General features: G+C 66.6%; 58 protein-coding genes and 2 pseudogenes (1 of these 60 cut by a window edge). 29 read left to right on the forward strand and 31 right to left on the reverse strand.

Annotated features, from left to right (window positions below):
• Positions 1-313: pseudogene (locus Q331_RS21540) on the forward strand (IS5/IS1182 family transposase); the annotation flags it as partial.
• A gap of 66 nt (positions 314-379) precedes the next feature.
• Here Q331_RS21540 and hspQ read toward each other — a convergent pair.
• Both hspQ and Q331_RS21545 read right to left on the reverse strand, forming a co-directional pair.
• Positions 380-709: a heat shock protein HspQ gene (hspQ, locus tag Q331_RS0113130; protein ID WP_210164957.1), complete on the reverse strand. Its 330-nt coding sequence runs from the start codon at positions 707-709 to the stop codon at positions 380-382.
• A 43-nt stretch (positions 710-752) separates the two neighbouring features.
• Positions 753-1,679 (reverse strand): lysophospholipid acyltransferase family protein, encoded by a 927-nt coding sequence (locus Q331_RS21545; RefSeq protein WP_051631137.1) that lies wholly within the window; start codon positions 1,677-1,679, stop codon positions 753-755.
• A gap of 160 nt (positions 1,680-1,839) precedes the next feature.
• On the opposite strand from Q331_RS21545, the gene Q331_RS0113140 reads away from it, so the two are divergent.
• Positions 1,840-2,805: an AEC family transporter gene (locus Q331_RS0113140; RefSeq protein ID WP_026381065.1), complete on the forward strand. Its 966-nt coding sequence runs from the start codon at positions 1,840-1,842 to the stop codon at positions 2,803-2,805.
• On the opposite strand, the gene Q331_RS0113145 is transcribed toward Q331_RS0113140, so the two are convergent.
• On the reverse strand, positions 2,802-3,989 hold the full coding sequence (locus Q331_RS0113145; RefSeq protein ID WP_026381066.1) for an FAD-dependent monooxygenase: 1,188 nt from the start codon (positions 3,987-3,989) through the stop codon (positions 2,802-2,804). The two genes, Q331_RS0113140 and Q331_RS0113145, sit on opposite strands and share 4 nt — an antisense overlap.
• Positions 3,990-4,224: 235 nt before the next feature.
• On the opposite strand from Q331_RS0113145, the gene Q331_RS0113150 reads away from it, so the two are divergent.
• Genes Q331_RS0113150 through Q331_RS0113160 form a run of 3 tightly spaced genes read left to right on the forward strand, consistent with a single transcriptional unit; the run spans position 4,225 to position 6,692 of the window.
• Positions 4,225-4,971, forward strand: a complete 747-nt coding sequence (locus Q331_RS0113150) for a CDP-alcohol phosphatidyltransferase family protein (protein WP_210164958.1) — start codon at positions 4,225-4,227, stop codon at positions 4,969-4,971.
• Positions 4,972-4,986: 15 nt separating this feature from the next.
• Complete coding sequence (locus Q331_RS0113155) at positions 4,987-5,718, forward strand: TerC family protein (protein ID WP_026381068.1); 732 nt, start codon at positions 4,987-4,989, stop codon at positions 5,716-5,718.
• Positions 5,715-6,692 (forward strand): quinone oxidoreductase family protein, encoded by a 978-nt coding sequence (locus tag Q331_RS0113160; RefSeq protein WP_026381069.1) that lies wholly within the window; start codon positions 5,715-5,717, stop codon positions 6,690-6,692. The genes Q331_RS0113155 and Q331_RS0113160 overlap by 4 nt, the downstream gene beginning before the upstream one ends.
• Before the next feature lie 74 nt (positions 6,693-6,766).
• Here the strand turns inward: Q331_RS0113160 and Q331_RS0113165 are convergent, their stop codons facing one another.
• The 7 genes from Q331_RS0113165 to ehuB all read right to left on the reverse strand — a co-directional run bounded on the left by Q331_RS0113165 (position 6,767) and on the right by ehuB (position 12,024).
• Positions 6,767-7,027, reverse strand: a complete 261-nt coding sequence (locus Q331_RS0113165; protein WP_026381070.1) for a hypothetical protein — start codon at positions 7,025-7,027, stop codon at positions 6,767-6,769.
• A gap of 126 nt (positions 7,028-7,153) precedes the next feature.
• Positions 7,154-8,161, reverse strand: coding sequence for a N(2)-acetyl-L-2,4-diaminobutanoate deacetylase DoeB (gene doeB / locus Q331_RS0113170; RefSeq protein WP_026381071.1), 1,008 nt, complete (start codon positions 8,159-8,161; stop codon positions 7,154-7,156).
• Positions 8,158-8,889: a GntR family transcriptional regulator gene (locus tag Q331_RS21550; protein WP_034492117.1), complete on the reverse strand. Its 732-nt coding sequence runs from the start codon at positions 8,887-8,889 to the stop codon at positions 8,158-8,160. The genes doeB and Q331_RS21550 overlap by 4 nt, the downstream gene beginning before the upstream one ends.
• Positions 8,886-9,689 (reverse strand): ectoine/hydroxyectoine ABC transporter ATP-binding protein EhuA, encoded by an 804-nt coding sequence (gene ehuA / locus Q331_RS0113180; RefSeq protein WP_051631138.1) that lies wholly within the window; start codon positions 9,687-9,689, stop codon positions 8,886-8,888. The genes Q331_RS21550 and ehuA (Q331_RS0113180) overlap by 4 nt, the downstream gene beginning before the upstream one ends.
• Positions 9,689-10,357, reverse strand: a complete 669-nt coding sequence (ehuD, locus tag Q331_RS0113185; RefSeq protein WP_026381073.1) for an ectoine/hydroxyectoine ABC transporter permease subunit EhuD — start codon at positions 10,355-10,357, stop codon at positions 9,689-9,691. The genes ehuA (Q331_RS0113180) and ehuD (Q331_RS0113185) overlap by 1 nt, the downstream gene beginning before the upstream one ends.
• Positions 10,354-11,079, reverse strand: coding sequence for an ectoine/hydroxyectoine ABC transporter permease subunit EhuC (ehuC, locus tag Q331_RS0113190; protein ID WP_034492119.1), 726 nt, complete (start codon positions 11,077-11,079; stop codon positions 10,354-10,356). Before ehuC (Q331_RS0113190) ends, ehuD (Q331_RS0113185) begins: the two co-directional genes overlap by 4 nt.
• 81 nt (positions 11,080-11,160) lie before the next feature.
• A complete protein-coding gene (gene ehuB / locus Q331_RS0113195; protein WP_026381075.1) occupies positions 11,161-12,024 on the reverse strand; it encodes an ectoine/hydroxyectoine ABC transporter substrate-binding protein EhuB in 864 nt (287 codons plus the stop codon).
• 228 nt (positions 12,025-12,252) lie between these two features.
• Between ehuB and eutB the strand changes: the two genes are divergently transcribed.
• From eutB to Q331_RS0113255, 11 genes are all read left to right on the forward strand, one after another.
• Positions 12,253-13,236, forward strand: coding sequence for a hydroxyectoine utilization dehydratase EutB (gene eutB / locus Q331_RS21555; RefSeq protein WP_034492122.1), 984 nt, complete (start codon positions 12,253-12,255; stop codon positions 13,234-13,236).
• A complete protein-coding gene (locus Q331_RS0113205; protein ID WP_026381076.1) occupies positions 13,227-14,210 on the forward strand; it encodes a cyclodeaminase in 984 nt (327 codons plus the stop codon). Before eutB ends, Q331_RS0113205 begins: the two co-directional genes overlap by 10 nt.
• A 4-nt stretch (positions 14,211-14,214) precedes the next feature.
• A complete protein-coding gene (locus Q331_RS0113210; protein WP_026381077.1) occupies positions 14,215-14,703 on the forward strand; it encodes an Lrp/AsnC family transcriptional regulator in 489 nt (162 codons plus the stop codon).
• Between the two features lie 131 nt (positions 14,704-14,834).
• A complete protein-coding gene (locus Q331_RS0113215) occupies positions 14,835-16,373 on the forward strand; it encodes an NAD-dependent succinate-semialdehyde dehydrogenase (RefSeq protein ID WP_084175046.1) in 1,539 nt (512 codons plus the stop codon).
• 13 nt (positions 16,374-16,386) lie between these two features.
• Positions 16,387-17,772, forward strand: a complete 1,386-nt coding sequence (locus tag Q331_RS0113220; protein WP_026381079.1) for an aminotransferase — start codon at positions 16,387-16,389, stop codon at positions 17,770-17,772.
• Between the two features lie 14 nt (positions 17,773-17,786).
• Positions 17,787-18,974, forward strand: a complete 1,188-nt coding sequence (locus Q331_RS0113225; protein ID WP_084175047.1) for a M24 family metallopeptidase — start codon at positions 17,787-17,789, stop codon at positions 18,972-18,974.
• A gap of 29 nt (positions 18,975-19,003) precedes the next feature.
• Positions 19,004-20,200: a M24 family metallopeptidase gene (locus Q331_RS0113230; protein ID WP_026381081.1), complete on the forward strand. Its 1,197-nt coding sequence runs from the start codon at positions 19,004-19,006 to the stop codon at positions 20,198-20,200.
• Between the two features lie 269 nt (positions 20,201-20,469).
• The gene (locus tag Q331_RS0113240) at positions 20,470-21,588 is read left to right on the forward strand and encodes an ABC transporter ATP-binding protein (protein WP_051631139.1); all 1,119 of its coding nucleotides are present in this window, start codon (positions 20,470-20,472) and stop codon (positions 21,586-21,588) included.
• A 100-nt stretch (positions 21,589-21,688) separates the two neighbouring features.
• Positions 21,689-22,783 carry an extracellular solute-binding protein gene (locus Q331_RS0113245; protein ID WP_026381084.1) on the forward strand — a complete coding sequence of 365 codons (1,095 nt, stop codon included), beginning with the start codon at positions 21,689-21,691 and terminating at the stop codon, positions 22,781-22,783.
• 76 nt (positions 22,784-22,859) lie between these two features.
• Positions 22,860-24,143, forward strand: a complete 1,284-nt coding sequence (locus Q331_RS0113250; protein WP_051631140.1) for an ABC transporter permease — start codon at positions 22,860-22,862, stop codon at positions 24,141-24,143.
• A gap of 16 nt (positions 24,144-24,159) precedes the next feature.
• Positions 24,160-25,011 carry an ABC transporter permease gene (locus Q331_RS0113255; RefSeq protein ID WP_026381086.1) on the forward strand — a complete coding sequence of 284 codons (852 nt, stop codon included), beginning with the start codon at positions 24,160-24,162 and terminating at the stop codon, positions 25,009-25,011.
• A 130-nt stretch (positions 25,012-25,141) separates the two neighbouring features.
• Here Q331_RS0113255 and Q331_RS0113260 read toward each other — a convergent pair whose 3' ends face one another.
• From Q331_RS0113260 to Q331_RS23090, 5 genes are all read right to left on the reverse strand, one after another.
• Complete coding sequence (locus Q331_RS0113260; protein ID WP_026381087.1) at positions 25,142-25,642, reverse strand: Hsp20/alpha crystallin family protein; 501 nt, start codon at positions 25,640-25,642, stop codon at positions 25,142-25,144.
• A gap of 167 nt (positions 25,643-25,809) precedes the next feature.
• A complete protein-coding gene (locus tag Q331_RS0113265; protein ID WP_026381088.1) occupies positions 25,810-27,252 on the reverse strand; it encodes an aldehyde dehydrogenase family protein in 1,443 nt (480 codons plus the stop codon).
• 178 nt (positions 27,253-27,430) lie between these two features.
• Entirely contained in the window at positions 27,431-27,586 is a 156-nt protein-coding gene (locus Q331_RS23460; RefSeq protein ID WP_084175048.1) for a BBE domain-containing protein, read from the reverse strand.
• A gap of 78 nt (positions 27,587-27,664) precedes the next feature.
• Entirely contained in the window at positions 27,665-29,233 is a 1,569-nt protein-coding gene (locus Q331_RS0113275; protein WP_210164959.1) for a phospholipase D family protein, read from the reverse strand.
• Between the two features lie 60 nt (positions 29,234-29,293).
• Positions 29,294-29,887, reverse strand: coding sequence for a hypothetical protein (locus Q331_RS23090; RefSeq protein WP_051631141.1), 594 nt, complete (start codon positions 29,885-29,887; stop codon positions 29,294-29,296).
• A 128-nt stretch (positions 29,888-30,015) separates the two neighbouring features.
• Between Q331_RS23090 and Q331_RS0113285 the strand changes: the two genes are divergently transcribed.
• Both Q331_RS0113285 and Q331_RS0113290 read left to right on the forward strand, forming a co-directional pair.
• The gene (locus Q331_RS0113285; protein WP_026381091.1) at positions 30,016-30,444 is read left to right on the forward strand and encodes a MarR family winged helix-turn-helix transcriptional regulator; all 429 of its coding nucleotides are present in this window, start codon (positions 30,016-30,018) and stop codon (positions 30,442-30,444) included.
• A gap of 135 nt (positions 30,445-30,579) precedes the next feature.
• Positions 30,580-31,611, forward strand: coding sequence for an NAD(P)H-binding protein (locus Q331_RS0113290; RefSeq protein ID WP_026381092.1), 1,032 nt, complete (start codon positions 30,580-30,582; stop codon positions 31,609-31,611).
• A gap of 28 nt (positions 31,612-31,639) precedes the next feature.
• Here Q331_RS0113290 and Q331_RS0113295 read toward each other — a convergent pair whose 3' ends face one another.
• A complete protein-coding gene (locus tag Q331_RS0113295) occupies positions 31,640-32,305 on the reverse strand; it encodes a cytochrome b/b6 domain-containing protein (protein WP_026381093.1) in 666 nt (221 codons plus the stop codon).
• The gene (locus tag Q331_RS21560) at positions 32,298-33,938 is read right to left on the reverse strand and encodes a tetrathionate reductase family octaheme c-type cytochrome (RefSeq protein ID WP_051631142.1); all 1,641 of its coding nucleotides are present in this window, start codon (positions 33,936-33,938) and stop codon (positions 32,298-32,300) included. Before Q331_RS21560 ends, Q331_RS0113295 begins: the two co-directional genes overlap by 8 nt.
• Positions 33,939-34,294: 356 nt before the next feature.
• On the opposite strand from Q331_RS21560, the gene Q331_RS0113305 reads away from it, so the two are divergent.
• Positions 34,295-34,717: a GFA family protein gene (locus Q331_RS0113305; RefSeq protein ID WP_026381094.1), complete on the forward strand. Its 423-nt coding sequence runs from the start codon at positions 34,295-34,297 to the stop codon at positions 34,715-34,717.
• Between the two features lie 13 nt (positions 34,718-34,730).
• Here the strand turns inward: Q331_RS0113305 and Q331_RS24180 are convergent.
• A pseudogene (locus Q331_RS24180) lies at positions 34,731-34,892 on the reverse strand (class I SAM-dependent methyltransferase); the annotation flags it as partial.
• A gap of 294 nt (positions 34,893-35,186) precedes the next feature.
• Between Q331_RS24180 and Q331_RS21570 the strand changes: the two are divergent.
• From Q331_RS21570 to Q331_RS0113320, 3 genes are all read left to right on the forward strand, one after another.
• Entirely contained in the window at positions 35,187-35,810 is a 624-nt protein-coding gene (locus tag Q331_RS21570) for a DUF2269 family protein (RefSeq protein ID WP_169738506.1), read from the forward strand.
• A 285-nt stretch (positions 35,811-36,095) separates the two neighbouring features.
• Positions 36,096-36,545, forward strand: a complete 450-nt coding sequence (locus Q331_RS0113315) for an Lrp/AsnC family transcriptional regulator (RefSeq protein ID WP_026381095.1) — start codon at positions 36,096-36,098, stop codon at positions 36,543-36,545.
• A gap of 3 nt (positions 36,546-36,548) precedes the next feature.
• Positions 36,549-37,160, forward strand: a complete 612-nt coding sequence (locus Q331_RS0113320; RefSeq protein ID WP_026381096.1) for a LysE family translocator — start codon at positions 36,549-36,551, stop codon at positions 37,158-37,160.
• 65 nt (positions 37,161-37,225) lie between these two features.
• Here Q331_RS0113320 and Q331_RS21575 read toward each other — a convergent pair whose 3' ends face one another.
• A complete protein-coding gene (locus Q331_RS21575) occupies positions 37,226-38,131 on the reverse strand; it encodes a LysR substrate-binding domain-containing protein (RefSeq protein ID WP_169738507.1) in 906 nt (301 codons plus the stop codon).
• A 172-nt stretch (positions 38,132-38,303) separates the two neighbouring features.
• On the opposite strand from Q331_RS21575, the gene Q331_RS23465 reads away from it, so the two are divergent.
• From Q331_RS23465 to Q331_RS0113340, 3 genes are read left to right on the forward strand one after another with little or no spacing between them, the layout of a single operon-like run.
• Positions 38,304-38,534: an isochorismatase family protein gene (locus tag Q331_RS23465; RefSeq protein WP_169738508.1), complete on the forward strand. Its 231-nt coding sequence runs from the start codon at positions 38,304-38,306 to the stop codon at positions 38,532-38,534.
• Positions 38,474-39,145: an ABC transporter permease gene (locus Q331_RS21580; RefSeq protein ID WP_051631145.1), complete on the forward strand. Its 672-nt coding sequence runs from the start codon at positions 38,474-38,476 to the stop codon at positions 39,143-39,145. Before Q331_RS23465 ends, Q331_RS21580 begins: the two co-directional genes overlap by 61 nt.
• 8 nt (positions 39,146-39,153) lie before the next feature.
• A complete protein-coding gene (locus tag Q331_RS0113340; RefSeq protein WP_051631146.1) occupies positions 39,154-39,951 on the forward strand; it encodes an ABC transporter permease in 798 nt (265 codons plus the stop codon).
• 38 nt (positions 39,952-39,989) lie between these two features.
• On the opposite strand, the gene Q331_RS0113345 is transcribed toward Q331_RS0113340, so the two are convergent.
• Positions 39,990-40,595 carry a helix-turn-helix domain-containing protein gene (locus tag Q331_RS0113345; protein ID WP_210164960.1) on the reverse strand — a complete coding sequence of 202 codons (606 nt, stop codon included), beginning with the start codon at positions 40,593-40,595 and terminating at the stop codon, positions 39,990-39,992.
• Positions 40,596-40,636: 41 nt separating this feature from the next.
• Here Q331_RS0113345 and Q331_RS0113350 point away from each other — a divergent pair, with 41 nt between their 5' ends.
• The 3 genes from Q331_RS0113350 (at position 40,637) to Q331_RS0113360 (ending at position 42,215) form a co-directional block, all read left to right on the forward strand.
• Complete coding sequence (locus tag Q331_RS0113350) at positions 40,637-41,347, forward strand: AzlC family ABC transporter permease (RefSeq protein WP_026381099.1); 711 nt, start codon at positions 40,637-40,639, stop codon at positions 41,345-41,347.
• Positions 41,340-41,633 (forward strand): AzlD family protein, encoded by a 294-nt coding sequence (locus Q331_RS0113355; RefSeq protein ID WP_026381100.1) that lies wholly within the window; start codon positions 41,340-41,342, stop codon positions 41,631-41,633. Before Q331_RS0113350 ends, Q331_RS0113355 begins: the two co-directional genes overlap by 8 nt.
• 114 nt (positions 41,634-41,747) lie before the next feature.
• Positions 41,748-42,215 (forward strand): GyrI-like domain-containing protein, encoded by a 468-nt coding sequence (locus Q331_RS0113360; protein WP_034492128.1) that lies wholly within the window; start codon positions 41,748-41,750, stop codon positions 42,213-42,215.
• A 113-nt stretch (positions 42,216-42,328) separates the two neighbouring features.
• On the opposite strand, the gene Q331_RS0113365 is transcribed toward Q331_RS0113360, so the two are convergent.
• The 6 genes from Q331_RS0113365 to Q331_RS21585 form a co-directional block, all read right to left on the reverse strand.
• On the reverse strand, positions 42,329-43,273 hold the full coding sequence (locus Q331_RS0113365) for a DMT family transporter (protein WP_034492176.1): 945 nt from the start codon (positions 43,271-43,273) through the stop codon (positions 42,329-42,331).
• 457 nt (positions 43,274-43,730) lie between these two features.
• Complete coding sequence (gene ehuA / locus Q331_RS0113370; protein WP_026381103.1) at positions 43,731-44,537, reverse strand: ectoine/hydroxyectoine ABC transporter ATP-binding protein EhuA; 807 nt, start codon at positions 44,535-44,537, stop codon at positions 43,731-43,733.
• A gap of 8 nt (positions 44,538-44,545) precedes the next feature.
• Positions 44,546-45,217 carry an ectoine/hydroxyectoine ABC transporter permease subunit EhuD gene (gene ehuD, locus Q331_RS0113375; protein ID WP_026381104.1) on the reverse strand — a complete coding sequence of 224 codons (672 nt, stop codon included), beginning with the start codon at positions 45,215-45,217 and terminating at the stop codon, positions 44,546-44,548.
• Positions 45,218-45,220: 3 nt separating this feature from the next.
• A complete protein-coding gene (gene ehuC / locus Q331_RS0113380; protein WP_026381105.1) occupies positions 45,221-45,886 on the reverse strand; it encodes an ectoine/hydroxyectoine ABC transporter permease subunit EhuC in 666 nt (221 codons plus the stop codon).
• A gap of 92 nt (positions 45,887-45,978) precedes the next feature.
• Positions 45,979-46,863 (reverse strand): transporter substrate-binding domain-containing protein, encoded by an 885-nt coding sequence (locus tag Q331_RS0113385; RefSeq protein ID WP_051631147.1) that lies wholly within the window; start codon positions 46,861-46,863, stop codon positions 45,979-45,981.
• Positions 46,864-47,197: 334 nt separating this feature from the next.
• Positions 47,198-48,721, reverse strand: coding sequence for a DUF2867 domain-containing protein (locus Q331_RS21585; protein ID WP_034492132.1), 1,524 nt, complete (start codon positions 48,719-48,721; stop codon positions 47,198-47,200).
• A gap of 365 nt (positions 48,722-49,086) precedes the next feature.
• Here Q331_RS21585 and Q331_RS0113395 point away from each other — a divergent pair, with 365 nt between their 5' ends.
• Positions 49,087-50,313: a M24 family metallopeptidase gene (locus Q331_RS0113395; RefSeq protein WP_026381107.1), complete on the forward strand. Its 1,227-nt coding sequence runs from the start codon at positions 49,087-49,089 to the stop codon at positions 50,311-50,313.
• A 74-nt stretch (positions 50,314-50,387) separates the two neighbouring features.
• Here the strand turns inward: Q331_RS0113395 and Q331_RS0113400 are convergent, their stop codons facing one another.
• From Q331_RS0113400 to Q331_RS21590, 5 genes are all read right to left on the reverse strand, one after another.
• On the reverse strand, positions 50,388-51,182 hold the full coding sequence (locus Q331_RS0113400; RefSeq protein WP_026381108.1) for an ABC transporter permease: 795 nt from the start codon (positions 51,180-51,182) through the stop codon (positions 50,388-50,390).
• Between the two features lie 10 nt (positions 51,183-51,192).
• Complete coding sequence (locus Q331_RS0113405; RefSeq protein ID WP_026381109.1) at positions 51,193-52,005, reverse strand: ABC transporter permease; 813 nt, start codon at positions 52,003-52,005, stop codon at positions 51,193-51,195.
• 155 nt (positions 52,006-52,160) lie between these two features.
• Positions 52,161-53,252 carry an ABC transporter substrate-binding protein gene (locus Q331_RS0113410; protein WP_051631148.1) on the reverse strand — a complete coding sequence of 364 codons (1,092 nt, stop codon included), beginning with the start codon at positions 53,250-53,252 and terminating at the stop codon, positions 52,161-52,163.
• A 29-nt stretch (positions 53,253-53,281) separates the two neighbouring features.
• Positions 53,282-54,340 (reverse strand): ABC transporter ATP-binding protein, encoded by a 1,059-nt coding sequence (locus Q331_RS0113415; protein WP_051631149.1) that lies wholly within the window; start codon positions 54,338-54,340, stop codon positions 53,282-53,284.
• 8 nt (positions 54,341-54,348) lie between these two features.
• Positions 54,349-54,373, reverse strand: partial view of a M24 family metallopeptidase gene (locus Q331_RS21590; protein ID WP_169738509.1) — the 3' portion only. It continues 1,250 nt past the right edge of the window; the window shows 25 of its 1,275 coding nt (coding positions 1,251-1,275); the start codon falls outside the window, past its right edge — the gene reads right to left on this strand; its stop codon occupies positions 54,349-54,351.

Below are 54,373 nucleotides of genomic sequence, written 5' to 3' on the forward strand. Positions count from 1 at the left end.
CCGCGGCCACGATGCGCCAAGGCCGCTCGGCGTCTTCCGCTCCGGGCAGAAGCGGGGCGTGTTCGGGGCCATCAAGAAGGAGCTCAGAAGACGATCCGCCATCGAGGCCGTTATCGGACACCTCAAGACCGACGGCCACATGGGCCGCAACTTCCTCAAGGGACGCCACGGCGACCACGCCAATGCCGTCCTCACCGCCGCCGGCTACAACTTCCGCCTCATCCTCCGCTGGCTGAGGCTTCTCTTGCGCCTCATCCTGGAGGCCTTTGCAAAAGCCATTGGCCCCAAAACCGCGCTCCAGACGGCTTCTTAACAGTCAACTCTGGTGCAGGTCTTCGGCGTGGCCATTCCCGGCCTCGCGCCAGGCTGAGCGTGGTGCTCAGTGTGGCGCCTCGCGCATGAGATACTGGCCGTTCTCGAAGGAGGTGAAGAACTCCGCGATCTGCGGATGGCGCACCGGCTCGCCGCTATCGTCGGGCAAAAGGTTCTGCTCCGAGACATAGGCGACGTATTCGGTCTCCGCGTTCTCCGCCAGAAGGTGATAGAAGGGCTGGTCCTTGGTCGGCCTGATGTCGCGCGGGATGGCCAGATACCATTCCTCGGTGTTGCTGAACACCGGATCGACGTCGAAGATGACGCCGCGAAAGGGGAAGAAGCGGTGCTTGACTACATCCCCGATCTTGAACTTTGCCGACTTCATCGCGCTCATGCTTTGGCCCATGGCGGGAAAATTCGTGCAGCTTGGAGAAATGTCAAGCTGTGTCCCCGCCACGCCTCGCCGCAGCCTCGTAGCCCTTCCAGCGGTCGTGCACCCACATCCATTCGCCCGGCCTTTCGCGAATCCAGGCCTCGAAGGTCGCTTGGATGGTCTGGGTGAGGGCGGCCACATCCGCACTCGGATCCTCGCTCACCGGATAGCTGAGCTCAATCGCTTCCACGACGAAGCGCGCACCGCGCTCGCGGATGACCCGGCCGGCGACGATTGGCACGCGCAGGCGCCGCGCCACCATGGCGGGAAACGGGTTGGCGGTCGTCGGGGCGCCGAAGAAGCTGACGGGAATGCCCTTGCCTTCGCGGTGATCGGCGAGAAAGGCGACGGCCTTGCGGCCCCGCACATGCTCCATCACCTTGCGCGGCGCCGAATGCGATTTCGCCAACAGCCCGCCGGGGAAGACCTTGCGCCGCTTGCCGGTGATGTAGGCATCCGAATAGGGGTTCTTCAGTGCCTGGTAGAGGCCGACCGCCTCCGCTTGCGGAGGGATGGCGAAGGCGGCGATCTCCCAGTTCGCCGAATGCATCGCGACCACCACCGTGCCGTGCTCGCGGGACCTTACCCGCCGCTCCAGCTCTGGATCGACATGCAGACGCACACGCCCGCTCTCAACCAGCCGGTCGATGGAGAAGCTCTCCGCGAAGGTGCGTCCGAGATTGTCCCATTGCTGGCGCGCGATCGCCTCGCGCTCGCCAAGGCTCATCTTCGGAAAGGCGATGGCGAGGTTGCGCAGCACCCGCTCGTGCCGCCGGGTCTTCGGCGCCGCCACCCGCCACAGACGGCCCATCATCCGTGAGGCGAAGTCAAGCGGCAAGGCGCGCAATATCGTCGCCACCGTCACGAGCACGGCATGCTCGAGCCGATAGCGCAGCTTGCGCGTCAACGGGAGGGTGCGGCGGGGCGTCATCGCTAGGACCGGGCCAGAAGCCTGCGATTGACGCGACGGGGGCAAACCGTCTAGCCCCGCAGGGTCGGCGTGGGCTTAGCGAAGCTCGTGAAAGGATGCAACCGGGCGTCCCTGCGTGCGCCTGGCCGATAAGGAAAAAGAAGGAGAGCGGCCTCGCGCCATGAGCGACGTGATCGGCCTTGCGTTGCCCTTTTTCGGGCTGATTTTTCTCGGCTACGTGGCGGGCCGGATCTGGCGAGAGGAAGAGAAGGCGCTCGCCTGGCTCAACATCTTCGTCATCTATTTCGCCCTGCCGGCGCTGTTCTTCCAGCTCATCTCCAAGACGCCGATCGAAGAGCTCGCCAATTTCAGCTTCATCTTCGCCACCACCTTCGCCACCTATACCGCCTTTGCTTTTGCCTTCGTCTACGCTGTCCTGACGGGCGGGGGGCGCATTCCCGAAGCGACCGTGCAGGGCCTCGTCGGCGGCTACGGCAATGTCGGCTATATGGGCCCGCCGCTCGCCCTCGTCGCGCTCGGGCCGAAGGCGGCGGTGCCGGCGGCGCTGATCTTCTGCTTCGACGTGACGCTGGTCTTCACCCTGGCGCCCTTGATGATGGCGCTCGCCGGGGCGAGCCATCAGCCGTTGCGGCGCACGCTCCTTGCCATTCCGCGCAAGGTGCTCCTGCATCCCTTCATCCTGGCGACGATAGCCGGCGTCATCGGCGCGGCGCTGGAAGTGCGCCCGCCCGAAGCGGTCGACCGGCTGCTGACGCTGCTTCAGAACGCCGCCGCGCCCTGCGCGCTCTTTGCCCTCGGCGTCACCGTGGCGCTGCGCCCGCTGGAGCGGGTGCCCGGCGAATTGCCGGTGCTGATCGCCATCAAGCTCATCTTGCACCCGATCCTGGCCTATCTGCTTCTCACCTGGATCGGCGGGCTCGATCCCGTTTGGATCTATACCGGCGTGTTGATGGCCTCCTTGCCGCCGGCGGCGACGATCTACGTCATCGCCACGCAATACCGCATCTACGTGCTGCGCGGCTCCTCGGCGATCCTTCTGGGCACGGCCGCCTCGGTGGTGACGGTGAGCCTGGTTCTCTATCTCGTCAGCACCGGCGCCCTGCCGGCCGATCCGTTCGGGCGTTAGATCTCGCGAAACGTCTTCGCCAGGCCTTGATGCATGAGGAAGCGCCGGAAGGGGGCGAAGCCGCCGGCGGCCGAAAGGGCGATCGCCCGCAATGCCTGCACCGGCAGCATGCCGGTCAAAAGCGAGCGATTGAGAAGGTCGACGGCAAGGGTCCGGCTTCTGATATCGGCCTGGCGCAGGCGGTGGAACTCCTCCGCCACATCCGGCCCGAGCGCGCCGCGCCGGCTTGCCAGGAGGTCCTTAAGCGCCTCCACGTCCCTGAGGCCGAGATTGAGACCCTGCGCGCCGATGGGCGGGAAGACATGCGCCGCCTCGCCGATCAGCACCGCCCGCGCCGCCGCGAAGCGGTCGGCAAGGCCGACGGAGAGCGGATAGCTGACGCGCGGCGCGGTCAGCCGCATCGGCCCCAAGAGCGAATGCGCCGCCTCTTCGGCGGCCTCGGCGAACTCCTCTTCCGGGACCTGGCAAAGCCGCGTTGCCTCCACCGGCCGTTCCACCCAGACGAGGCTGACATGGCTGCCGGGCATCGGCACCAGCGTGAAGGGGCCGTGCGCCTTGTGGAATTCCGTGGAAATGAAGCGGTGCTCGAAGTCGGTGGAGAGCGTCGTCACCAGCGCCGACTGCGCCATGCGCGTGCGCCGCATGCCGATGCCGGCGCGCTCGCGAACCAGGGAGCGGCTGCCATCGGCACCGACGACGAGCTCCGCGGCGATACGCGCGCCGCTTCGCGTCGTCAGCCGTGCCTCGTCCTCGCCGAAGGCAAGCTCGGCCGCCGGCTCCTCCAAATGGGTGATCTTCGGCTCCTTCTGCGCAAGGCCCGACAGCGATTCCACCAGCCGGCGGTTGACGATGTTGTAGCCGAAGGCGTCGAGGCCGATCTCCGAGGCGTAGAAGGTGACCTCCGGCGCGCGCAGAAGCCGGCCAGTATCGTCGATGAGGCGCATCGCCTCCAGCCGGGCCGCGGCTGGCCGCAACTCTGCCATGGCGCCGAGCCAATCCAAGAGCTCCACGGCGCCGGCGAACAGCGCCGCCGTGCGTCCCAGCGGAAAATCCGCGGGCGGGGCGAGGATGGCCGTTTCCCGGCCTGCCGCCGCACAGATGAGCGCCGCCGCCCAGCCCGTCGCGCCGCCGCCGACGACGCAGACCTCGAACCGCTCGCTCTTGGACGCGCTCGCTCCGCCCATGCGCCTCGCTCTCCCCTTCGCAACCCTTCGCCAAACATTTATCGCCGCGCGCGGCAACCTTCCACCGCCCAGGCGCCTTTCTTTGGCGCGCAAGGCGGATATTTCCTGTCCGGGAGGCTCTGCTCGTGCAAAGAGCTTGCATAGGCCCGGGCAAACGAGGCAATGCCTCGCCGGCAGGCCCGCTGTGCGGCAGGATGGCCCGCGGGGGCGATGCGAGGATAAGGAACCGCCAGTCTTGAACGGAACAAGGCCCGTGGAGGCCCGCCAGCACCGGGACGATACGCGCAGCCGCGCCTCGTTATTCCTCATCCATCTTTTGACCGCCAGCGGCGCGGCCCTGGCGCTCTTGGCCACGCTGGCGGCGAGCCAGGGCGCCTGGCGCGCCGCCTTCACCTGGCTCGGGATCGCCCTCATCGTCGACGCGCTCGACGGTCCCATCGCGCGCAAATACGATGTCGGCGCCCGTCTGCCGCGCTGGGACGGCAGCGCCCTCGATTTCGTCATCGACTACACGACCTATGTCTTCGTGCCGGCCATCATCCTTGCCAGCGGCTGCGGCCTCGGGACCTTCACCGGCATCCTGGCGGCCGGCGCCGTGGTGGTGACGGGCGCGCTCTATTTCGCCGATACGCGCATGAAGGAGCCGGACAATTCCTTCCGCGGCTTTCCCGCCGCCTGGAACCTTGCCGTCTTCGTCATCTTCGCCGTCCAGCCGCCGCCGGCCATCACGCTCGCCGCGACGGCGCTTCTGGCCGTCGTCACCTTCCTGCCGATCAACTTCGTGCATCCGGTGCGGGTGACGAGATGGCGGACGCTGACGCTCTGCGTCATGGTGCTGTGGCTGCTGGCGGCGGCCTATCTCGTGGCCACGGCCTTCGCCGATAACGGCGTTGCCGAGCTCCTGCTTCTTCTCACCAGCTTCTACCTTCTCGGCGTCGCCGCGCTGCAGCAGCTGCTGGCGCGGCTTTCCCCTTCGCGATGATGGAGAGACAGCCACGTGCTTGAGCTTCTGACGGACCCTCAAGTCTGGGCGAGCTTCGTGACCTTGTGCGTCATGGAGATCGTTCTGGGCATCGACAACATCGTCTTCATCTCCGTGGTGGTCAGCCGCCTGCCGGAGAAGGCGGCGACGCGCGCCCGCCAGATCGGCCTCGCCCTGGCGCTGCTGTTCCGCCTGCTCCTGCTTCTGGTTCTGTCCTGGATCATCGGGCTGACGGCGCCGCTCCTCACCGCCTTCGGCCAGGAGATATCCTGGCGGGACATCATCCTTCTGGCCGGCGGGCTCTTCCTGCTCGTCAAGGCGACGAAGGAGATCCACAACGAGATCGAGCACGAGGAGGCCGGGCTGACGCGCAAGGCGACGGCGAGCTTCGCCGGCGTCATCGCCCAGGTGGTCGTCATCGACATGGTGTTCTCCGTCGATTCCATCATCACCGCCATCGGCATGGCCGAGCACGTGGAGGTGATGGTGGCGGCCGTCGTCGTCGCCATGATCGTCATGTATCTCGCCTCCGGGCCGATCGCGGAATTCATCAAGCACAACCCGACGACCAAGATGCTGGCGCTCGCCTTCCTGCTTCTCATCGGCGTGGCGCTGATCGCCGACGGCCTGGGCTTCCATATCCCGCGCGGCTACATCTACTTCTCCATGGCCTTCGCGGCGATCGTGGAGATCTTCAACGTTCTGGCGCGGCGGCGTCGGCGACGAGCAGCGGGAGAAGCGGCATGACCATCGCGGTGCGGGTGCGCGAGACCGGCGGGCCGGAGGTGCTGAAAGTCGAGGAAATGGAGGTCGGCGAGCCGGGCGAGGGCGAGGTGAGGCTCCGCCAGGAGGCGATCGGCCTCAACTACATCGACACCTACTTCCGCTCCGGCCTTTATCCCGCTCCGGCCGGCCTGCCCTTCGTTCCGGGCAACGAGGGTGCGGGCACCGTCGTTGCCGTCGGGCCGGGCGTTGCCGGCTTTCAGCCCGGAGATCGCGTCGCCTATGTCGGGCCGCTCGGCGCCTATGCCGGCGAGCGGCTGATCGCGGCGGCGAGCCTCGTCAAGCTGCCGGCCGGGATCGACTTCAAACAGGCCGCGGCGATGATGCTGAAGGGGCTGACCGCGCAATATCTTCTGCGCCAGACCTTCAAGGTGGAGAATGGCCAGACCGTCCTCTTCCACGCCGCCGCCGGCGGGGTCGGGCTTATCGCCTGCCAATGGGCCAAATATCTCGGCGCCACCGTCATCGGCACGGTCGGCTCGCAAGAAAAGGCCGCGCTTGCCCGCGCCCATGGCTGCGACCACGCCATCGACTACCGCCAGGAGGATTTCGTCGCGCGGGTGAGGGAGCTGACCGACGGCAGGCTTTGCGATGTCGTCTACGATTCGGTCGGCAAGGACACCTATCCGGGCTCGCTGGACTGCCTGAAGCCGCGCGGCATGTGGGTTTCCTTCGGCCAGTCCTCCGGCCCGATCACCGATTTCAACCTGGCGCCTCTGGCCCAGAAGGGCTCGCTCTATGCCTGCCGGCCGACGATCTTCACCTATATCTCCGATCCTGGGAACCTGCAGGCGATGGCCGACGATCTCTTCCATGTCGTCGGTTCGGGCGCGGTGAAGATCGAGATCAACCAGGAATTTCCCCTAAAGGACGCCGCCGAGGCGCACCGCGCGCTGCAGGGACGCCGCACCACCGGCGCTTCCGTCCTCATTCCCTGACATCGCGCCGCGGCGGCCAAGAAAAAAGCCGGGCCTTGCGGCCCGGCAGTCTGGCCGGAGGAAACTTCGAAAGATCAGCAGGCGGCCTTGGCGAGCACGGTGCGGCGTGCCTCGCCCGCGTGCCGCGGCTCGGCGTTGACGCAGGCGCTGAGCGCCACGAGCTCCACGCGCTGGTCGACCGGGGCAAGACGCTCCGCCGTCTTGGTGACCGGCGCGCCGAAGCCGTAGCCGGCGGAGGCGGGCTTGGGCAGGATCATGGAGGCGGCGATGAGCGCCGTCGCCATGAGAAGGGTAGCGACGATGATGGCGGTGGTGGTGAAGGTGCGGCTTTCCATCGTTACGGCTCCTCGCTCCGTCTCTTCGGCTCCGACATCGCGTCGGCGTTGAGGTTAGACTAGGCGAGGGGGGGAAGGCCGGATGTGCGCTCCGTCACAGGACGTTTCGTGCGCCGAACGGAGGCCTCAGCCGCCTTCTTGCGGCACGGCGACGACGGCGAGGCAATCTCCGGGCGCCGTGAGGCCGGGAAAATGCCGGGCGGCGAGGATGCCGCTCAGCCCGGCGCGGTATTCGCGCGGCCGTTCGCCCAGATGGCCATGCGGATGGACACACAGGAGAAGATCGCCCTTCTTCACCCGCGCGCCGAGATCGACGGCCGGCTCCACGAAGCCCTCGCTGTCGCCGAAGGAGAAGCATTCCGGCCCGGGCATGTCGAGCAGGACGGAAGGCCCCCGCTCGATCTCGCCGCAGAGGATGCCGGCGTGCTTCATCACGTTGCGGGCGCCGCGCTTGGCGATCTTGACGGTGCGCGCGCTCGCCGTGCCGCCGCCGCCGAGCTCGGTGGTCACGAAGACCTTGCCCAGCGCCTCTGCCGAGCTGTCGAGCATGCCGGCGGCGTCGATCTCCAGCATGGTCATGGAATAGGGGGCGGAGAAGGCGTCGCGCGCCTCGCGGCAGCGCGCCTCGTGCTCCTTGTCGTCGAGGACATGACACGCGGCGAAGGGCAGGAAATCGAGCGTCCTGCCGCCGGAATGGAAGTCGAGCACGATATCGGCCATCGGCAGGAGCACGCGTTCCACGTAATCGGCGATCTTCTCCGTGATGGCGCCGTCCGGCCGGCCGGGGAAGAGGCGGTTGAGGTTGCCGCCGTCGATGGGCGACAGGCGTGTGCCGGCACGGAAGGCCGGATAGTTCATGAAGGGCAGGATGACGACGCGCCCGCTCACCTCATCGGGCGACAGCTTGCGGGCGAGCTCGGCGAGCGCGATCGGCCCCTCGTATTCGTCGCCATGGCTGCCGCCGGTCAAAAGCGCCGTCGGCCCGCGCCCGTTGCCGATGACCGCGATGGGGATCATCAGATTGCCCCAGGCCGATTCGTTGCGGCTGAAAGGCAGGCGCAGATGCCCGCGCTGGATGCCGTCGGCGTCAAAATCGACGCTCGCGACGATGGAGCTGGCGCGATGCGCGCTCATTTCGTCTCCGCGCGCGCGCCGGCATCGCCGACACCGCCGGCATAGCGCATCATGCGCTGAAAGCTCATGGCGATATGGGCGCGGTGGATATGGCCGACGGAAGCAAGATCGCCGAGCTCCATGGCTTTCAAGGTGTCCTCCATCTCGCGGCGGAAGGCGGTGAATTCCTCCGCCAGATTGAGCTGCGGCAGGAGCTTCAGAACGATGCGCGAGGTCTGGAAGTAGAGCCGCTCGGCGATCTCGCGCAGCGGCTGGTTGCCCGTCATGGCGTTGACCTCGGAGAAGAAATCCATGTTGAGGCGGGCGAATTGCTTGTGCTGGGGCGCGCTCTCCAGCCCCTCGCAGCGGGCGATCAGCGCCCGGATGCGGGCAAGGTCGGCCTCGCTGCGGGGCAGGGGCGAAAGGCGGCCCATCAACACCGCCAGCTCCAGACGCAGGCGGTAGACCTCGCTGAGGGCGCAGATATCGACATCGGTGATGATGGTGCCGACGCCGTGGCGCACCTCCACCAGCCCCTCCGCCTCAAGCCGCGTCAGCACGCGGCGCACGGGCGTGCGGCTGATATGGAACTCTTCCGCCAGCTCTTCCTCCGAAAGCCTTGAGCCGGGCGGATATTCCAGAAGGCAGATACGGTCGCGCAAGGTCTTGTAGATGCGCTCGAAGCGCTCGCGCGCAAGGCTCGGCGGCTTGTCGCGCCGCGCGGTGGTTCGGCGTTCGGAAACCGTCATGTCGCCTCCAGGACGGCGCTGAGGAATTGCTGCGTGCGCTCGTTCTTGGGATTGGCGAAGATTTCCTCCGGCGGCCCTTCCTCGGCGATCTTGCCGGCATAGAAGAAGCACACCCGGTCGGCGAATTCCTTGGCGAATCCCATCTGGTGGGTGACCATCAGCATGGTGAGGTCGTGCTCGGCGCCGAGCTTGCGGATGACGTTCAGCACCTCGCCGACGAGCTCCGGATCGAGCGCCGAGGTCACCTCGTCGAAGAGCATGATCTTGGGACGCATGGCGAGGGCGCGCGCGATGGCGACGCGCTGCTGCTGGCCCCCGGAAAGCTGGCTCGGATAGTGGCCGAGCTTGTCGCCGAGGCCGACCATTTCCAACAGCTCCGTCGCCCGCTCCTCCGCCTCGCGACGCGGCATTTTCAGCACCGTTACAGGCGCTTCCACGCAGTTCTTCAAGGCATTCATATGCGGGAAGAGATTGAAGTGCTGGAAGACCATGCCGATCTTGCCGCGCAGGCGCCTGAGATGGCGCTGATTGGCCGGCACCAGCTTGCCGCCGCGCTCCATATGGGTGAGCGGCTCGCCCTCCACATAGATGACGCCGTCGTTGATCCGCTCCAGCGTCATCAGCATGCGCAGCACCGTGGTCTTGCCGGAGCCGGAGGGGCCGATGATGGCGACCTTCTCGCCATGCGCCACGTCGAGATTGAGCGCGTTGAGGACGGTGAGGCTCCCATAGGCCTTGGTCACATGGTCGAAGCGCACCATCGGCATGGCCTCGCCCGCCGAACCGTTCGTCTCGCGCATCAGCCGCCTCCGCGTCGTTTGAGCCAGCCTTCCACCTGGCGGAGGAGCGCCGCCGTCACCAGGGAGAAGACAAGGAAAAAGATGCCGACAAGGGTGATCGGCTCGGTGTAGCGGAAAGTCTCAGATCCGAGGATCTTCGCCGTCTGCATCAGTTCCAGGACGGCGATGGCGGAAAGCAGCGGCGTCTCCTTGAAGAGCGCGACGAGATAATTGCCGAGCGCCGGCACCACCGGCGGGATCGCCTGCGGGATGATGACGTCCTTGAAGGTGTGGTAGCCGGAAAGGTTGAGCGCCGTGGAGGCTTCCCATTGCCCGCGCGGGATATTGGCGAGCCCGGCGCGATACACCTCCGAGCAATAGGTGCCGTAATGCAGGCCGAGCGCCAGGATGCCGGCCGTCAGCGCCGAAAGCACGATGCCGAATTCCGGGAAGACGAAGAAGATGAAGAAGATCTGGATGAGCAGGGGCGTGGAGCGGATGAACTCCACGAAGCCGGCGACGGGAAGCGATATCCACGGCGACTGCGACATTCTGAGGATGGCGAAGACAAGCCCGAGCGTCGCCGCCAGGATGAAGCCGAGGATGGTGGCCTGGATGGTCACCAGCGAGGCGCGCGCGAGGATGGGCAGGATCTCCCACGTATAGGCCCAGTCCCAGATCTCGTTCATGAGCGGCCCCGCGAGATGCCGGCCGCGGCGCGCTCCTCAAGGGCGCGCATGGCGACGGTGATGAGGGAGGCGATGGCCAGATAGAAGACCAGGACGATGGTGAAGATCTCCACCGTGCGGAATGTCGTCTGGTTGATCTGCTGCGCCTTGAAGGCGAGGTCGGAAATGGTGATCAGCGAGACCAGCGCCGTCGCCTTCAACAGCTCGATGAAGAGATTGCCCCAGGGCGGGATCATGCGCACGAAGGCCTGCGGGATGATGATGCGGCGCAGCGCCGTCAGCCGGCCCATATTGAGGGCCGTCGCCGCTTCCCACTGGCCCTTGGCGACCGACTGGATGGCCCCGCGCACCACCTCCGCCCCGTAGGCGCCGACATTCAGCCCCAGCGCCAGGATCGCGACGGTGAGCGGCTCCAGGAGGATGCCGAAATGCGGCAGCACGAAGAACAGCCAGAAGAGCTGCACCAGCGCGGAGGTGCCGCGGAAGACCTCGATATAACCGACCGCCAGCCAGCGCACCGGCCACGGCCCGTACATCTTGCCGATAGCGGCGATGAAGGCGGCGATGACGGCGAGGACCGAGCCGCCGACGGTGATCTGGATGGTGACGAGGGCGCCCTGCAGAAGGCCGGGCAGGAATTCGCGGAAACCGGCAAAGCTCGCCACGACGAGGCCGGCGGTGAAGGCGAGGATGACGGAGACGACGAGCGAGCGGAGCGGCATGTTCTCAGCCCTTCTGCGTCAGTTCTGTGTGGACGGGTCGCTCGAAAAAAGCGCCCCGCCGAGAGGCGGGGCGCGTAAGGCTCATTCGCCGGCGCAGAGCTCCGCCGTGGTCTTGGTCGGCAGGTAGTCCCGCCCGAAGCCGAAGGGCTCCACCAGGGCGATATGCTCTTCGCTGCCGATGAAGTTCTTCAGCTCCGCGTTGAAGGCCTCGTAGAGCTCGGTGTCTTCCTTGCGGAATCCGACGGCGCCGTGGCCGACGACCGATTCCCCGGCGACGGTGCCGAAGGGCTTGGTCGATTCCACGCCGTCGTTCTTGGACGCCATGTCGGCGATCGACAGCGCCGTCAGCGCCGCCGCATCGGCGCGGCCGGCCTGCACGGCCTTCACCAGGCTCGACTGATCGGGAAGGATGACGAGCTGGTCGTCGGCGACGCCGGAAGCCTCCGCGTAGCCCGATTCCACCGCACCGGCCATCACCGCGAGCTTCAACTCGGAATTGTCGGCAATCGTCGCATAATCGGCGATGCTCTTCGGATTGCCTTCCTTGACCAGGAAGGCCTGGCCGATGCCGTAGGTGGGCTCGGAGAACTGGATCTGCTCGCAGCGCTTGGGATTGACGAACATGCCGGCGGCGATGATGTCGAAGCGGCCGGCCTGCAGGCCCGGGATCAGCGAGCCGAATTCGGTGAGGACGCCGTCGACCTCCTCGATGCCCATCTTGGCGAGCACGGCCTTCACCACTTCGGGCGATTCGCCGGTCAGCTTGCCGTCCGGCGTGGCATAGCCATAGGGCGCCTCGTTGGCGAAGCCGACGCGCACGAAGCCCTGCTCCTTGGCCTTCTCCAGCGTCGACTGCGCGACGGCGATCTGTGCGCCGGCAAAGAAGGTCGCGCCGGCCGCGAGGGCCACGAGCGTGCGACGGGTAAGGCCGGATAGCGTTGTCATGGATGTTCCTCCGCTGCTTGTTCTGAGAGCCTTTCAGCGGACGCCTTGCCGAACCGTGGGGCGAGGCCGCCCTTGCGTGAAGGCTTGCGGCCAACGTGCCGCAAAGGCGGGCGAGGATCAAGGGTTGTGTACATCTGCCGATAGTCGCGACCAAAATGGCGCGATTGGAAGGGAAGATGACGCGATGGATCGCGCTCATGTACACAACAGCGGTGATATCTTCGTCTGATGCAGCTTCAGGCGATCTATCGCGCGCGCCGTGCCATCGAGGATGTGGCCATCCGTACCCCGCTCGTGCCTGCTCCGGTGCTTTCGGCGGCGAGCGGCCGCGAAGTTCGGCTGAAGCTGGAGACGACGCAGCCGACGGGTGCCTTCAAGCTGCGCGGGGCCGCGAGCGCGCTTGCCGGCCTGTCTGAGCAGGAAAGAGCCCGCGGCGTCGTCTGCGCCTCCACCGGCAATCATGGCCGCGCCGTGGCCTTCGCCGCGCGCCGCTTCGGCGTTTCGGCGATCATCTGCATGTCGGAGCTGGTGCCGCGGAACAAGCTCGCCGCCATCCGCGCGCTGGGCGCGCAGGCGCGCATCGTCGGCAGGAGCCAGGACGAGGCGCAGGAGGAGGTCGACCGGCTGGTCGCCGCGGAGGGGCTCGCCGAGATCCCGCCCTTCGACCATCCCGACGTCATCGCCGGACAGGGCACGATCGGCCTGGAGCTTTTGGAGGATTTTCCCGAGATCGACACGGCGCTGGTGCCGCTTTCCGGCGGCGGGCTGATCGCCGGGATCGCCCTTGCCCTGAAGACCGCCTCGCCCGCGGTTCGCGTCATCGGCGTCTCCATGGAGAAAGGCGCGGCAATGCAGGCGAGCCTCGCCGCCGGCCATCCGGTGCAGGTGGAGGAGACGGCCTCGCTCGCCGATTCGCTCGGCGGCGGCATCGGCCTTGCCAACCGTCACACCTTCCAGATGGTGCGCCATCTCGTCGACGCGGTGGTGCTCGTCTCGGAGGCGAAGATCGCCGCGGCGATGCGCAGCCTGTTCCTGGAGGAGGGCTGGGTGGCGGAGGGGGCGGGCGCCATCGGCGTCGCGCTTCTTGCCGAGCCGCATCTGGCCGGCCTCGGCCGCAACGTCGCCATCGTCGTGTCCGGGCGCAATGTCGACATGAACCGCTTCGCCGCGATCGTGGCGGCGCCGGGCGTCGAGGAGGAGCCGTGCCGCTGATCCTGACCGAAACGGAGCTGCGCGAGTGCGTCGGCCTCGATGCCAAGGCCGTCGAGGTCGTGGAAGGCGCCTTCCGCGCCCTCGCCGGGGGTGATGTCGTCATGCCGCCGATCCTGTCGATGGCGATCGCGCAAAAGCACGGCGAGGTCGATGTGAAGACGGCCTATGTGCCGGGCCTTGCCCATTTCGCCGTCAAGGTCAGCCCCGGCTTCTTCGACAATCCCAAGCGCGGCCTGCCGAGCCTCAACGGCCTGATGTTGCTCTTCGACGCCGATACCGGTCTGCTTGCCGCCGTTCTTCTCGATAACGGCTATCTCACCGATATCCGCACCGCCGCCGCCGGGGCCGTCGCCGCCAGGCATCTGGCGCCGAGGAAAGTTCGCGCCGCCGGCGTCATCGGCGCCGGGCTTCAGGCCGAATTGCAGGTGAAGGCGCTGCGTCTGGAGCGCGACTTCGAGCGCCTCTTGGTCTGGGCACGAAACGACGCCAGCGCCAAGGCCTATGCCGCCAGGATGGGCGAGGCGCTTGGCCTTCCGGTCGACATCGCCGCTAGCCCGCAGGAGGTCGTCCGGTCGGCGCAATGCGTGGTGACGGCAACGCCCTCGCGCACGCCGCTGATCAGGTCCGAATGGCTGCACGAGGGCCTGCACATCACCGCCATGGGGTCCGACGCCCCGGACAAGAACGAGCTCGACCCGCAGATCATCGCCTGCGCCGACCGTTTCGTCTGCGACCGGGTGAGCCAGTCGCTCCTCCTCGGCGAGATGCGCGCCGCCCGTGCCGCCGGAGCGATTGAGGAGGATTTCGCGCCGCCCGAGCTCGGCCAAATCTGCGCCGGCGACAAGCCCGGCCGCAGGGACGAGGCCGAAGTGACCGTCTGCGACCTCACCGGCACCGGCGTGCAGGATACCGCCATCGCCAGCCACGCCTTCCGCCTCGCCACCCAGCGCGGCTTCGGCACCTTGATAGGCTGAGCCGATGACCGGGACGAAGCTCGACCGCATCGACCTGCGCATCCTTGAGACGCTGCAGCGCGATGCGCGCATCACCAAGGCGAGACTGGCCGAGGCCGTCAATCTCAGCCCCTCGGCCTGCTGGGAACGGCTGAAACGGCTGGAGGAAGCGGGCGTCATCGCCGGCTACCATGCGCGCATCGACGCCAGGAAGCTCGGCCCGGCGGCTCTTGTCATGGTGGAGGTGGCGCTGCGCGGCCATCGCCAGATCGATTTCGAGCGCTTCGAGGCGGCGGTGCTGAAGGTGCCGGAAATCGTCGAATGCCAGGCGACCGGCGGCGGCGTCGACTATCTCCTGAAGGTGGTGACGCCCGATATCGACGCCTATCAGCGGCTCATCGACGGCCTTCTGGAACGCGATCTCGGCATCGAGCGCTACTACAGCTACATCGTGACCAAGAGCGTCAAGGAGAGCGCCGGCCTGCCGCTCGCCCGTCTGACGGGAGGCGGGTGATGGGCGGCCGAAGAAATCTCGGCAAGGCGCTGCCATTTCCGACGAAAGCGCCGCGCCCGCCCGCCGCTTCCGGCCGATCCTCGCCGCCGCCCGGCCTATCCTCCTGGAAAGCCAGGCATGGAGGAACGCCGATGACCAGCCTCGACCACGGCGCCTTGAGGGCGCCGGGCGTCAGCCCCGTGGAGCGCGAGGAGCCTCGCAGTGGCGGGCCCGCCAGGCTCGCCGACCCACGGCTCTTGCGCCAGTTCGCCTTCATCGCCGGTCGCTGGCGCGCCGCCCCCACCGGCGCCGCGCTCGCTGTCGAGGATCCCGCCACCGGCGAGATCCTCGGCCATGTGCCGGATCTGGGCGCGAGGGAGACGCGCGAGGCGATTAACGCGGCCGAAGAGGCCTTCGCCGGCTGGGCCTCCCTCCTGCCGCAGGAGCGCGCCCGCTTCCTGCGCGCCTGGCATGACCTCATCGCCGAGAACCGGGCCGACCTTGCCACGCTGATGGTGCTGGAGCAGGGCAAGCCCTATGCGGAGGCGCTCGGCGAGATCGATTACGCGGCGAGCTTCGTGGAATGGTACGCGGAAGAGGCGCGGCGCCTTGTCGGCGAGATGCCGGCGAGCCATCTGCCGAACCGGGTCATGCAGGTGCGGCGCGAGCCTGTCGGCGTCGTCGCCGCCATCACGCCATGGAACTTTCCCTGCGCCATGATCACCCGCAAGGCCGCCGCGGCGCTTGCCGCCGGCTGCCCGGTCGTCGTTCGTCCCGCCTCCGAGACGCCCTTCTCCGCACTCGCCCTTGCCGAGCTGGCAAGCCGCGCCGGCCTTCCCGCCGGCACCTTCTCGGTGGTGACGGGAAGGGCCGAGCCGATCGCGCGCGAGCTCGCAGAGAACCCCAAGGTCCGCGCCTTAAGCTTTACCGGGTCGACGGAAATCGGCGCGAGGCTCATCGCCGCCGCTGCGCCCACAATCAAGCGCATGTCGATGGAACTCGGCGGCCACGCCCCCTTCATCCTCTTTGGCGATGTCGATCTCGACGAGGCGGTGGAAGCGGCGCTGGCGGCGAAGTTCCAGACCTCCGGCCAGGATTGCCTCGCCGCCAACCGCATCTTCGTCCACGAAGATATCTGTGAACCCTTCCTTGCCCGCTTCGCAGCGCGTGTGAAGGCGCTGAAAGTCGGCTCCGGCTTCGAGGAAGGGGTGGAGATCGGCCCGCTCATGCATGCGCACGCCGTCGACAAATGCGCTGAGCACGTGAAGGACGCGCTGGCGCGCGGAGCAAGACTGCTTGCCGGCGGCGAGCGCCATCGCCGCGGCCCGCTCTTCTTCACGCCGACGCTTCTGGCCGACTGCGATGAGCAGATGGCGATTTTTGCCGAAGAGACCTTCGGGCCGGTGGCGGCGGTCACCAGCTTCGCCTGCGAGAGCGAGGTTCTTGCCCGCGCCAATGCCAGCGAATACGGGCTCGCCGCCTATCTCTACAGCCGCGATCACGACCGCATCGCCCGCATGAGCAGGGCGCTCGCCTATGGCATGGTGGCGGTCAATTGCGTGACGATGACCGGCGCGCCGATCCCCTTCGGCGGCATCAAACGATCGGGGCTTGGCCGTGAGGGCGGTCCCCACGGCATCGAGGAATTCACCGAGCTCAAATACGTCTGCGCCGCCTTCAAGGCCGCTTGAGAGGAACCGTCCCATGAACAGGCACATCGCCGTCAACGACCTTGAGACGCTCGACCGGGCGCATGTCTTCCACCCTTCGACCCACCTCGCCCAGTTCGCGCGCGGCGAGGCGCCGAGCCGCATCGTCACCGGCGGCAAGGGCGTTTCCATCGTCGATCGCGACGGCAGGAAGAGCCTCGACGCCTTTGCCGGGCTCTATTGCGTCAATGTCGGCTACGGCCGCCAGGAGATCGCCGATGCGATCTACGCCCAGGCCAAGGAGCTTGCCTACTATCACGCCTATGCCGGCCATTCGAACGAGCAGGTGATCCGCCTGTCGGAGCGCATCGTTTCGCGCGTCGGCCTTGGCATGCAGCGCATCTACTGGGGCCTTTCCGGCTCCGATGCCAACGAGACCAACATCAAGCTCGTCTGGTACATGAACAACGTTCTCGGCCGGCCGGATAAGAAGAAGATCATCTCGCGCCAGCGCGGCTATCACGGTTCCGGCGTCATGACCGGCAGCCTCACCGGCCTGCCGCTCTTCCATGACGCCTTCGATCTGCCGCGGTCGCCGATCCTGCATACGGCCTGCCCGCACTACTGGCGCCATGGTCAAGAGGGCGAGAGCGAGGCGGAGTATTCCCGCCGCCTTGCCGCCGAGCTGGAATCGCTCATCCTCGCCGAGGGGCCGGGGACCGTCGCCGCCTTCATCGGCGAGCCGGTGATGGGCACCGGCGGCATCATCCCGCCGCCGGAGGGCTACTGGCAGGAGATTCAGGCGGTCCTGAACAAGTACGACATCCTTCTTATCGCCGACGAGGTGGTGACCGCCTTCGGCCGCACGGGCGCCTATTTCGGCGCCCACAAATACGGCCTTGAGCCGGACCTCATCACCATCGCCAAGGGCGTCACCTCCGCCTATCTGCCGCTTTCGGGCGTCCTCGTTGGCGAGAAGGTCTGGCAGGCGCTGGAGAAGGGTACCGACGAGATGGGGCCGATCGGCCATGGCTGGACCTATTCGGCGCATCCGACCTGCGCGGCGGCCGCCAACGCCAATCTCGATATCATCGACCGGGAGCGGCTGACGGAGAACGCCCGCGAGACCGGCGCCTATTTCCTCAAGCGCCTGCAAGACACCTTCGCCGACCACGAGCTCGTAGGCGAGGTGCGCGGCGCGGGCCTCCTCGCGGCGCTGGAATTCACCGCCGATCGGGCGACCAAGGCACGCCTCGATCCCGCGCTGAAAACCGGTGCCAGGGTCGCCGCCGCGCTCCTGGAAGAGGGCGTCATCGCCAGAGCCATGCCGCATGGCGAGATTCTCGGCTTTGCGCCCCCGCTCGTCATCACGCCGCAAGAAGTCGACGAGGTCGTCGCCGCCACCAAGCGCGCGGTCGACCGCGTCGCTGTTTCGCTCTAGCGGGAGCCAAAGAGATGGACGTCGCCAGCCCGACCGGCCGCGCGGCGCCCGTCCTGGCGCGGCCTGTTTTCCAAGCCGGCGAGCTGGACCGGCGGCTCGCCCGGCTTCGCGATGAGATGGCGAGGCGAGGCCTCGATATCGCCATCCTCGCCTCGCCGGAGAACGTTTTCTACCTCACCGGCCTCGACCATTGGGGCTATTTCGCCCCGCATCTGCTCATCGTGCCGGCCGAAGGCGAGATGGTGCTCGTCACCCGCGGCATGGAGCGGGCGACCATCGCCCGCCACGTGCTCAACGCCCGCTTCGAAGGCCACGAGGATTACGAGAGCGCTGCCGCACGCGCCGCCGAGATCCTGCGCCAGGAGGCCAGCCGGCCGCGCCATATCGGCATCGAGGCGGGCTCGGCGGGCCTGACGCACGCCCTCGCCGAGACGCTGAAGCAGCGCGTCACCGCCCAGTGGGGCGACGTCACCGGCCTGGTCGACCGGCTCAGGCAAGTGAAGAGCCCGGCCGAGCAGGCCTATATGCGCCGCGCTGCCGAAATATCCGACGCCGCCGCGGGAGCCGCCATCGACGCCATCGGCAAGGGCGCCAGCGAGCGCGACGTCGCCGCTGCTTGCCTTGCCGCCATGGTCGCCGCCGGCGGCACCTATCCGGGCTTCGGCCCCTTCATCCGCTCCACCGCCCGTCTCGACGAGGAGCATACGACCTGGAGCGATACGCGCCTTGCCGCCGGCGATGCGGTCTTCTTGGAGCTTTCCGGCTGCTTTGCCCGCTACCACGCCCCGCTCGGCCGTCTCGTGCATGTTGGCAACATCTCGCAGGCCGATCACGACATGGCGGCCCTCGTGGAGGCCGCCTTCGCCGCGGTGCTTCGCGCTCTCGTGCCGGGCGCGCTCTTCCGCGAGGTCTACGCCGCCTGGCAGGGCGTCGTCGATGCGGCGGGCCTTGCCCATTATCGCCGCCACCATTGCGGCTACGTCGTCGGCATCGGCTTTCCGCCGAGCTGGACCGGCGGCAACAGCGTGACCGGCCTCCGCCACGACAGCGAGCTCATCGTGGAGGCGGGGATGAGCTTTCACGTTCTGTCGTGGCTGATGGGAACGGGCCGAGGCGATTTCTTCCGCTCCGACACCGTGCTCGTCGGTGAGCGGCAGGCCGAGCTTTTGACGCGCGCCCCTTCGGCGCCTTTGGCGCGATAGGCGAGGGGGCTTCAGACGGGAAGACCAGGATGGAGTTTGGCAAGAACAACACGCCGTTCAGCGAGGAAGAGTTCGCCGCAAGGCTGGCAAGGGCCAAGGACGCCATGCGGCGGGAGGGTTTTGAGGCGCTTCTCGTCTGCGATCCGGCCAATATGTGCTATCTGACCGGCTACGACGGCTGGTCTTTCTACGTGCACCAGGCGGTTCTCGTGGCGCTCGATCTGCCGGCGCCGATGTGGATCGGCCGCAACCAGGACGTCAACGGCGCCCGCCTGACCACCATCCTGAAGGACGACGATATCCTCGGCTATGCCGACGACCATGTGCAATCGCTGGTGAAGCACCCGATGCAGGCCATGGCCGCAATCATCCGCGAGCGCGGGCTTGAGAGGGCGCGCATCGGCGTGGAGGCCGATTGCTATTACTACACCGCACGTTCCGACGCGGTTCTGAAGGCGGAGCTGCCGCAGGCGGAGATCGTCGATGCCGGTATCCTCGTCAACTGGCTGCGCTGCGTGAAATCGGAGGCCGAGATCGCGCTGATGTTCCAGGCCGCGGCGATCACCGAGCGCATCGTGGAGGCGGCGCTCGAGGTCATGGCCGACGGCGTGCGCCAATGCGACGTTGCCGCCGTCATCCAGGCGACCGGCACGCGCGGCATTCCGGGAGAGGGCGGCTACGGCGGCGACTATCCGGCCATCGTGCCCTTGATGCCGAACGGCGTCGGCACCTCCTGTCCGCATATCACCTGGCGCGACGAGCCCTTCCGCGCCGGCACCGGCACGACGATCGAGATCGCCGGCGTGCGCCACCGTTATCACGTGCCGATGAGCCGCACCGTCTTTCTCGGCACCCCCCCGACGAAGATGCTCGCCGCCGCTGCCATCATGGCCGAGGGCATCGAGGCGGCGCTCGCCGCGGCCCGGCCCGGCGCCACCGCCCATGACGTCTGGGCGGCCTGGAACGACACCATCGAGCGCCATGGCATCGTCAAGGAATCGCGCTGCGGCTATTCCATCGGCCTCAACTATCCGCCGGATTGGGGCGAGCGCACGCTGTCGATCCGCAAGGGCGACGAGACCGTCCTGGAGCCCAACATGACCCTGCACTTCATGCCGGGCCTGTGGATGGACGATTGGGGCATGGAGATTTCGGAGCCTATCCGCATTTCGTCGGAGGGCGCGGAAACCTTCTGCCATTTCTCCAGAGAGCTATTTATTAGGTAAGACAGATGCTTGCGTGGACACCTTGAAGCGAATTGGAGATGGCGTGTTAGGGCGCGAGCACGTACCGATTGCCCGCCCGGGTTGCGCTCACGGCGATTTCTTGGAACATTGCCAGAGCAACGAGCGAATTCGACTGCGGCGCCCAAAGACTTCGGACGGCGTAGTCCCGGTGGCGTCTTTGACGCTGCCCAAGGAAAACAAGAGGGTCGAACAAGAGCAGGTCCGGCCGGCTTGCCCGAGAGCCGCGCCGGCGAAGCAGAAAGGCGTTCATGCGGGAGAACGGCGTTGCCGGAAACGGCGCCGGGGATAGCGCTTATGTGCGCTTTGAGGATGTCCAGAAAAGCTATGACGGGGAGACCCTCGTCATCAAGAACCTGAACCTCGCCATCCGGCGGGGCGAGTTCCTGACCATGCTGGGGCCGTCCGGCTCCGGCAAGACGACCTGCCTGATGATGCTCGCCGGCTTCGAATCGACGACGCACGGCGCCATCTGGCTGCATGAGCAGCGCATCGACAACGTGCCGCCGCACAAGCGCGGCATCGGCATGGTGTTCCAGAACTACGCGTTGTTTCCGCATATGACGGTGTCGGAGAATCTCGCTTTTCCGCTGAAGGTGCGCGGCATGGGCAAGGCGGAGATCGAAGAGCGCGTGGCGCGCGTTCTCGCCATGGTCGAGCTGCCGCAATTCGGCGACCGGCGTCCCTCCCAGCTTTCCGGCGGTCAGCAGCAGCGTGTCGCCGTTGCCCGCGCTCTCGTCTTTGAGCCCGACCTTGTGCTCATGGACGAGCCGCTCGGTGCCCTCGACAAGCAATTGCGCGAGCAGATGCAGTTCGAGATCAAGCACATCCATCAAAACCTCGGCGTCACCGTCGTCTACGTCACGCACGACCAGAGCGAGGCGCTGACCATGTCGGACCGCGTGGCGGTGTTCAACGACGGCATCATTCAGCAGCTTTCCACCCCGGACGTTCTCTACGAGGCGCCGGAAAACGCCTTCGTTGCCCAGTTCATCGGCGAGAACAATCGCCTTTACGGCGAGGTCTTGCAGCGCGTGGGCGACGGCGAGGTGCGCGTGAAGCTGGATTCGGGCGAGGAGATCCGCGCCCTGCCGGTCAATGTCGATGGCGCCGCCGATCGCACCACCCTGTCGCTCCGTCCCGAGCGCGTGCAGATCAATCCGGCCGAGGGCTCGCTGCCCAACGTCCTGCGCGGCAAGGTGGAAGAAGTCATTTATCTCGGCGACCACATCCGCACCCGCCTGGCGGTCGCCGGCCATGACGATTTCATCGTCAAGATACCGAACGCGTCCGGCCATCCGAGCCTGAAGGAGGGCGAGACCGCCGACCTTGGCTGGACCATCGAGGATTGTCGGGCTCTCGATGCCTGACACGGCGCCAGAACGTGGCGCCACTGCCTTCGGCAGGCAGTCCCTTCATGCCGACATCAAGCTCCCAAACGGGACCAAGACCAAACGGAGGAAGTTCCGAATGAAGCGCATCCCTTTCCTTTTGGCCGCAACGGCCCTCATTCCGGCGGCGGCGCTCGCCGCCGAAGGCGACACCCTCACCATCGTCTCCTGGGGCGGCGCCTATACCAATTCGCAGGTAAAGGCCTATCACGAGCCCTATAGCGAGAAGACCGGCACGCAGATCTTCAACGAGGACAAGTCGGCCAACGCTCTTGCCGGCATCCGCTCGCAGGTGGAGGCCGGCAACGTCACCTGGGACGTCGTCGACATGCTGCAGGCGGACGCGCAGCGCGCTTGTGACGAGGGCCTGGTCATGGAGATTCCCCATGACGAATGGCTCGCCGAATCGCCCGATGGCGCGGCGCCGACCGAGGATTTCATCGAAGGTACGCTCGGCCCCTGTTTCATCCCGCAGATCCTCTACGCCACCATGTTCGCCTACAACACCGAGGCCTTCGACGGCGAGGGTCCGAAAACGCTCGAAGACGTCTGGGATCTGGAGAAGTTCCCCGGCACGCGGGCCCTGCAGAAGATCCCGCAGAAGAATCTGGAATGGGCGTTGATCGCCGACGGCGTGGCGCCGGAGGAGGTCTACGACGTCCTGGAAACCAGAGAAGGTCAGGATCGGGCCTTCGCCAAGCTCGACGAGATCAAGGACAGCGTCATCTGGTGGTCGGAAGGCGCGCAGCCGCCGCAGATGCTGGCCGACGAGGAGGCGGTGATCGCCACCGCCTATAACGGGCGCATCTTCAACGCCCAGGTCAACGAGGACCAGCCCTTCGAGATCATCTGGGATCATCAGATGTTCGAGGTCGATGGCTGGGTCGTGCCGGTCGATCAGAACGAGGCGGACCTTGAGCTGATCAAGGACTATCTCTACTTCGCCACCGACACGCAGCGCCTTGCCGATCAGGCCAAGTACATCTCCTACGGTCCGGCGCGCAAATCCTCCGCGCCGCTGGTTTCAACGCACGAGGAGACCGGCGTCGACATGAAGCCGCATATGCCGACCAGCCCGGAGAACCTGGAGACGGCGGTGTCCTTCAACACCGAGTTCTGGGCCGATTATGGCGACCAGCTTGAAGAGCGCTTCAACGCCTGGCTGGCGCAGTAATCGGGCAAGCTGAGAACGGGTCGGGCGCCTTCGCGTCCGGCCCTTTTCCGCGCATGCGAACGGCAGGACGGGCACCATGGCGGATGTGACGGCACCGGGCTTCGTGCCCGAGGCGAGACAGGAGACCCTGACCACCGCGGACGGCACGCCGCTCAAGGTCTCCCTGCGGCGCTCGCAGCGGCGCCAGCGCCGACGGGCCTTCTACCTCGTGGCGCCCTTGCTTTTCTTCCTGCTGATCACCTTCGGCTGGCCGATCGCGCAGATGACCTTCCGCTCCATCTACAATCCGGAGGTCGCCAACTATCTGCCGGAGACATCGGCGGCCATCGCCAACTGGACCGCCGACGAGGTGCCGGGCGAGGAGGTCTTCGCCGCCATGGCGCGCGACATGCAGCTGGGCCTCGAGGACCGGACCATCGGCCGCGCCGCCGCCCGCATCAACCGCGAAATTCCGGGCGCGCGCAGCCTCGTCATGGGTACCGCGCGCGACCTCGACGAGATGCAGGCGCCCTACAGGGAAGCCTTCCTTCAGGCCGACGAGGACTGGGCCGATTTGGAGTTCTGGCGGCTGATCAAGCGCGAGACGCGCATCCTGACGCCTGCCTATTACCTTCTGGCGCTCGATTTTGAATACAACGCCGAGGGTGAGATCGTGGAGCGGCCTGAAGTCTACCAGGTCTATCGGCTGCTGTTCTGGCGCACCGCCTGGATGAGCCTGGCCATCACCGGCCTGTGTATCGCGCTCGGCTATCCGATCGCCCATCTCCTGGCGACGCTGCCGCTGAGGACCTCCAACCTTCTGATGATCCTGGTGCTCTTGCCGTTCTGGACCTCGCTTTTGGTGCGCACCTCGGCCTGGATCGTCCTGCTGCAGCAGGAGGGCGTCATCAACGACCTTTTGGTCTGGTCCAATATCGTCGACGACGACGGCAGGGTACGCATGATCTACAACCAGATCGGCACCATCGTCGCCATGACGCATATTCTTCTGCCCTTCATGATCCTGCCGCTCTATTCGGTGATGAAGACCATCCCGCCCTCCTATATGCGCGCGGCGCGCTCGCTGGGGGCAACGCAGTTCACCGCCTTCACCAAGGTCTATATGCCGCTCACCCTGCCGGGGCTGGCGGCCGGCGTCCTTCTCGTCTTCATCCTGGCCATCGGCTACTACATCACACCCGCCCTCGTCGGCGGCGAGAGCGGCATCTTCATCTCCAACCTGATTGCCCAGAACATGCAGGGCACCAGTGCCCAGTTGAAGCTCGCCTCCGCGCTCGCCACGATACTGCTCGTGGCGGTGCTGGTGCTCTACTGGGCCTTCAACAAGCTGATCGGCGTCGATCGGCTGAAATTCGGCTGACGGGGAGGGCGAGAACATGGCGCTTCCAAGCTATGCCGGCACCGGCGAAAAGCTGTGGTATTACACCTACCGGCTTCTCTGCGGCCTCATCTTCCTCTTCCTGATCGTGCCGATCATCGTCATCGTGCCGCTCTCCTTCAACGCCGAACCCTATTTCACCTTCACGCGCGAGATGCTCGCGCTCAATCCGGAAGGCTATTCGCTGCGCTGGTACGACGCGCTCCTGTCGAGCGAGGAATGGCTGCGGGCGATCCGCAACTCCTTCTTCATCGCCACCTCCTCGGCGATCATCTCCACGGCGCTCGGCACGCTCGCCGCCCTCGGCCTCAGCCGGCGGCAGATGCCCTACAGGACCGTCATCACCGCCGTTCTCATCTCGCCGATGATCGTGCCCCTCATCATCACCGCCGCGGCGCTCTTCTCCTTCTATGCGCGCATCAACCTCGCCAACACCTTCTTCTCCATCATCATGGCGCATGTGGTGCTCGGCACGCCCTTCGTGGTGATCACCGTCACCGCGGCGCTGTCGGGCTTCGACCAGCAGCTCATCCGCGCCGCCCAAAGCCTTGGCGCCAATCAGCTGACGACCTTCTTCAAGGTGATCCTGCCGCTGCTTCTGCCGGGGGTGATCGCCGGGGCGCTGTTTGCCTTCATCACCTCGCTGGACGAGGTGGTGGTGGTGCTTTTCCTCGCCGGGCCCGAGCAGACGCCGATGACGGTGCGCATGTTCTCCGGCCTGAGAGAGGAGATAAGTCCGACGATCCTGGCGCTGGCGACCATCCTCGTCGGCATCTCCATCCTGCTTCTGACCTCCATGGAGATGCTGCGCCGGCATTCAGAGCGCCATCGCGGCCTGACGCCGGGATAGGCAAGAAAACCGTCGGACAAGAAAAGGCGGAGGCGCTCCACGCACCTCCGCCTTTCGCGCGCACCCGGCCTTCGGGCCGGGATGGCCGGCCGCCGGCTCACTTACCCTGACGGCTCAGTTGTCTGACGGCTCAGGCGCCGTTGACGGCGATCTTCTTGCCCTTCACCTCCGCCTCCGGAGAGCGCGGCACGGTGACCTTCAAGACGCCCTTGTCGAAGCTCGCCGTCACCTTGTCGGCATCCGGCTCGAAGGGCAGGGCGAAGCGGCGCAAGAAAGTGCCGTAGGAGCGTTCGACGAGATGGTACTGGCGCTTCTCGTCCTTTTCCTCTTTCTCCACCTTGCGCTCGGCCTTCAGCGTCAGGACGCCTTCGGTGAGATCAAGGTCGATATCCTTCTCGTCGATGCCCGGAAGGTCGGCGGTGATCTCCATGCCCTTTTCCGTCTCCACCACATTGACCTTGGGCGTCAGCATGCCGCTCGTCGGCGCGAAGGCCGCCGGCAGGCTCCAGTCGCGGGTGAAGTCCTCGAACATGCGGTCCATCTCGCGCCGCATGGCGGTGAAGGGGTCGGCCTCGCCGCCGCGGCCGAGCGAGGTCGAGCGAGCGAAGGGAACAAGCGATTGGATATCCATGGCGTCACCTCGTTTCGTGTTGAAGTGGCCGACGCCGTGACCGGTCCTCGGCCACATAGGTTTCGCCGCATATGTGGCGATGGACGCTGTGTTCTTCAAGCGGTGAGGGCGCCCGAAACGTGCCGTTTCGGCACGGACTTCGGGCGCCCGCCGTCTCCCGCGTCGACCTAAGCCATATCGCCGAAGGCGATGGCCTTGGTTTCCAGGAATTCCTCAATGCCGAGGACGCCGCCCTCGCGGCCGATGCCGGACTGTTTGTAGCCGCCGAAGGGGCTGCCCTTGGCAAGTCCGGCGCTGTTGACGCGCACCATGCCGGCTTTCAGCTCGCCGGAAACGCGCCGCGCCCGCTCCCGGTCGCCGGTATTGATATAAGCGGCAAGGCCGTAGGGCGTGTCGTTGGCAAGCCGGATCGCCTCCGCCTCGTCCTTGAACGGGGTGATGGCAAGCACCGGCCCGAAAATCTCCTCGCGCCAGATCTCCATCTGCGGCGTGACGTCGGCAAAGACGGTCGGTCGCGCGTAGTAGCCGCGATTGAAGCCCTGCGGGCGGCCCGCGCCGCCGGCAACGAGCCGCGCCCCGCCGGTGATGCCGCTCTCGATGAGGCGCTGCACCTTGTCGAACTGCGCCTCGGAGACGAGCGGGCCGATATGCCGGCCTTCCTCGGCCGGATCGCCGACCTCCGTCGCGGCCGCGACCTTGCCGGCGATCTCCACCGCGCTCTCATAGGCTTCAAGCTCCACCAGCATGCGGGTGGGGGCGTTGCAGGACTGTCCGGTGTTTTCCATGCAATGGCGCACGCCGCGCTTCACCGCGCCCTCAAGGTCGGCATCGGCGAAGACGATGTTGGGCGACTTGCCGCCGAGCTCCAGCGCCACCCGCTTGACCGTATCGGCGGCGGCCTTGGTGACGGCGATGCCGGCGCGGGTGGAGCCGGTGAAGGACATCAGGTCGATGCCGGGATGGGCGGACATCGCCGCGCCGACGCCCGGCCCGTCGCCGTTGACGAGGTTGAAGACGCCCTTCGGCGCGCCGGCCTCATCCACCAATTCGGCGAAGAGGAGGGCGGAAAGCGGGGCGATTTCCGATGGCTTCAGCACGACGGTGCAGCCGGCGAGCAGCGCCGGCACGACCTTCAGCGTCACCTGGTTCATCGGCCAGTTCCACGGCGTGATGAGGCCGCACACGCCGATGGGCTCGCGCACGATCCGCTCGGAAGGCACGTCGGGGCGGAGCGGGCGCTCGAATGCGATCTCCTTCACCGCATCGAGGAAGCCTTCCATGTGCCAGATGCCGGCGCCGGTCTGATGGCTCGCGGCGAAGCTGATGGGGGCGCCCATCTCCGTGCTGATGGCCTTGGCCATCTCGCCGGCGCGGGCGCGATACGCCTCCAATAGCCGCCCCACCAGCGCCACGCGCTCCGACAGCTCGGTGCGGCTCCAGCTCTCAAAGGCGGTCCTTGCGGCGGCAACGGCGCGGTCGAGATCCTCCTTGCCGCCGAGCGAGATGGTCGCCACCGGCAATTCGTTCGCCGGGTTGATGACCTCCAGCTCCTGGCCGGCCAGAGGCGCGACCCACGCGCCGTCGATATAGAAATCGGTCTTCCTGAGCATTCCATTCCCTATGCTATAGAAAAAGCCAGAATTGCCGTGATGACAGGAGTTTAAGCACGAAAATTAATCTACTGAACGAGAACGGCTCCGGCCGCCCGGCGCCGTGCCGGGGCTTGACGAGGCCGCATCGCGGAAGGCGCCGCCTCGGCAAACGCTATAGCATCGCCGTGCATGCCGGTCATTCGGCCAGAGCGGCCGGCTGCTGCATGCCTGGTGCAACGTTCTGGTTGAGGCGGGAGACGTTCTGCGGATCCCAGACGGCCTTCAGCCGCGCAAGCCGCGCATAGGTCGTCTCGCCAGAGGCGGCGCGTGCGAGCCGCCTCAACCCGACCATGAAGGCTCATCGTGCCTCGCAAGGCACTGCTCAGGGACGGTCGCAGATGGGCTGCCGCCCCTCCTTGGCCAACCGATCCTACAGCATCCATTCCATCGGCAGCCAGCCGATGAAGCCGACGAAAGCACGCTTCAAGGGGCCGGTATTGGGATCGTTGCGATAGAGGGTGTCCTCGCCATCGGGCCCCCTCTGAAGCCATTCAAGATCGCCATCCGCGCCGCGGCGCAGACGATAGACGGACCGGTTGACGTCCAGCGCCGCCCCGAGGGTCCTCGCCATCTGCGGGCTGTCGATGAGGAAACCCATCTCGGTGTTGAGCGTGGCCGAGCGCGGATCGAAATTGAACGAGCCGATGAAGATGCGCTCGCCGTCGACGGCGAAGCTCTTGGCATGCAGGCTGGAGGCCGAGCCGGCCAGAAGCTGCGACAGGTTGAAATCGTGCTGCTGTCCGGCGCCGGCGCGCAGCTCCAGAAGCTTGACGCCGGCATCGACCAGCTTCGGGCGGTAGCGCATATAGGCGCCGTGGACGGGCGGCACGTCGGTCGCCTCCAGGGAATTGGTCAGGATACGGGTCGCCACGCCCCGCTCGGCAAAGCCGGTGAGAAGCTCCGTGCCGCGCTCGCCGGGGATGAAATAGGCGGAGACGAGGTCGAGGGAGGAGGCCGGCGGCTCGATGCTCTGGAACAGCCGGCTGATCAGGAGCTCTTGCGGCGTGCCCCTGCCGAGCGCCTTTTCCGGCTCGTCGCTGAACAGGCGCACCGTCACCCATTGCAGCGGCGCCTGTCCCGTGACCAGCTCGCGCAGGAGAGGCGAGGCGCTTGCCGCCTCCACATAGGGCGAGCCGACGACCGAGCGCCTGGCAGCCGCCGCCGCGTCCTCCAGGCGCGGCAGCCCGTCCGGCGCGCGCGGCAGGATACGCTCGGCCGGATAGGCGGAGCGGCTGTTCCAGTAGCGGTCGAAATTCGCCGAGACCTCGCCCGCCGCCCGGCCGACCGCCAGCGCGTCGAGGTCGAAATAATGCACGCCCTCGCCATAGGCGAAATAGATATCGCCGATATTGCGGCCGCCGATGACGGAGACGATGCCGTCGACGGTCATCGATTTGTTGTGCATGCGCCGGTTGAGGCGCGGGAAGTCGAAGGCGTAGGAGAGGAGCTTGGGGCGGCGAAGGGTGAAGGGATTGAACAGCCGCACCTCGGCATTCGGCATGGCGTTGAGGGCGGCGAGCGCCTCGTCCAGGCCGGCAATGCCGTTGTCGTCGAGAAGAAGCCTCACCCTGACGCCGCGCGCGGCGGCGGCGCGCAATTCGTCGAGCAGCATCCAGCCGGTCGTGTCGTCCTGCCAGATGTAATATTGCGCGTCGATCGTCGCCTCCGCCGCGCGCGCCATGAGCAGGCGTGCGCCGAAGGCATCGCGTCCGTCGGCCAGCGGGATGACGCCGCTGAGCCGCGGATGGGCGGCAACCGCCGGCAGGAGGGCCGCGCCGATACGCGTGGCCTCGGAGGGCGGCTGCCATATCGTCTCGCTGCGCCCCTCCAGCGTCGGCAAGGGAAAGGCGAGCCGCAAGCCGACGATCGCGACGACGCCGGCGGCAACAATGATCATCAGGGCTGTCAGGACGCGCACCATCGGGCCTCGGCGAGCCATTGCCTCGCAATCGTCCATACTGGCAAAAATCGTCAGATTGTCGATCCTTGCCCAGGATTCTCATGACGACGTGCAGGCCCTGATCAGTTCGGAGCATTTGGTGATGGAGCCGAAGCCCCAGCCGGCGCGGTTCTCGCTTCTCACCGAAGCGATCTTGCCGTCGGCGATGGTGAAGCGGAAGACGCAGGCCTTCTCGTGCGCGGCGTGGCCGGCGGGCGGCTGCGCCACGCGCCGGCCGTCGAGCGAGGATTGCTGCGCCGAGGAATAGATCCAGACCGAGCCTGGCTCGCCCGGCGTCTCGTGCGTTGCAAGGGGTTCGCCGATGCAGCTTCGCAGCGCCGCCTGGTCGCGGCCGACAAGCTCCGACTTGGCATCGTTGACGGTGCGCAGATGCGGCGCGCCGCAGCCGGCGAGAAAGAGGGCGGCCAGAAGCGCGCTGCCGGCGCCGGGAAGGGAAAATCGCATCGAGGAAACCTTTCGCTTGGGATGGGGTGAAGAGGGGTGGGCTGCGGCCCGCAAGAGGCCGAGAAGCGCAAAGCCGGCGCTGGCGCTGGCGGGCTCCAGGTTCTGGCCGGCGACAAGAGCGACCTGGCGCTCGACGGCTTCGGCCCGGGTGTCGGCTGCGGACTTGGCGTCGGCGAAAACGGCGTTCATCTGCGGGTCCTTTTCATAGCGTGCTATGTATCTGCTGTCCCCAGCTGTGCTTCCGGTGGAAACGGGCAATACGCATAGCTTGCTATATATCATTGCATAGCACGCTATTCAATGCCAAGGATGACATCATGAGTTTCGACAAGACGCGCTCCGCCGGCTACCTGACGAACCATCTCGCCCGGCTCTTCGCCCGCCGCATCCAGGCACGCATCAAGCCGCTCGGACTGACGCCCGGCACCTTTCCGGCGATGCTGGAGCTGTGGACGCAGGACGGCCTCAGCCAGGGCGAGCTGGTGCGCCGGCTCGACATCGAGCAGGCGACGATGGCCAACACCCTGGCGCGTATGGAGCGCGACGGTCTTATCCGCCGGCTTCAGGATGCGCAGGATGCGCGCGTGCAGCGCGTCTGGCTGACGGAGCGCGGCAAGGCGTTGCAGAACGCGGCCGTGGAACAAGCCGCCGCGGTCAACGACGAGGCCCTGGCGGGCCTCAGCGCGTCGGAGCGCCAGGAGCTCATCCGTCTGATGAACAAGCTGGTCGGCGAGTTGAGGCGCTGAGCGGGGCCCGCGGTCGCAGGCGGGGCGGGTGGCGCGCCGCCCGGCGCCGTTCTAGACATGGCAGCGGCGCCGGCGTCGAGCTGACGCCGCCCATTTGGAGACGTTTCCCCGCACCGTTCCTTGCGCAAGCCGGCCATGAGCGAAACCACGACACAGCCCGCCGCCGAACCGGCGCCACGTCCACGGCGCGTCCTCGTCCTCGGCGCCACCGGCACGATCGGCCGCGCCGCGGTGCGCGCGCTTGTGGAGCGCGGCCACGAGGTGGTGTGCTTCCTGCGCCCGCGCGCCGGGGCAGGGGGGTCCCTGAGCCCGGAGGCGAGCGCCAGGCTTCTGCCCGGCGCCACGCTCCGCTTCGGCGAGGTCACCGACCCGGCCTCGCTTGTCCGCGACGGCATCGCCGGCGAGCGCTTCGATGTCCTCCTCTCCTGCCTTGCCTCGCGCACCGGGGCGCCCAAGGATGCCTGGGCGATCGACTACCAGGCGCATGTCGACGCGCTCGCCGCCGCGCGGCAGGCCGGTGTCTGCCAGATGGTGCTGTTGTCGGCGATCTGCGTGCAGAAGCCGCTGCTTGCCTTCCAGAAGGCCAAGCTCGCCTTCGAGAAGGCACTGATGGAATCGGGGCTCACCTATTCCATCGTCCGGCCCACCGCCTTCTTCAAATCGCTGTCGGGACAGATCGACCGCATCAGGGCGGGCAAGCCCTATCTTCTCTTCGGCGACGGTCGGCTGACGGCCTGCAAGCCGATCAGCGACGCTGATCTCGGCCGCTATCTCGCCGAATGCCTGGATGACGAAAGCCGCCACAACCGCATCCTGCCGATCGGCGGGCCGGGCAGGGCAGTGACGCCGCTGGAGCAGGGCGAGCATCTCTTCGCGCTGCTTGGCCGCAAGCCGCGCTTCCGCCGCGTGCCGGTGGCGCTTCTGGACGCGATCGTCTTCACGCTCGGTGCGCTCGGGCGCCTTGCCCCGCCGCTGCGCGAGAAGGCGGAGCTTGCCCGCATCGGCCGCTACTACGCGACCGAATCCATGCTGGTTCTGAACCCCGAGACCGGCCGCTACGACGCCGAGGCGACGCCCTCCTACGGCTCAGAGAGCCTTTTCGACTTCTACGCCCGGCTGGTGGCGGGCGAGGCCGCCGTGGAGCGCGGCGACCACGCGGTGTTTTGAGGCCGAACGGCCGCGCGCGCCTGAAACCTCAGCAGATTTCGCGGATCCGATAGGGCTCGTTGGTTCGAAGATACGCCTCCTGCTCCTGCGTCAGGTCGATCGTGTCATAGCCCGTCACCATCGGGCGCACATGGCTCAGGAAGCCGTGGCCGACGGTCAAGAGATAGACGTGGACGATGACGAAGGCGGCGACCAGATAGGCCGCCAGAAGGTGGATATTGGCGATGACGGTGATCCACAAGGTTCCGTCCGCGACCTCGCCGGCCCACAGATTGTAGCTGAGATAGGCGAAGCCGGTGAGCCAGACCGCCGGGAAGATGAGCCATTTCAGGCCGAAATAGGTGGCCGCCTGCAAGGGGTTGTGCTTGCGCCAATAGATCTTCCGGTAGGGATGCGGCTCGCCGCGGAAGATGCCCCAGGCGTAGAAGCGCGCCACCTGCACCATGCCCTCCAGCTTGGGCACGAATTGCTTCCAGGTGCCGGTGGTGAACAGCCAGAAGGTGGCGAACACCCAAAGGGCGAAGAGCGCCAGCGCCGCCACGGTATGCAGCCTGACGGCGGCATCGAAGCTGAGAAGGGTGTGCACGCCGTTCATCCCGAGCCCGGAAAAGAGCAGGACGGTGATCAACAGGGCCTGTGCCCAGTGCCAGAAGCGCTCAAAGCGCGGATAGACCTGCACGCAGCGCTTAGCCATGGGCCCCTCCCTTGCGCCGTCTGCCGGCGATAAGCCGGACCATCCCATGCGCCAGGACGCCGGCGAGCGCGGCGAGCACGATGAGCTTGCCGATCATGCCCGTCAGGTTGTTGGGATCGGTGCCGGGCAAGAAGATGCCGGTAAGGCCCGCCATGCGCGCATTCGGCGCGTGGCATTCCTGGCAATCGAGCGCATCTTCCGCCGGCGCCACCATATGGGTGATCGGCCAGTACATATAGGTGTCGACGAAGCCGAAAGCGCCGGAGAACTCCTTGCCGGCAGCCGCCATTCCGGCCTGAATGGCGCGGCTCCAGTCGAAATTCGTCCAATAGGCGGTATCGCTCGTCGGTCCCCAGACATGCGTCGCCACGAGGCGGTTGAGGCCGCTGTCATAGACCTGGCGCCCGCGCATGCGCTTGAACGGCCAGATGCGGCTCACCCCGTCCTGCGGGTCGCCGGTGATGCGGTTCACCTCCACCACCCCGGCCGGATCGATCTCGTGCTCACTGTTGGCATATTCCACCTGGCCGTCGAACCAGGCGTAGAAGGGCGTCACCTCCTCGCCCCAGTCGAAGCTGCCTTTCGTCGACAGATAGGTGTGCAGATGCTGGCCGTCGGACTGGGTGAACTCGGATTGGACGATGGGCTTGCCGTCGGCGTCCAGCCGCCCGGCCGTCGACCAGTCCCAAAACGTCTTGGTGGCGACGCCGCCGCGCGCGAAAGCGGGGATATGGCAGGTCTGGCAGGCGAGCTTGTCGGTATGGTCGTTGAGCTTGATGCCGGTGAGCGTCAGCGGATGCGGAGCCTCGCCATGGCAGCTCTGGCAGGTCGCGACGTCCCGCCGCTCGCCCGGCAGGCCGGTGCCTTCCGTATCGCTCGCCATGACGGAATAGCGCGAGCCCGGCCAGCGATGGCTTTTGGAGAGGTGGCAATCGGAGCAGGCGAAGTTCTGCCCGTCGGGGGACATATGCACGTCGACGTCCAGCCCCGGCTCGACGAGGGCGGAGGAAAGGTCGCCATGCTTCACGTTATCGCCGCCGCCGCCGTAGAAATGGCAGGCGCCGCAATTCTCCCGCCTCGGCAGGCCGACGCTCTGCGCCGCCTTGGCGAGGTCGACGGGCTTTGCCTTGGCGCCGGTGATGGTCTTGGTGCCGGCGGGCACCGGCGCCAGCGGCGGATGGCCGGCGCCGGTCGCCGTCTTGGAATATTGGCCGGAGCGGTCGTGGCAGACGAGACAGTCGACGGCGGCGGCGCGCGTCGGCGGCGCCTTCGACATCTCTGTCCAGCCATAGCCGGCATGGCAGGATGTGCAGCGCGGCTCGTTGCCGGCGACGCTGCCGCAGAAGGCGTTGATGACGCTGCGCTTGCCGAGCCGCTGCCCGGTCTGCGGATGAAGGTAATCCCAGCTGTAATGGATGGAGCCCATCACCTGCTCGTCCGCCTCCGTATGGCAGGCGAGGCAAGCTTCCGTCAGCTCCGGGCCGGAGGCGAAGTCGCGCTGCAGCTCCTTCAGCTTGGCATGGTCGGTGGTGCTGGCGCTGACAGGTTCCTTGGGCACATCCTGTGCCGCGAGCGGATGCGAGGCCATCAGCCAGCCTGCCAGTGCAAGCCCGATCGCCGCTGATCGGGACATATTTCTTTTCCTCCCGCGGGGCCTGTCCCGCAGCCTCAAAGCCTCTTGGGGACAGATCGAACGCAGAACATATAACAGATTAAGAATGTGATGGCCGGTCCCGATGACGCACCCCAAAGGGCCGGCCGGCCCCGGGCAGACCGGTCGCTTTCGCCATCGGGCATCGCACGATTCTTGCATGTAAGGCCAATGCCTCGGAGGCGATGCCGACCCTTTCGACGCGACGCCCTCGTGGCGCATCGAACCGGCGCCCCTGCCTCTCGCTTGCGCGGGATTGTCGCTTCGCACCTCTTGCGGCAAGACTGCGCCCGGGAAAGACGCTGCCGGTTCTGGCGCGACACCGATAGGAGGCGCGAATGACGACGTATCACGGAGGTTGCCTGTGCGGCGCGGTCCGGTTCTCGGTCGAGGTTTCCAAGGCCGAGATCGATGCCTGCCATTGCAGCATGTGCCGCCGTTGGGGCGGCGGGCCCTCGCTCAACGTGCAAGCGGACGGCCCGCCGCGCTTTGAGGACGAGGCGGCGCTCGGCGTCTATCGCTCGTCGCAATGGGGCGAAAGGGTGTTCTGCAAGACCTGCGGCTCGTCGGTCTTGTGGCGCAGCGCCGACGGCAGCTTCCACGCCGTGCCCGCCGCGATCATCGGCGACCCAGAGGGCATGGCGCTGGCGCTGGAGATCTTCATCGACGACAAGCCGGCCTATTACGATTTCGCCGGCGAGCGCAAACGCATGACCGGCCCGGAGGTGATGGCGGCATTCGGCGTCGATACCGGTTCCTGAAGGCCGGCAACGGGCCGAAGCCGCAACCGAGATCGGCCACCGATGTGCCGGCAAGCTCCGGCACCAGGCTGCGGATCGTCGGCCATTCCGGCGCCCCCTCCAGGCTACGGCGAGATCGCGGAAGCTGGCTGTGGCCGGCAAAGAGGCCGGGATCGTCGTAGATATTCTGCGCCATGGATCGCCTCGGTCGCAATGTCCGTGGCCGCCGCGCTGACCTCTGTCGGCGCCTTTCGGCATGCCTTCCCGTCGACATACGCCATTGCTAACGACGCCCAAAGAAGGAGGCTGAAGGGGCGCAACGGCGCCGCTTCGACCGCGATCGCGACAGCAAGGCGGGGACGGTCAGGACGCAGCCGGAGCGGATGGACCAAGCGACCTTGGACGGGTTACAATAAAACCTGTCGACGACGAAAAACGCAGCGGTTTGGCGATGGTTGATCGAGGCTGGAAATCGAATTCAGAGCAGCGCATGCGCAAATCTCTCAAGATTCTGCATTCGCTCGCCTCTTGCGGCCTCATCGGCGGCCTTGCCAGTTACATGATCCTGCTCGTCTTCGCCCCGCAGGATACGCCGGTCGCCTACGCCGATCTGCGCCAGTCGATCGCGGCGATCAGCGACTACGTTCTGGTGCCGTCCCTGGCGCTGGCGCTGGTCTCCGGGCTTTTGTCGATGGCCGTGCACCGGCCCTACCAGGACAAGGGATGGGCGCTGGTCAAGCTTGCCCTCGGCATCTTGATGTTCAAGGGCGTGCTGACCATCGTCGGCGGCAAGGCCGCCTATGCCGCCTCCGTCTCGCGCAGGCTTGCCGAGGGCGAGCCGGTGGCCGACGTGCTGCAGGCGGCGATCGGCCATGAATGGGCGACCCTGTGGGTCATCATGGCGCTCTCCGTCGCCAATGTCGTCCTGGGCGTGTGGCGCCCGAAGCTTTCGCGCCGGCCGCGCTACCAGGCCCAATCGACCTCCGAGCCGGCGCGCGTGAGGATCGTCGCCACCGGCGGCGAACGCGCCGTGCCGGCGAGCGAGGCGACCCCGCTGGCGGCGGAAATGGAGACGATCGGCGAGGGCCAGCGCCTGAAGCAAGCGGCGCAGTAGCGGCTGCCTCTGGACGCGCCTTGTCAGTCGGCTTGCGGCCGGCACGCGCCTTTAAGGAAAGAAACGTTCCTGAGATGTCCGCAGCCTCGTTTTCGTGCGCGGCGGCGAGGGCAGGGCGCGCATCTTGCCGGCCCCCGCGGCCTCCCTTTGCAGCGATGGAGAACGCCCGGACGGCGCCGGAGCGGCAGCGCCGCGGGCGCCCGACGCCGCATTACGTTCGGGAAAAATCGCTTATAGCCAAAAATTTTATTGTAATATGCCATGAAAAGCATAATGAATATGGTCATGGATGACATTGACCGAAAAATAATCGACCTCCTCTCCGGCGATGCGCGGCGCTCGCTGGCCGATATCGGCGCGGCGGTATCGCTCTCGCCTTCCTCGGTGAACGAGCGCATCAAGAAGCTCCTCGCCGATGGTGTCATCAAGCGCTTCACCATCGACATCGATCCGGCAAAGCTGGCGCTTCCCGTCGCCGCCTTCGTCTGGATCGCGCTGAGAGAGGGCGCCGACGAAGCCGCGTTTCGCGCCTTCGCGCGCGAGGACCGTCACGTCAGCGAGTGCCACCATGTCACCGGCGCCTGGTCCTATCTTCTCAAGGTGCAGGTGGCGGACCTCGCCGCCCTGGAGCGGTTTCTCGCGACCTTGAAGGAGAGCGGCTTCCTGGCGCGCAGCGAGACGGTGATCGCGCTCTCCACGGTCGTGGCGCCGCCGTTTCGCGTCAAGGACACCTGAGGAATGGAACCGCTTCTCTTCACACGGAGCCTTCTCCTTGGCGTGGCCGTCGCCGCCCCGCTCGGGCCGATTGGCGCCCTCTGCATCTCGCGCACGCTCGACCGGGGTTTCTGGTTCGGCGTCTCCGGCGGGCTCGGCACGGCGATCGCGGACGCGCTTTTTGCGGCCCTCGCCGCCTTCGGCTTCGCCGCTTTCGCGGCTTTCCTCGGCCTGGTCGACACGCCGCTGCGCGTCGTGGGCGGGCTGTTCATGCTCTGGCTCGGCTGGCGCAACCTCACTTCCGCTTCCATCGTCCGGGCGGCGAGCGCCACGCCGAGCGATCTCATGGGCACCGTGGCCACGACCTTCGCGCTGACCATCACCAACCCGATGACCATCCTCACCTTCGCCGCGCTCTTTGCCGGGCTCGGCCTTGCCGCCGATGCCGGCTTCGCCGCCGCAGGCGTCGTCGTCATGGGCGTCTTTCTGGGATCGCTCGCCTGGTGGTTCGTGCTCAGCGGCGGCGTGGCGCTCGCCAAGCGCAAGCTGCCGTCCTGGTTCGCGCGTCGCGTCTCGCAGGGGGCAGGTCTGGTGCTTATCGCCTTCGGCGGCCTCGCCCTGATATCGGCTCTGTGATCGGCGCGCGCCTTACGCCATATGTGGCCGGATGCCGGCTTTCCGGAAGCAGCCTTGCGGGCGGTTCAGTGCCTGCCGAGCATCCTTTCCTGTTCGTTCAAGGTCTCGCGCGAGCTGTCGATGATCCATTGCACCAGCCGCTGGATGACCTGCGGGACCTCCGCATTCAGCGGCTCGACAAGGAACTGGCCTCGCTGCGTGATCACCGTGTCGGGCACCGGGCGGACGAGAAGCCCCTTCTTCAGGAGATCCCCAAGGCAGTATCGCCATGCCAGAGCGATGCCCTGGCCGTTTACCGCGGCCTGCATGGCGACGTGGTAATTGTCGAAGATCATGCGCGAGACGGAATCGGTGTATCGCGCCCCCCGGCGCTCGAACCACTCGCCCCAATCCATGAAGTCCCAGCGCGAGGCGTGCCAGCCGAGGAGCGTCTGGCGCGCCAGATCCTCTAGGCCCTCGATCCGCCCGCTGCTTTCCAGATAGGACGGGCTGCAAACGGGAAAGACTTCCTCGTAGAAGAGCCGGCGGCTCTTGGCGCCCGGCCAGTTGCCGTCGCCGAAGGTGATGTCGAGATCCGGGCTCGATGGATCGGGAACCGTTTCGCCCTGGTCGGAGACGATCGAGGTGACGATGCGCGGATGGCGGGCGTTGAACTGCGCGATGACCGGCAACAGCCAGAAGCTGGCGAATTCCGCGTCGGTGCGGATCGTCACATGCGGCATCGGCTGGCTGAGCATCGTCGCCGCGCCCGCCATGCGCACCAGCCCGTCCTCAACGGCGCTGAGGAAGATCTCTCCCTCGCGCGTCAGGGCGATGCCTCGGCCGGCGCGCAGGAAGAGCTTGACCCCCAGATGCGCTTCCAGCTGGCGGATTTTGTGGCTCATCGCCGGCTGCGTCACGTTCAGCTCCGCCGCGGCGCGCGTGAAGCTGAGATGCTCCGCCACGCGCTGGAACGCCACGAGCCACTGCAACGGGGGAAGATCGCTCGCAAGACCCATAAGCGTGGCCTAATGGACGGATGAGGTTTTTTCAAGTTTTCATCATCTTGGCGACATGCAAGCTTCCCGCCGCACGCCAAATCGAGCGCAGCAGCCAACGAAAATGGGATGACGCAACGCGATGAATGCAAACCGAAGTGCCGTCGTGGCAGTGGATTTACAGGGCGAGAACGCCGCCGGCGGCGTCTGGCAGGTGGAAGGCTATGAGGCGATCCTTGCCAATGCTGCAAAGACCCTCAACGCCGCCCGCGCGGCGGGCATCCCGGTGATCTACAGCCGCCACGCACTCGATCCGCAAGGCCATACGCCCGCATCGTGGAGAACCCGCTTTACCGGCAGGTGCTGTGGAACTCCTTCTCCACCGCGCTCCTGGTGACGCTGTTTGCCCTGGCGATCGGCTATCCGCTCGCCTTCTTTCTCGCCTTCGTCGCCCGCCGTCATCGGCAGATGCTCTATTTTCTCGTGGTCATACCGCTGCTTACGAGCTTCCTGCTGCGCGCCTATACCTGGAAGATCATCCTCGGCCGTTCCGGGTTGGTGAACAGCACGCTGACCTCGCTGGGGCTGACGGACGGGCCGGTGGACCTTTTCCTGTACAACCAGTTCAGCGTGGTGCTGACGCTGGTCTACATCTTCGTGCCCTTCATGACCCTGCCGATCTACGCCTCGCTGGAAAAGCTGTCGCGCGATCAGATCGAGGCGAGCCTGGATCTTGGGGCGCGGCCCTTCACCACCTTCCGGCGTGTCATCCTGCCCTTGAGCCTGCCGGGCGTGGTGGCCGGCTGCACCTTCACCTTCGCGCTGAGCTTCGGCGATTTCGTCGCGCCCTCGCTGCTCGGCGGGCCGAACCAGATCATGATCGCCAACGTCATCATCAGCCAGTTCGGCACGGCCTTCGACTGGCCTTTCGGCAGCGCGCTCGCCATGGTCGTGGTGGTCATCGTGCTGGCCATCGTGGGCATCGGCGCACGGCTGGAAAAACGGTGAGACCCGCGATGCAAGCCCGCTACGACCCGCTCCTGACCCGCACGGCGCGCCGCGCTCTGCTCGGCGCCGCGATCGCGATCTTCGCCTTTCTCTACCTGCCGATCGCCGTGCTGGTGGTCTTCTCGTTTTCCCCTTCACCGCTGCTCGTCTTTCCCATCGAGGGCCTCGGCCTCACCTGGTATCGCGAGCTGTTCTCCGACCGCGACCTTTGGCGTTCGGTCGGCAACAGCCTCATCGTCACCGGCACGGTGGTGCCGCTGACGCTGCTCCTCGGCATGCCGCTCGCCTTCGGCCTGGATCGCGTGAACTTCCCGGGCAAGCGCTTGCTGGAGCACGGCATCCTCTTGCCGCTGGTGGTGCCGGGCATCGTCACCGGATTGGCGCTCCTGCTTCTGCTCAGCCGCTTCGATACGCGCCTGTCGCTGTTCACCGTCGCCCTCGGGCATTCGGTATGGTGCCTGCCGATCGTCGTCACCCAGGTCTATGCGCGCCTGCGCCGTTTCGACCGCAGCATCGAGGAGGCGAGCCTGGATCTGGGCGCCGGCCCGGCGACCACCTTCTGGCGGGTCACGCTGCCGAACCTGAAATCGGCGCTTCTCGGCAGCGCCCTGTTGGTGTTCGTCCTGTCCTTCGACGAGATCCCGGTGACCTTCTTTTTGACGGGAAGCGAGAACACCTTGCCGATGCATATCTGGTCGATGCTGCGCGAGGGCGTGAACCCGGTGATCAACGCCATCGCCACCTTGACCATCGCCCTGTCGATCCTCGTCGCCTTTTTCGGCCTTCGCATGCTGTCGCGCGATTGAGGCGGCCGGCAACAAGCCGTTGATAGCAGGCCGCGCCCTCAGCGCATGCTCTCCATGATCAAGAGGAGCAGGGCAGGGCCGCCGAGCGCCTCGTAGGAATGGGCGACATCGCCATCGTAGCGGAAATAATCCCCCGGCCCGATCTCCACCGTCTCCTCCGCCGGGCCGAGCCGCGCTCTGCCCGAACAGAGGAAGGCGTGTTCGACGGTGCCGCGCGGATGGGGAGTTGCCTGCCGGACGGCACCCGGCCTCAGCAGGACGCGGTAGAGATCGCGCCGCCGGTCGGGCGGGGATTTGTCGAGCAGGACCGCGGTCAGACCGGCGTCGTCTGCGGCGATCGCGACGCCTTCATCCGCGCGGATCAGCTGGGCATGCGAGGAGGCGCTCTCAAAAAGGGAGCTGAAGGGTATGGCGAGCGCGGAGGCGATCGCCCAGAGCGTTTCGATATTCGGATTGCCCTTGCCGGCCTCCAGCTGAGACAGCGTGGATTTGGCAAGACCCGCCCTTGAGGCCAGTGCCGAAAGGCTCATCTGAGCGAGCTCGCGCTCGCGCCGGATCGAACCCGCGATGATCGCATTCGGCGTCATCGTCGCTCCCTTTGCATGGCTGTCGTTCATGTTGACGAACGGCTTGACCGCGTTCATTTTAACGAACGTTGTTCGTTGGCGCTAGAGACCCGTCCGCCATGCCGCGCAAGAGCCCATCGCCCGCCGCCTCCCTCTCGCAGTTTCGCGCCGGTCTACGGGACATCACCCCGCTGTCGCTTGGCGTGGCGGTCTATGGTCTGGCCTTCGGCCTTCTCGCCGCACAGATCGGCATGGACGGACTGACCACCGGGTTGATGGGATTGTTCGTCTTTGCCGGCTCCTCGCAGATTGTGGCGGCGGAGCGGATGGCCGCCGATGCGGGTCTGGCGGTGGCCATTCTCGCCGGGCTCGCCCTCAACCTGCGCATTCTGCTGATGACGGCCTCCCTGCACGCCGAGCTCGCCGGCCGGCCCTGGTGGCAAATCCTCTTAGGGGTGCATCTGACCTCGGACGAGAACTGGGCGCTGATGCATGCCACGCGCGCGAGCGGCCGCAAGGCGGGTTATTGGTATCTGCTCGGCGGCGGCACCAGCCTTGTCGTGGTCTGGGTTCTCGCCACTGGCGCGGGGGCGGGCTTTGCCGGGCTGCTTCCCGACCTGACCTCGCTCGGCGTGGATTTCGCCTTCACAGCCGCCTTCATCCTGCTGGCGCGCAATCTGTGGCGCGGCATGGGCGATCTGGCGCCCTGGGCCGTCTCGGCCACGACCGCGGCGGTTCTGGCGCTCGTCCTGCCGGTCGACCCCTCCTGGGCGCTGATCGCGGGCGGCCTCGCCGGTGTCGTGCTTGCCGCAAGGCCGCGCGGTGACTGATCATTGGTTGCTGATCGCGGGCCTGGCCGCGGGAACCTTCGCCATCCGGTTCGGCGGCTTTCTCCTCGGCTCAACTGTGCCGGCGAGCGGCCCCTGGGCACGCGCCCTGAAGGCCTTGCCCGGATGCCTCATCTGCGCGCTGCTCGCCGTCATCCTCGTTCAGGGGGGACCGGCGGAGTGGTTCGCGGCGGCCATCTCGCTCGGCGTGGCGCTGGCGACCCGCTCCCTGCCGCTCACCATGCTGGCGGGCATCGCATCGGTGTGGCTGGCGCGCGGCCTTGTCTGAGGGCCTCGGCGAGCGCCTGTCGCGACGAAGGCGCACAGGCGTGAGCTTGCGCTGAATCAAGGCGTATCCGGCAAGCTGGTGCGTGATTGGCCTGTTTTCGACAGGAGAATCCTCGTGGCTACGTTTGAGGTCGTGACACTGCCCATGCGGCTCTTCGCCTTTACCGGCGGTCATGCCGCTTTTTCCGAGATCGCCGCCAAGGTCGGTCCGGCCTTTGATGCCGCCTATGCCGCGTTCCAGTCGGCGGGTATCGAACCTCAAGCCTCGGGGGCCGTGACGCGCTACGCCGCGTTCGACGACAACGGGACCGGGTTCCAGTCGGGCTTCTTCTGCCGCGCGGAGGATCGACCTGCCTTGGAGGCGGCGGGCTTTTCGGTGGGGGAGCTCGGCGGGAGGGTCATGGTCGCTCGGCACACGGGATCTTATGATCAATTGGCTGGGGTCTACGACGCCATGCAGGCAGAGATGCGCGCCCAGGGCGAAGCGCCGGCGGACTCAATGTGGGAGGTCTATCTCAGTCCACCCGAGACGCCCGTCCACGAAATGCAAACCGAGGTGTTCTGGCCGTTGATGGTGCGTTGAGCGCCGCGAACGGCGTTTCGCAGCGCGTCAGGCGAAGGGCGCCGATACGGTCCATGGCTCCGCGCGGCGCGCGGGGAGAGCGGACAGACCCATGGCAGCCGGGCTCCGGCCGGCTAGGTGTCCGCACCCGCCCGGCGTCGGCGCGATCCCTTCGCCAGGACCGCCATGGCCCCCACAAGCAGTGCCGCGCCGACGAGCCCGAGCGCGCCGAGGCGCTCCTCAAACAGGCTCCAGGCCAAGAGCGTGGCGACCAGCGGCTCCGTCAGCGCCGCGATGCTCGCCACCGTGGCGCCGGCGCGTTTCATGCCGGCGAAGAAGAGAATGTAGGCGAAGCCCGTCGGAACGAGGCCGATGTAAAGGAGGAGCCAAATCCCTTCCAGCGGGATCGCCGCGGGCATGCGCGCCACGGCAAAGGGCAGAAGCATGAGCGCGCCAGCGCCGAAGCCGATGGCGATCAGCGTGAAGGGGTGATGGCCGGGTGCCAGAACCCGGCTGAAGAGCGTGAACAGCGCATAGCTGAGCGCCGAGCCGAGCGCCCAGGCGGCTCCCGCAAAAACCGCCGCGCGGCTGACGCCGACATCGGACGGGACCCCGACCAGCATGGCGGTGCCGGCAACGCCCAGAATAAGGGCGGCAACGACCGGCGCGCTCAGCCGCTCGCCCAGAAACGCGCCTGCGAGAAGCGCGACGATGAGCGGCGCGGTACAGATGGTCACCAGCGTGGCAATGGCGACGCCGGTCGTCGCCACGGCCGTGAAGTAGAAGAGCTGGTAGAGCGCCAGCGTGACGCCGACCATCAGGATGGCGCCCAGCTCGCGGCCGGCGAAGGCGAAGGTGCGCCGTCCGATCGTGGCAAGGGACAGCGCGAAGAGAAGCGGCACGGCCAGAAAAAGGCGCATGAAGCCGACGAAGACGGGAGCGACATCCGTCGTCGCGTAGAGAAACTTCGAGGCGATCCCCACCGTGCCCCATAGGGAAGCGGCGAGGGCGACGAGCAGAAGACCGCGGGCCGAGACCGCCGGAGACCGGTCAAGGCGGATGTTCGGCGCTTCGTTCATGGACGGTTTGCGCGGCGCCGGCATGCGGGGGCCGCCCCGGCATCGGCCGGCGCGTTGCGCCATGTGGAGGCCAGGCGGAGCGAGTGCCCGGCAGCCGGCCGGGCGATCAAGGCAAACGCCGCTTCTAACGCACGCGGCAACGGGCCGGGAAGGGGAATGGGGTCGGCTTTATCGCACATGCGCTCTCAATGTTTCGCGGGGCCTCGGTGGACCCCCACGAATAGGCAAAACGCATCGCCGATGATACAGCCCTTTCGGCGGAGGAGCGGCGCCATGCGGTCCATGAGCCGGGGAAGGCGCAGGGGCTACTTGAAGGCGAAGGGGAGGGGAGCGCGGTATATCCTGCCCTCAATCTCCCGTCCGCCCTTCCACACGGCGCATCGCAGCGCCCTGACGAGCCCGCCCGCAACGCCCGGCGGGGGTCGCGGCGTCGCCGCCTTAAGGGTGGGCGCGGAGCCTAGGTCGCCTCCAGGACGGCGCTGAGGAATTGCTGCGTGCGCTCCTTTTCGGGGCAGTCGAAGAGCTTATCCGGCGTTCCCTGCTCCTCGATGCTGCCGTCGAAGAAGAAGACGACGCGATCCGAAATCTCCTTGGCGAAGCCCATCTGGTGGGTGACCATCAGCATGGTCAGCTGATGCTGCTCCGATAGCGCGCGGATCACGTTGGTCACCTCGCTGATGACCTCCGGATCCAATGCCGACGTCACTTCGTCGAAGAGCATCACCGTGGGACGCATCGCCAGGGCGCGGGCGATGGCCACCCTTTGCTGCTGCCCGCCGGAAAGCCGCGAGGGATGCTCGTCGCGTTTTTCCGCCATGCCGACCATGTCCAGAAGCTCCAGGGCGCGCTCCTCGGCCTCCTTTTTCGACAGGCCCAGAACCTGCACCGGACCTTCCATGCAATTGCCGAGCGCGGTCATGTGCGGGAACAGATTGAAATGCTGGAAGCACATGCCGATCTTGCCGCGCATGCGGCGCAGATGCGCGGCATTGGCCTGCACCAGCCGGCCGTCTTTCTCCATATGGGTGAGCGGCTCGCCATCGACATAGATGACGCCGCCGTCGATCCGCTCCAGCGTCATCAGCACGCGCAGCACGGTCGTCTTGCCAGAGCCCGAAGGGCCGATGATCGTCACCATCTCGCCCGCCGCCACGTCGAGGTTCAGCCGGTCGAGCACGGTAAGGTCGTCATATCTCTTGGTGACGTCCTGAAACCGGATCATCGGCGCATCCTCGCCTTCCAGCCTCAGGGGATATTGGCTCATGTCGTTCGTCATTTGATCAATCCAAGTTTGCGCCGCACCACGGTGTCGAAACGGCGGAAAAGCCAAGCCGTCGGCAGCGACAGCGCCAGGAAAATCAGGCCGACGATCGTGAACGGCTCCAGGTAGCGATAATTCTCCGCGCCGATGGCGTTGGCGGTGTGCATCAGCTCAGCCACGCCGATCACCGACAGCATCGGCGTGTCCTTGAGGATGCCGACCAGGTAATTGCCGACCCCCGCCAGGGCCGGCGGCAGCGCCTGTGGAAGAATGATGCGCCGGTAGGTCTTGGGCGCGGAGAGGTTGATGGCCTTCGCCGCCTCCCACTGGCCCTTCGGGACGCTTTCGATGCCGCCGCGATAGACCTCGGAGAGATAGGCCGCGTAATGGAGCCCGATCGCGATCAGCCCCGCCGTCCAGGGCGACAGGAGCAGGCCGATCTGCGGTCCGACATAGTAGACGAAGAAGACCTGCAGCAGCAGCGGTGTGGAACGCACGAACTCCACCAGCTCGCGGGTGACCATGGTCAAAGGGCGAAAGCGCGTGCGCTGCGCCAGCGCCAGGACGAGCCCCAGGACGAGAGCCACCGCAAAGCCGCCGCCAGCCGCCAGCACGGTCTTGCCCGTCGCCTCGATGAGGCGCGGCAGGATCGAGAAAGCGAAATCCCATTTCCATTGGAGCATCGCTCAGGCCCTCCCGATCCGGCGGGCCATGATCCGCTCCAGCCAGCGCATCATGGGCGTCACCATGAAGCGCGCGAAGATGTAGTAGACGATCAGCGCGGTGCCGAAGGCCTGGGCGGAAAGGTAGGTTGCGCTGTTGATCTGGCGCGCCTCGAACATGAGGTCGGTCACCGAGATCAGCGCCACCAGCGCCGTGCCCTTCAGGATCTCCACCATCAGGTTGCCCCATGGCGGCAGCATGATGACGAGGGCTTGCGGCAGGATGATGCGCCACATCCGCCGCGCCGGTGACATGTTGAGCGCCAACGCCGCCTCCCATTGCCCTTTCGGCACGGAGACGACGGCCCCCCGCACCAGCTCCGCGCCATAGGCGCCGAAGCAAAGTCCGACGGTGAGAAAGCCCGCCGCGAATTTGTGCAGGCTTACCCCGAACAACGGCAGGGCGAAGAACACCCAGTAGAGCTGCACCAGCAGCGAGGTGCCGCGGAAGAGCTCGATATAGACCGTGGCGATGCCCCGCACGAGCTTGAACGGCGCCAGCCGCATCAGCCCGGAGACGATGGCCGCGGCCACGGCCACGAGCGCGGCCAGCACGAACTGCGCGAGGGTCATCAGCGTGCCGCCGGCCAGAAGCTCGCCATAGGTGCTTAGAAACTCAAGGTAAGACATCTCTTCCTAGCCACCTTCTGCGGGAGCCTGACCGGAACGAAAAAGCCGGACGACATGGCCGTCCGGCTCCGGGTCCGATTTCTCGGTATGCATCACTCGGCTTTGCAGGCTTCCTCGGTGCTTGCATCGCCTGGCAGATAGGCTTCGATGTAGCTGTCGGGCGCGACGGTCTCCATCATCTTCTCAGAGCCGAGGTACTCGGCGAGCGCCTCGTTGAACTTCTCCCGGAAGTCGCTGTCGGCCGGGCGGAAACCGATTCCCACCACCTGCTTCTTGCGGCCGACGAAGGCGTCGGGATCCGACATGCCGATACCGGACGCCTTGCTGATCGTGTCCTGGGCTTCAAGGATGTTGGTCGCCAGCGCATCGGCGCGCCCGGCGCGCAGCGCCGCCAGCGCCGCCGTCCCGTCGGGCACTTCCATGATCTGGCTGGCGGGGACGCCGGCGGCCTTGGCGTCGCCAATGGTATTGTAGCCCGACGCCGCGACCATCGTCAGTTCCTGGTCGACGAGGTCCTGATAGGTTTCAATCCCCTTCGGGTTCCCCTCAGGCACGAGAAACACATCGCCGAACGCGCCAATCGGATCGGAGAAGTCCATATTCGCGCACCGCGCCGGCAGGACGTACATGCCGCCAGTGACGATATCCACGCGGCCTGCATTCAGGCTCGGGATCAGGGCCGACCAGTCCGTCAGGACAGGCTCCACGTCGCTGTAGCCGAGCTCCTTCAGAACGTCGATGGCGATGCCGTTGACGAAGCCCTTGGCCGATCCGTCTTCGCCAGGATACGCCCAGGGCGGGGCGGCGGCGAAGCCCAGCCGGATCGGCTTGCCTGCCTCGATGCGGTCCGCAAGAGGGCCGGCCTCGGCGGCGGCGGAGGCGATGAAACTGCCCATGATGCCGGCCAGGGCCAGCTTCGTCAGTGATTTAAGAAACAATGAATGGTCTCCCGTTTTCCAGTTGCTCGAAAAGCTCATGGTCCGGTGGATGCCTCCGCCGGTCCGGCTTCACGGTATTGGCCGAGGAGGGGAGCGGCCGATCGATGACGCGGTGATATTCGTGTCAGAACTGCCACTTCACCGCGATGTATCCCGGCCACACATCCCCCGACGTGAGGGGGTGCAACGCTGCCTTTGATTGCAGGCGCAGACATGCAAGCTGCCCGCCGAGCGATGCGTTGCTCTAGTGCCTCGAAGATTGCCGGCGGCGGATGCCACCTTGGGGGCGGGTTATACACCAGACAGCGAGAGGGGCAACCGAGCGGGCCTCACCTTGTGCGGATGCTGCCGAACGCCGGCGCCCCGCCAGGCCTCAACGCGGCGGCAGATCTTGGCGCGGTCCGGCAGCCTCGGTGGTCGCGCTTTGCCGGCTGGCGCGGCTGGCGCGCCGGCAGATCTCGCCGGTCATGCCGCTGAAGAGCAGCTTGTGGGCCGACTCGAAGGCATACCAGTAGATGAGGCCGGCGGCGCCGGCGGGGTGCCAGTAGGCGGTCGCCGTGACCCGGGTGGTGCTTTCCGTCACCGGCTCGACCTCGAATTCCAGCATCCCGGCGCCCGGCGCCTTCATCCCGAAGGCAAGGCTGAGGCGGCGCTCCGGCTCCAGGCCGATGACCTTCCAGGAATCGATCCGGTCGCCGACCCGCAGCTCGCTTGGATGGCGGCGACCGTGCTTGAGGCCAGGCCCCCCGATCGCCCAGTCCATCGCTTCGCGGATGGTCCAGAGACTGTCGAGGTAGAAGTAGCCGTTATCGCCGCCGACCGCCGTGACCACATCCCAGACTTCCGCCGGCGTGGCCCGGCACAGTGCCGAGCCGGAGGCGCGCTTGGCGTAATAGGCATAGTCGAGACGCTGATTGCGCACGGCGAACGCTCCCTCGGTCCAGCGCGCAACCATGCCGCTTCGACGCTCGGTTTCAAACACCATTTCGACCGCCTCGGCGAATCCTGTCAGCCGTTGCGGCACCAGCCGGCGGAGTTCCGCATCGTCGGCCGCGAAATCGTGCTTCAGGCCCTCAATCAGAGCCCGGGCGATATTGGTCGGCACCGAGGTGACGAAGCGGAGCCAGTAGGAGGAAAGCTTCGGCGTCAGCACCGGAACCGGCAAAATCCAGGGCTGGCGGCGGCCGGCGACGTCCGCCAGGATGCGCATCATCTGTTCGTAGGTCAGGGTTTGCGGACCGCCGGCATCGAAGACCCGGCCCTCCGCCTCCGCGATCCAGGGCAATTTCACCAGATATGTCAGAAGGTCGTGGAGCGCGATCGGCGGCGATTTGGAATACACCCAGCGCGGCGTGACCATCACCGGGAGGTGGAAGACGAGATCGCGCATCACTTCGATCGCCGCCGAGCCGGGCCCGACGATGACGCCCGCCCGAAGCTCGATCACCGGAACCGGACCCTGTCGCAGGACGTCGCCCGTCTCGCGCCGGGAAACGATATGCTCGCTCTGGGCATCCTCCGGCACCAGCCCGCCGAGATAGACGATCCGTTCCACCCCGGCATCGGCGGCCGCCCGCGCGAAGTTGGCCGCAGCTTCCACATCCAGCCGCCCGAAGTCGCGGCCCGCCGCCATCGAATGGACGAGGTAGTAGGCAACGCCGACATCGGCCAGCGCCGGGCCGAGCGTCGCCGGCTGGAGCGCGTCCGCCTCCACGATCTCGACGCCGGGCCAATCGCGCGCCTCCAGGACGGCGCGGTTGCGCGCACTCGCGCGCACCCGGTGTCCCTCGGCGAGGAGCCGCGGCACCAGATGGCTGCCGATGTAGCCGCTGGCGCCGAAAACGACACAGGTGTCCCGGCGCCCCGGCGCGGAAGGCTCGTAGGCCCGCCCACTCATCGGCCGGGCGGGCTCCGCGCGTCCCGCGAAAGCTGAAGGGCCATGTGCTGAGGCATCACCGCTCTCCATGACGACAACCCCGAGGCGCGCACAGCCTACCTCACGATCGGCCTGATTGCTGCATGCATGCCGGTGCACTCTGACGCGATCACCCCGTGCACCTTCCCCCGCCTTGCGATGACAAGACGATCGGCCGCGATATGCGAAACGGGCCGCGACGCAGCCTCGTTCCAACCCATCCCGCCAAGCGATCACCGCGCCGCTGCCCGCGGCGGGCAGGGGTAAAAAATTATTGGGATAAGATTTTTTATTGCATTATAAAATTATCGTCGATCGAGACGATCGAACACGAACTGGAGAGATGCATGGATCAAGGCATTCGCGAGGCCATCGACTGGGAGCAGCCGTTTCCCGACGAGGAATATGCGGAGCGGCGCGCGCGGGTTAAGAGCGCCCTGGAGCGCGCCGGTTACGACGGCATTCTGGTGACGGCGCCGCGCGACTATCACTACCTCACCGGCCACGACCACATCTGGCAGTACCGCCACGCCGTGATCGGGCTCTACTTCGACACCAAGAGCAGCAGCTTCGTCTTCTTCGACAACACCAGCCACAGGGTGCTGATCTCCAACACGCCGCAGGTGACCGACATCCTCTACCATTCGCGCAGCATCCCGGCGGCCGAGCAGGCCACCGAGCTCGCCGCCAAGCTCCTGGCGCGCGGCTGGGGCCGGGGCCGGGTGGCGATCCAGACCTGGGGCTATGGCTGCCACCCCGACCATGTGCGCGCCATCGGCCGGTGTTTCGCCGAGGCTGGCGCCGAAGTCGTGGAGGATTCCGACCTTTTGGAGGATGTGCGGCTTTACAAGAGCCCGCGCGAGATCGCCGTCATGCGGCAGGCGGCGGAGATTTCCATAGCGGCGATGGAGGCGGCGCGCGACTTCATGCGCCCGGGCGTGGCGGAGACGGAGGTCGACGCCGTCGTCTGCTACGAGCTGATGAAGCGCGGCTGCGGCCATCCGGGCATCCGCAACATGTTCGGCAGCGGGCCGCGCTCCGGCTGCCACCACGGCCCGGCGACGCATCGCAAGCTGAGGCAGGGCGACGTCGTGCATGTCGATTTCAGCGCCAGCCTGCACCGCTATCACGCCAATATCAGCCGCAGCTTCGCCGTCGGCGAGATCGATCCGCGCTGGCACGACCTGTTCGACCGTTCGGCCGGCTGCAGCCAGGCGATCGTGGACGGCGTGCGGCCCGGCGATCCGTTCAGCAAGGTACAGGAGGCGGCCGACGCCTTCATCGCCGCCTCCGGCGTCGACCGGGCCCGCTACGAATGGTTCATCGGCGGCTACACGCTGGGCATCGCTTTCCCGCCCGATTGGGTGCACCGGCATCGCCCGGAGCCCTTCGAGCCGACCGACGACCCGGCGATGAAGCCCGGCATGGTGTTCAATTTCGAGGTCCAGTACGACGTCTTCGACGGCTGGCCGGGCGGCTCCGGCGGCGGCTGGATCGATTCCTACCTGATGACGGAGAACGGGCTGGAAATCCTCACCGAGATGCCGCGCAACCTGGTGGCCGTGGGCGCCTGAGGCCTCGGCGGGCGCCGCAACACTGACAACGGACGGCCGGCTCCGCCGGCCGCGCAACTCTTAAGGGCGCCGCCTCAGGCGCTGCCGCGTCGGGCCTGGTAGAGCAGCACCGCGGCGCGCACCAGCACGACGAGGATGGTCAGCGACATCAGCAGCACCGCGGTCGCCGCGATCACCGGGTCCACATTGTAGCGGAGGCCGTCCCAAATCCGCTTCGGCAGGGTGATGACGTTGATGCCGCTGATGAACAGCGTCAGCACGATCTCCTCCCACGACAGGATGAAGGCGAGGAAGGCGGCGGTGACGATGCCGAGCCGGATGTTGGGGATGACGACGAACAGCACCGTCTGCCAGGTCTTGGCGCCGAGCCCGCGCGAGGCGAGCACCATGCTGCGGTCCAGCCGGATGGTCGAGACGTAGACGGCGAGCACGCTGTAGGGCACCGCCATCACCGAATGGGCCAGTACCAGGCCCGGGAACGTGTCGATCAGTCCGAGCCGCCCCTCCAGGAAGAACAGGATCACCGAGGAGACGATCTGCGGCGCCAGCATCGGCAGGAAGACGACGCCGAAGAGGAGCTTGTTCCAGCGGCTGCTGTCGAGCCAGGCGCCGACCACGAAGGCGGTCGCCAGCACCGTGCACAAGACCGCGGTGGCCAGCGCGATCGTCAGGCTGGAAGCGGTCGAGCCGAGCCAGGCGGGATCGGTGAAGAAGCTCTCGTAGTGGCGCAGCGACCACTCGCCCTCCGGCATCGACAGGTAGCGATTGGGGGTGAAGGAGACCGGGAAGACCAGCAACAGCGGGGCGGTCAGAAAGCCGAGCACGCCGATGAGAAGGACGCGCAGGAAAAGCGAGGAACGAAGCACCATCTGCGCTCTCCTAGCGGTCCTGGGGCAGGGCCGTGCCGCCCATCCGGTTCAAGAGCCACACCAGGACGCCGACCACGGCGACGACGACGACGGCGAGCGCGGCGGCGAGCCCCCAGTCGGAGAGCTGGAAGAGCTGCTGGTAGATGTATTCGGCGATCATCACCACCCGGCCGCCGCCCAGAATCGCCGGGGTGACGAAGAAGCCGAGCGAAAGCACGAACACCATCACCGCCGCGCCGATGGTGCCGGGAAGGGTGAGCGGGAACAGCACCTGCCAGAAGGTGCGCAGCCGGCCCGCGCCGAGGCCGCGCGAGGCGAGCAGCAACCGCGTATCGAGCTGCGAGAAGCTCGACATGATGGGAAACAGCGCATAGGGCACCATGAAATGCACCATGCCGACGACGACGCCGAACTCGTTGCGCACCAGCGACAGCGGCGCGTCGACGAGGCCCGTGCCGATGAGCCAGTTGTTGAGAACGCCGTCGCCGCGCAGGACCAGGATCCAGGCGAAGGCGCGGATCAGCGGCGACACCCAGAAGGGTATCAGCACGAAGACTTCGATGAGGATGCGGCCGGTGCGCGAGGCGAACGCCCAGCAGGTGGCGACCACATAGGCCATCACCACCGCCAGGACGGTGGTGATGGCGCAGATGCGGAAGGTCGTGAGCAGGATGCCGTGGACATGGCCGTCCTGGGCGATCTGGGCGAAATTGCCGAGCCCGGGTTCGGGCCGACTGAAACTCCAGAAGACGACGCCGAGGAAGGGAAGGGCGTAGACGGCCAGCAGCAACGCCGGCAGCGTCCATTTGAGCGTCGTCTTCACGTTGCCTGCTCCGCCGCGCGGCGCCCCTTCTTGCGCCGGGACGCGATAAACGATCGCCCCGCCATGCGTGTCGAAGCACGCATGGCGGGCGCTGCTGGTACTTCAAGACCCATCGCGATGACCCGCGAGCCGGACGCCACCTGCGCTGCCAATGCCTAGCCGGCGATCAGCGCCGTGTAGCGGTCGAGAGCCGCGCCGTATTCATCGGCATACCAGCGATTGTCGGTCATAACCTGGCGGTCTATGTTCTGCGGATCGGCCGGATTGAGGCGCGCCAGTTCCGGCGGCAAGGCGGCGGCGGCTTCCGGATTGACCGGGCCGTAGCGGTAGTTCTCCATGAGCAGGCGCTGCGGCTCCGGCGCCAGCGAGGCGTTGATGAATTTCATCGCGTTCTCGCGCCCGGCCGGATTGTTCTTCGGCACGGCCCAGTTGGACACGTTCAACAGCCCCTGGTCGAAGGTGAAGCTGGCGCGCCCGCCGGTATCCTCCTCAAGCAGGATGGCCCGGGTATGCCAGATCTGCACCATGGAGACCTCGCGATCGCGCAGCAGCTGCTGCGCCTCCGCGGCGCTGCCCCAATGGGTGAGGATATGCGGCTTCAACTCCTCGATCTTGGCGAGCGCCCGATCGACGTCGAGCGGATAGAGGTCCGCCGGCGCCACGCCGTCGGCCAGAAGCGCAGCTTCCAGATTTCCCGACATCCACTTGTAGAGCGAGCGCTTGCCCGGATACTTCTCAACGTCCCAGAAATCGGCCCAGGATTTCGGCGGATTGTCGCCGAAGCGCTCGTGATCATAGGCGATGACGGTGCTGTAATAGGCATAGGGCACCGCGTGCTCGTAGGTCTCGGGCATGATGCGCGCCTTGTCGACGATGCCGTAATCGATCGGCTGCAAATGCTCGCCCCCCAGTCGGAAGGCGGAATAGAGCTCGGTGTCGCAGACGTCCCAGCGCACGCTGCCGCTTTCCACCTGCGCCTTGATCGTGCCTTCCAGCGGGCCGCTGCCATCGATCTGCAGCGCCAGACCGGTGGCCTCGCGACAGGCCTCGGCGAAAGCCGTGTCGTAGGCGTCGACGGCATCGCCGCCCCAATTGGCCAGAACCAGTCGCTCCGCGGCAAAGGCGGGCAGGGCGGGCAATCCCGCCGCGGCGGCGAACGAGCCGGCGCCGGCAAGGAAAAGACGCCGGCTGATATGCGGGGCGGCGAGCGGGCTGCCGTTCAGGCCGAAAGGTCTGCGGGTGGTCATGTTGTCATTCTCCCTCTTCGATATTTTGCTTAAGCGTTGTGCAAGGGCACCCCGGCCCCGACGGGCCAGGAAACCCAGCAGGTTTCCCCGCGGCCGGTGACGCGAAGCAGCGCTTCGTCGTCCGCCCGGACATGGCCGATGAGCGGCAGTCCGTCCGGCCCGGCCAGCGAGAGCTGCACCTGGCTGCCCTGGAACAGCCGCTCGCTCACGGTGACCGGCAGCGAGACGACGCCCTCGCCCTGAGGCGTGGAGGACACTCTCACCAGCTCCGGGCGGATGGAGACGAGACCGCCGGGCCTCAGCCCCTCCACGCAAACGCCGCGCGCTGCCAGGAGATCGGCGGGAACGAGGTTGGTCTCGCCAAGGAAGGTGGCGACGAACCGGTTGGTGGGCCGGTTGTAGACCTCTTCCGGCGCGCCGACCTGTTCCAATCGCCCCTTGTTGAAGATGGCGATGCGGTCCGACAGGGCGAGCGCTTCCTCTTGATCGTGGGTGACGAAGATGAAGGTCTTGCCGACGTCGCGGTGCAGTTTCTTCAGCTCGGCCTGGAGTTGCTTGCGCAGGTTCTTGTCGAGCGCGGCGAGCGGCTCGTCGAGCAGCAGCACGTCGGGATCGAACACCAGGGCGCGGGCGAGCGCCACGCGCTGCTGCTGGCCGCCGGAAAGCTGGCTCGGCTTGCGCTCGGCGAAGTCCGTCAGGTCGACCTGCGCCAGCACCCGCTCGATCGCCGCCTCGCGCTGTTTCTGCGGCCAGCGCCGGATCTTCAGCGGATAGGCGATGTTGCCACGCACCGTCATGTGCGGAAACAGCGCGTAGCCCTGGAAGACCATGCCGAAATTGCGCTTCTCCGGCGGCAGCCTGGTGATGTCGAGGCCCTCGCGGCCGACCCGTCCCGCCGACGGCTCCACGAAGCCGGCGATGGTCATCAGCGTCGTCGTCTTGCCGCTGCCCGATGGGCCGAGCAGCGTGACGAACTCGCCGCGGCGGATGTCGAAGCTGACCTCCGCCAGGGCGGTAACCTGGCCATAGCGCTTGGCGACGCCCTCCAGGGCGAGAAAGCGCGAGCGATCTGCGGTCGCGTCCACCATGCCAGGGTCTAGGCTATGACGGTGAGGTCGTAA

The sequence above is a fragment of the Afifella pfennigii DSM 17143 genome, assembly GCF_000688515.1.
GTDB lineage: Bacteria > Pseudomonadota > Alphaproteobacteria > Rhizobiales > Afifellaceae > Afifella > Afifella pfennigii.

What these genes read in the sequence shown, in the direction of transcription:
- Q331_RS21560 (WP_051631142.1), bottom strand. Translation starts at nt 33,938, where the DNA reads ATGTCCCGATCAGCGGCGATCGGGCTTGCACTGGCAGGCTGGCTGATG.
- Q331_RS0113255 (WP_026381086.1), top strand. Translation starts at nt 24,160, where the DNA reads ATGGCGCTTCCAAGCTATGCCGGCACCGGCGAAAAGCTGTGGTATTAC.
- Q331_RS0113305 (WP_026381094.1), top strand. Translation starts at nt 34,295, where the DNA reads ATGACGACGTATCACGGAGGTTGCCTGTGCGGCGCGGTCCGGTTCTCG.
- Q331_RS23090 (WP_051631141.1), bottom strand. Translation starts at nt 29,887, where the DNA reads ATGAACGCCGTTTTCGCCGACGCCAAGTCCGCAGCCGACACCCGGGCC.
- Q331_RS23460 (WP_084175048.1), bottom strand. Translation starts at nt 27,586, where the DNA reads ATGGTCGGGTTGAGGCGGCTCGCACGCGCCGCCTCTGGCGAGACGACC.
- Q331_RS0113410 (WP_051631148.1), bottom strand. Translation starts at nt 53,252, where the DNA reads ATGACCACCCGCAGACCTTTCGGCCTGAACGGCAGCCCGCTCGCCGCC.
- doeB (WP_026381071.1), bottom strand. Translation starts at nt 8,161, where the DNA reads ATGAGCGCGCATCGCGCCAGCTCCATCGTCGCGAGCGTCGATTTTGAC.
- Q331_RS0113230 (WP_026381081.1), top strand. Translation starts at nt 19,004, where the DNA reads ATGGAGTTTGGCAAGAACAACACGCCGTTCAGCGAGGAAGAGTTCGCC.
- Q331_RS0113145 (WP_026381066.1), bottom strand. Translation starts at nt 3,989, where the DNA reads ATGGGCGGAGCGAGCGCGTCCAAGAGCGAGCGGTTCGAGGTCTGCGTC.
- ehuC (WP_026381105.1), bottom strand. Translation starts at nt 45,886, where the DNA reads ATGTCTTACCTTGAGTTTCTAAGCACCTATGGCGAGCTTCTGGCCGGC.
- eutB (WP_034492122.1), top strand. Translation starts at nt 12,253, where the DNA reads ATGCAGCTTCAGGCGATCTATCGCGCGCGCCGTGCCATCGAGGATGTG.
- Q331_RS0113245 (WP_026381084.1), top strand. Translation starts at nt 21,689, where the DNA reads ATGAAGCGCATCCCTTTCCTTTTGGCCGCAACGGCCCTCATTCCGGCG.
- Q331_RS0113260 (WP_026381087.1), bottom strand. Translation starts at nt 25,642, where the DNA reads ATGGATATCCAATCGCTTGTTCCCTTCGCTCGCTCGACCTCGCTCGGC.
- Q331_RS0113320 (WP_026381096.1), top strand. Translation starts at nt 36,549, where the DNA reads ATGGAACCGCTTCTCTTCACACGGAGCCTTCTCCTTGGCGTGGCCGTC.
- hspQ (WP_210164957.1), bottom strand. Translation starts at nt 709, where the DNA reads ATGAGCGCGATGAAGTCGGCAAAGTTCAAGATCGGGGATGTAGTCAAG.
- Q331_RS0113415 (WP_051631149.1), bottom strand. Translation starts at nt 54,340, where the DNA reads ATGGTGGACGCGACCGCAGATCGCTCGCGCTTTCTCGCCCTGGAGGGC.
- ehuD (WP_026381073.1), bottom strand. Translation starts at nt 10,357, where the DNA reads ATGAACGAGATCTGGGACTGGGCCTATACGTGGGAGATCCTGCCCATC.
- Q331_RS0113290 (WP_026381092.1), top strand. Translation starts at nt 30,580, where the DNA reads ATGAGCGAAACCACGACACAGCCCGCCGCCGAACCGGCGCCACGTCCA.
- Q331_RS0113345 (WP_210164960.1), bottom strand. Translation starts at nt 40,595, where the DNA reads ATGAACGCGGTCAAGCCGTTCGTCAACATGAACGACAGCCATGCAAAG.
- Q331_RS0113265 (WP_026381088.1), bottom strand. Translation starts at nt 27,252, where the DNA reads ATGCTCAGGAAGACCGATTTCTATATCGACGGCGCGTGGGTCGCGCCT.
- Q331_RS0113215 (WP_084175046.1), top strand. Translation starts at nt 14,835, where the DNA reads ATGACCAGCCTCGACCACGGCGCCTTGAGGGCGCCGGGCGTCAGCCCC.
- Q331_RS21585 (WP_034492132.1), bottom strand. Translation starts at nt 48,721, where the DNA reads ATGAGTGGGCGGGCCTACGAGCCTTCCGCGCCGGGGCGCCGGGACACC.
- Q331_RS0113340 (WP_051631146.1), top strand. Translation starts at nt 39,154, where the DNA reads ATGCAAGCCCGCTACGACCCGCTCCTGACCCGCACGGCGCGCCGCGCT.
- Q331_RS0113220 (WP_026381079.1), top strand. Translation starts at nt 16,387, where the DNA reads ATGAACAGGCACATCGCCGTCAACGACCTTGAGACGCTCGACCGGGCG.
- Q331_RS0113285 (WP_026381091.1), top strand. Translation starts at nt 30,016, where the DNA reads ATGAGTTTCGACAAGACGCGCTCCGCCGGCTACCTGACGAACCATCTC.
- Q331_RS0113385 (WP_051631147.1), bottom strand. Translation starts at nt 46,863, where the DNA reads ATGAGCTTTTCGAGCAACTGGAAAACGGGAGACCATTCATTGTTTCTT.
- ehuC (WP_034492119.1), bottom strand. Translation starts at nt 11,079, where the DNA reads ATGCCGCTCCGCTCGCTCGTCGTCTCCGTCATCCTCGCCTTCACCGCC.
- Q331_RS0113350 (WP_026381099.1), top strand. Translation starts at nt 40,637, where the DNA reads ATGCCGCGCAAGAGCCCATCGCCCGCCGCCTCCCTCTCGCAGTTTCGC.
- Q331_RS0113400 (WP_026381108.1), bottom strand. Translation starts at nt 51,182, where the DNA reads ATGGTGCTTCGTTCCTCGCTTTTCCTGCGCGTCCTTCTCATCGGCGTG.
- ehuD (WP_026381104.1), bottom strand. Translation starts at nt 45,217, where the DNA reads ATGCTCCAATGGAAATGGGATTTCGCTTTCTCGATCCTGCCGCGCCTC.
- Q331_RS21545 (WP_051631137.1), bottom strand. Translation starts at nt 1,679, where the DNA reads ATGACGCCCCGCCGCACCCTCCCGTTGACGCGCAAGCTGCGCTATCGG.
- Q331_RS0113250 (WP_051631140.1), top strand. Translation starts at nt 22,860, where the DNA reads ATGGCGGATGTGACGGCACCGGGCTTCGTGCCCGAGGCGAGACAGGAG.
- Q331_RS21550 (WP_034492117.1), bottom strand. Translation starts at nt 8,889, where the DNA reads ATGACGGTTTCCGAACGCCGAACCACCGCGCGGCGCGACAAGCCGCCG.
- Q331_RS0113240 (WP_051631139.1), top strand. Translation starts at nt 20,470, where the DNA reads ATGCGGGAGAACGGCGTTGCCGGAAACGGCGCCGGGGATAGCGCTTAT.
- Q331_RS0113295 (WP_026381093.1), bottom strand. Translation starts at nt 32,305, where the DNA reads ATGGCTAAGCGCTGCGTGCAGGTCTATCCGCGCTTTGAGCGCTTCTGG.
- Q331_RS0113395 (WP_026381107.1), top strand. Translation starts at nt 49,087, where the DNA reads ATGGATCAAGGCATTCGCGAGGCCATCGACTGGGAGCAGCCGTTTCCC.
- Q331_RS21570 (WP_169738506.1), top strand. Translation starts at nt 35,187, where the DNA reads ATGCGCAAATCTCTCAAGATTCTGCATTCGCTCGCCTCTTGCGGCCTC.
- Q331_RS0113315 (WP_026381095.1), top strand. Translation starts at nt 36,096, where the DNA reads ATGGATGACATTGACCGAAAAATAATCGACCTCCTCTCCGGCGATGCG.
- Q331_RS0113160 (WP_026381069.1), top strand. Translation starts at nt 5,715, where the DNA reads ATGACCATCGCGGTGCGGGTGCGCGAGACCGGCGGGCCGGAGGTGCTG.
- Q331_RS0113140 (WP_026381065.1), top strand. Translation starts at nt 1,840, where the DNA reads ATGAGCGACGTGATCGGCCTTGCGTTGCCCTTTTTCGGGCTGATTTTT.
- Q331_RS0113210 (WP_026381077.1), top strand. Translation starts at nt 14,215, where the DNA reads ATGACCGGGACGAAGCTCGACCGCATCGACCTGCGCATCCTTGAGACG.
- Q331_RS0113165 (WP_026381070.1), bottom strand. Translation starts at nt 7,027, where the DNA reads ATGGAAAGCCGCACCTTCACCACCACCGCCATCATCGTCGCTACCCTT.
- Q331_RS0113225 (WP_084175047.1), top strand. Translation starts at nt 17,787, where the DNA reads ATGGACGTCGCCAGCCCGACCGGCCGCGCGGCGCCCGTCCTGGCGCGG.
- Q331_RS0113365 (WP_034492176.1), bottom strand. Translation starts at nt 43,273, where the DNA reads ATGAACGAAGCGCCGAACATCCGCCTTGACCGGTCTCCGGCGGTCTCG.
- ehuB (WP_026381075.1), bottom strand. Translation starts at nt 12,024, where the DNA reads ATGACAACGCTATCCGGCCTTACCCGTCGCACGCTCGTGGCCCTCGCG.
- Q331_RS0113275 (WP_210164959.1), bottom strand. Translation starts at nt 29,233, where the DNA reads ATGGCTCGCCGAGGCCCGATGGTGCGCGTCCTGACAGCCCTGATGATC.
- ehuA (WP_051631138.1), bottom strand. Translation starts at nt 9,689, where the DNA reads ATGCGCGAGACGAACGGTTCGGCGGGCGAGGCCATGCCGATGGTGCGC.
- ehuA (WP_026381103.1), bottom strand. Translation starts at nt 44,537, where the DNA reads ATGAGCCAATATCCCCTGAGGCTGGAAGGCGAGGATGCGCCGATGATC.